The sequence below is a fragment of the Streptomyces nymphaeiformis genome, assembly GCF_014203895.1.
GTDB lineage: Bacteria > Actinomycetota > Actinomycetes > Streptomycetales > Streptomycetaceae > Streptomyces > Streptomyces nymphaeiformis.
Window position 1 is genome coordinate 170,739 of the sequence record NZ_JACHJY010000013.1, and the last position, 54,904, is coordinate 225,642.

Annotated in this window: 60 protein-coding genes and 3 pseudogenes (2 of these 63 only partly in view); 30 read left to right on the top strand and 33 right to left on the bottom strand. The window is 70.0% G+C overall.

Going from position 1 to position 54,904, the window contains the following annotated elements:
- From GGE06_RS36955 to GGE06_RS36965, 3 genes are all read left to right on the top strand, one after another.
- On the top strand, positions 1 to 1,427 hold the 3' portion of the coding sequence (locus GGE06_RS36955) for an acyltransferase (protein WP_184932839.1). Its footprint begins 157 nt before the window's first position; the window shows 1,427 of its 1,584 coding nt (coding positions 158-1,584); its start codon lies beyond the left edge, outside the window; the stop codon is at positions 1,425 to 1,427.
- Positions 1,427 to 2,029, top strand: a complete 603-nt coding sequence (locus GGE06_RS36960) for a hypothetical protein (RefSeq protein WP_116163545.1) — start codon at positions 1,427 to 1,429, stop codon at positions 2,027 to 2,029. The genes GGE06_RS36955 and GGE06_RS36960 overlap by 1 nt, the downstream gene beginning before the upstream one ends.
- Positions 2,030 to 2,208: 179 nt before the next feature.
- Positions 2,209 to 2,415, top strand: coding sequence for a hypothetical protein (locus GGE06_RS36965; RefSeq protein ID WP_246532960.1), 207 nt, complete (start codon positions 2,209 to 2,211; stop codon positions 2,413 to 2,415).
- A 23-nt stretch (positions 2,416 to 2,438) separates the two neighbouring features.
- On the opposite strand, the gene GGE06_RS36970 is transcribed toward GGE06_RS36965, so the two are convergent.
- The 5 genes from GGE06_RS36970 to GGE06_RS36990 all read right to left on the bottom strand — a co-directional run bounded on the left by GGE06_RS36970 (position 2,439) and on the right by GGE06_RS36990 (position 7,432).
- Complete coding sequence (locus tag GGE06_RS36970) at positions 2,439 to 3,458, bottom strand: MarR family winged helix-turn-helix transcriptional regulator (RefSeq protein ID WP_184932840.1); 1,020 nt, start codon at positions 3,456 to 3,458, stop codon at positions 2,439 to 2,441.
- A gap of 166 nt (positions 3,459 to 3,624) precedes the next feature.
- Complete coding sequence (locus GGE06_RS36975; protein WP_184932841.1) at positions 3,625 to 4,449, bottom strand: hypothetical protein; 825 nt, start codon at positions 4,447 to 4,449, stop codon at positions 3,625 to 3,627.
- A gap of 219 nt (positions 4,450 to 4,668) precedes the next feature.
- Entirely contained in the window at positions 4,669 to 5,043 is a 375-nt protein-coding gene (locus GGE06_RS36980) for a peptidase inhibitor family I36 protein (RefSeq protein ID WP_246532981.1), read from the bottom strand.
- 180 nt (positions 5,044 to 5,223) lie between these two features.
- Positions 5,224 to 6,717, bottom strand: a complete 1,494-nt coding sequence (locus GGE06_RS36985; protein ID WP_184932842.1) for a chlorohydrolase family protein — start codon at positions 6,715 to 6,717, stop codon at positions 5,224 to 5,226.
- A gap of 73 nt (positions 6,718 to 6,790) precedes the next feature.
- Positions 6,791 to 7,432, bottom strand: a complete 642-nt coding sequence (locus GGE06_RS36990) for a TetR/AcrR family transcriptional regulator (RefSeq protein ID WP_116163555.1) — start codon at positions 7,430 to 7,432, stop codon at positions 6,791 to 6,793.
- Between the two features lie 154 nt (positions 7,433 to 7,586).
- Here GGE06_RS36990 and GGE06_RS36995 point away from each other — a divergent pair, with 154 nt between their 5' ends.
- The 7 genes from GGE06_RS36995 to GGE06_RS37025 all read left to right on the top strand — a co-directional run bounded on the left by GGE06_RS36995 (position 7,587) and on the right by GGE06_RS37025 (position 13,871).
- Complete coding sequence (locus GGE06_RS36995) at positions 7,587 to 9,074, top strand: flavin-containing monooxygenase (protein WP_184932843.1); 1,488 nt, start codon at positions 7,587 to 7,589, stop codon at positions 9,072 to 9,074.
- Entirely contained in the window at positions 9,071 to 9,916 is an 846-nt protein-coding gene (locus tag GGE06_RS37000; RefSeq protein ID WP_184932844.1) for an SDR family NAD(P)-dependent oxidoreductase, read from the top strand. The genes GGE06_RS36995 and GGE06_RS37000 overlap by 4 nt, the downstream gene beginning before the upstream one ends.
- A complete protein-coding gene (locus GGE06_RS37005; RefSeq protein WP_184932845.1) occupies positions 9,913 to 11,259 on the top strand; it encodes an MFS transporter in 1,347 nt (448 codons plus the stop codon). The genes GGE06_RS37000 and GGE06_RS37005 overlap by 4 nt, the downstream gene beginning before the upstream one ends.
- Positions 11,256 to 11,960: a sulfite exporter TauE/SafE family protein gene (locus GGE06_RS37010; RefSeq protein ID WP_184932846.1), complete on the top strand. Its 705-nt coding sequence runs from the start codon at positions 11,256 to 11,258 to the stop codon at positions 11,958 to 11,960. The genes GGE06_RS37005 and GGE06_RS37010 overlap by 4 nt, the downstream gene beginning before the upstream one ends.
- 121 nt (positions 11,961 to 12,081) lie before the next feature.
- Positions 12,082 to 12,945, top strand: a complete 864-nt coding sequence (locus GGE06_RS37015) for a hypothetical protein (protein WP_184932847.1) — start codon at positions 12,082 to 12,084, stop codon at positions 12,943 to 12,945.
- 123 nt (positions 12,946 to 13,068) lie between these two features.
- Entirely contained in the window at positions 13,069 to 13,479 is a 411-nt protein-coding gene (locus GGE06_RS37020; RefSeq protein WP_184932848.1) for a RidA family protein, read from the top strand.
- Positions 13,480 to 13,541: 62 nt separating this feature from the next.
- Entirely contained in the window at positions 13,542 to 13,871 is a 330-nt protein-coding gene (locus GGE06_RS37025) for a hypothetical protein (RefSeq protein ID WP_116163567.1), read from the top strand.
- A 46-nt stretch (positions 13,872 to 13,917) separates the two neighbouring features.
- On the opposite strand, the gene GGE06_RS37030 is transcribed toward GGE06_RS37025, so the two are convergent.
- On the bottom strand, positions 13,918 to 14,514 hold the full coding sequence (locus tag GGE06_RS37030; RefSeq protein WP_184932849.1) for a TetR/AcrR family transcriptional regulator: 597 nt from the start codon (positions 14,512 to 14,514) through the stop codon (positions 13,918 to 13,920).
- Positions 14,515 to 14,622: 108 nt separating this feature from the next.
- On the opposite strand from GGE06_RS37030, the gene GGE06_RS37035 reads away from it, so the two are divergent.
- Both GGE06_RS37035 and GGE06_RS37040 read left to right on the top strand, forming a co-directional pair.
- Positions 14,623 to 15,594, top strand: a complete 972-nt coding sequence (locus GGE06_RS37035; RefSeq protein WP_184932850.1) for an NADP-dependent oxidoreductase — start codon at positions 14,623 to 14,625, stop codon at positions 15,592 to 15,594.
- A 109-nt stretch (positions 15,595 to 15,703) separates the two neighbouring features.
- A complete protein-coding gene (locus GGE06_RS37040; protein ID WP_184932851.1) occupies positions 15,704 to 16,330 on the top strand; it encodes an XRE family transcriptional regulator in 627 nt (208 codons plus the stop codon).
- 209 nt (positions 16,331 to 16,539) lie between these two features.
- Here the strand turns inward: GGE06_RS37040 and GGE06_RS37045 are convergent, their stop codons facing one another.
- The 12 genes and pseudogenes from GGE06_RS37045 to GGE06_RS37100 form a co-directional block, all read right to left on the bottom strand.
- Positions 16,540 to 16,758, bottom strand: coding sequence for a hypothetical protein (locus GGE06_RS37045; protein ID WP_184932852.1), 219 nt, complete (start codon positions 16,756 to 16,758; stop codon positions 16,540 to 16,542).
- Between the two features lie 106 nt (positions 16,759 to 16,864).
- Positions 16,865 to 17,254: a hypothetical protein gene (locus GGE06_RS37050; RefSeq protein WP_184932853.1), complete on the bottom strand. Its 390-nt coding sequence runs from the start codon at positions 17,252 to 17,254 to the stop codon at positions 16,865 to 16,867.
- A 121-nt stretch (positions 17,255 to 17,375) separates the two neighbouring features.
- Complete coding sequence (locus GGE06_RS37055) at positions 17,376 to 17,762, bottom strand: hypothetical protein (protein WP_184932900.1); 387 nt, start codon at positions 17,760 to 17,762, stop codon at positions 17,376 to 17,378.
- A gap of 560 nt (positions 17,763 to 18,322) precedes the next feature.
- Entirely contained in the window at positions 18,323 to 18,955 is a 633-nt protein-coding gene (locus GGE06_RS43035; protein ID WP_246532961.1) for a hypothetical protein, read from the bottom strand.
- A 41-nt stretch (positions 18,956 to 18,996) separates the two neighbouring features.
- The gene (locus tag GGE06_RS37065) at positions 18,997 to 19,752 is read right to left on the bottom strand and encodes a hypothetical protein (RefSeq protein ID WP_184932854.1); all 756 of its coding nucleotides are present in this window, start codon (positions 19,750 to 19,752) and stop codon (positions 18,997 to 18,999) included.
- Positions 19,753 to 20,320: 568 nt separating this feature from the next.
- On the bottom strand, positions 20,321 to 20,827 hold the full coding sequence (locus GGE06_RS37070; protein WP_184932855.1) for an NUDIX domain-containing protein: 507 nt from the start codon (positions 20,825 to 20,827) through the stop codon (positions 20,321 to 20,323).
- 118 nt (positions 20,828 to 20,945) lie between these two features.
- Positions 20,946 to 22,160 (bottom strand): methyltransferase domain-containing protein, encoded by a 1,215-nt coding sequence (locus GGE06_RS37075; protein ID WP_246532962.1) that lies wholly within the window; start codon positions 22,158 to 22,160, stop codon positions 20,946 to 20,948.
- 201 nt (positions 22,161 to 22,361) lie between these two features.
- Complete coding sequence (locus GGE06_RS37080; RefSeq protein WP_312883431.1) at positions 22,362 to 23,141, bottom strand: methyltransferase domain-containing protein; 780 nt, start codon at positions 23,139 to 23,141, stop codon at positions 22,362 to 22,364.
- Between the two features lie 320 nt (positions 23,142 to 23,461).
- Entirely contained in the window at positions 23,462 to 24,511 is a 1,050-nt protein-coding gene (locus GGE06_RS37085; RefSeq protein WP_116163590.1) for a phosphotransferase, read from the bottom strand.
- A gap of 128 nt (positions 24,512 to 24,639) precedes the next feature.
- On the bottom strand, positions 24,640 to 26,535 hold the full coding sequence (locus tag GGE06_RS37090; protein WP_181924744.1) for an ATP-binding cassette domain-containing protein: 1,896 nt from the start codon (positions 26,533 to 26,535) through the stop codon (positions 24,640 to 24,642).
- Between the two features lie 691 nt (positions 26,536 to 27,226).
- Positions 27,227 to 27,974 (bottom strand): annotated as a pseudogene (locus GGE06_RS37095) (transposase family protein).
- 187 nt (positions 27,975 to 28,161) lie between these two features.
- Positions 28,162 to 28,395 carry a hypothetical protein gene (locus tag GGE06_RS37100; protein WP_147321128.1) on the bottom strand — a complete coding sequence of 78 codons (234 nt, stop codon included), beginning with the start codon at positions 28,393 to 28,395 and terminating at the stop codon, positions 28,162 to 28,164.
- A gap of 196 nt (positions 28,396 to 28,591) precedes the next feature.
- On the opposite strand from GGE06_RS37100, the gene GGE06_RS37105 reads away from it, so the two are divergent.
- The 5 genes from GGE06_RS37105 to GGE06_RS37125 all read left to right on the top strand — a co-directional run bounded on the left by GGE06_RS37105 (position 28,592) and on the right by GGE06_RS37125 (position 32,663).
- Positions 28,592 to 28,933 carry a DUF5713 family protein gene (locus tag GGE06_RS37105; RefSeq protein ID WP_184932857.1) on the top strand — a complete coding sequence of 114 codons (342 nt, stop codon included), beginning with the start codon at positions 28,592 to 28,594 and terminating at the stop codon, positions 28,931 to 28,933.
- Positions 28,934 to 29,462: 529 nt separating this feature from the next.
- On the top strand, positions 29,463 to 29,729 hold the full coding sequence (locus tag GGE06_RS37110; RefSeq protein ID WP_184932858.1) for a hypothetical protein: 267 nt from the start codon (positions 29,463 to 29,465) through the stop codon (positions 29,727 to 29,729).
- 494 nt (positions 29,730 to 30,223) lie between these two features.
- Positions 30,224 to 30,433 carry a hypothetical protein gene (locus tag GGE06_RS37115; protein WP_184932902.1) on the top strand — a complete coding sequence of 70 codons (210 nt, stop codon included), beginning with the start codon at positions 30,224 to 30,226 and terminating at the stop codon, positions 30,431 to 30,433.
- A gap of 22 nt (positions 30,434 to 30,455) precedes the next feature.
- Positions 30,456 to 31,154, top strand: coding sequence for a restriction endonuclease (locus tag GGE06_RS37120; RefSeq protein WP_184932859.1), 699 nt, complete (start codon positions 30,456 to 30,458; stop codon positions 31,152 to 31,154).
- 513 nt (positions 31,155 to 31,667) lie between these two features.
- The gene (locus GGE06_RS37125; protein WP_312883432.1) at positions 31,668 to 32,663 is read left to right on the top strand and encodes a GNAT family N-acetyltransferase; all 996 of its coding nucleotides are present in this window, start codon (positions 31,668 to 31,670) and stop codon (positions 32,661 to 32,663) included.
- A 198-nt stretch (positions 32,664 to 32,861) separates the two neighbouring features.
- On the opposite strand, the gene GGE06_RS37130 is transcribed toward GGE06_RS37125, so the two are convergent.
- Positions 32,862 to 33,713: an MBL fold metallo-hydrolase gene (locus GGE06_RS37130; RefSeq protein WP_246532963.1), complete on the bottom strand. Its 852-nt coding sequence runs from the start codon at positions 33,711 to 33,713 to the stop codon at positions 32,862 to 32,864.
- A gap of 507 nt (positions 33,714 to 34,220) precedes the next feature.
- Positions 34,221 to 34,487, bottom strand: coding sequence for a hypothetical protein (locus tag GGE06_RS37135; RefSeq protein WP_184932861.1), 267 nt, complete (start codon positions 34,485 to 34,487; stop codon positions 34,221 to 34,223).
- A 432-nt stretch (positions 34,488 to 34,919) separates the two neighbouring features.
- Between GGE06_RS37135 and GGE06_RS37140 the strand changes: the two genes are divergently transcribed.
- The gene (locus tag GGE06_RS37140) at positions 34,920 to 35,060 is read left to right on the top strand and encodes a hypothetical protein (protein ID WP_181924747.1); all 141 of its coding nucleotides are present in this window, start codon (positions 34,920 to 34,922) and stop codon (positions 35,058 to 35,060) included.
- 143 nt (positions 35,061 to 35,203) lie between these two features.
- Here GGE06_RS37140 and GGE06_RS37145 read toward each other — a convergent pair whose 3' ends face one another.
- From GGE06_RS37145 to GGE06_RS37160, 4 genes are all read right to left on the bottom strand, one after another.
- Entirely contained in the window at positions 35,204 to 35,416 is a 213-nt protein-coding gene (locus tag GGE06_RS37145) for a hypothetical protein (protein ID WP_116163609.1), read from the bottom strand.
- 129 nt (positions 35,417 to 35,545) lie between these two features.
- A complete protein-coding gene (locus tag GGE06_RS37150) occupies positions 35,546 to 36,334 on the bottom strand; it encodes a thioesterase family protein (protein ID WP_184932862.1) in 789 nt (262 codons plus the stop codon).
- Positions 36,335 to 36,374: 40 nt separating this feature from the next.
- Positions 36,375 to 36,704, bottom strand: coding sequence for a branched-chain amino acid transport AzlD family protein (locus GGE06_RS37155; protein WP_116163614.1), 330 nt, complete (start codon positions 36,702 to 36,704; stop codon positions 36,375 to 36,377).
- The gene (locus GGE06_RS37160; RefSeq protein WP_184932863.1) at positions 36,697 to 37,443 is read right to left on the bottom strand and encodes an AzlC family ABC transporter permease; all 747 of its coding nucleotides are present in this window, start codon (positions 37,441 to 37,443) and stop codon (positions 36,697 to 36,699) included. Before GGE06_RS37160 ends, GGE06_RS37155 begins: the two co-directional genes overlap by 8 nt.
- 62 nt (positions 37,444 to 37,505) lie before the next feature.
- Between GGE06_RS37160 and GGE06_RS37165 the strand changes: the two genes are divergently transcribed.
- The gene (locus tag GGE06_RS37165) at positions 37,506 to 37,967 is read left to right on the top strand and encodes an Lrp/AsnC family transcriptional regulator (RefSeq protein ID WP_116163619.1); all 462 of its coding nucleotides are present in this window, start codon (positions 37,506 to 37,508) and stop codon (positions 37,965 to 37,967) included.
- 475 nt (positions 37,968 to 38,442) lie between these two features.
- Here GGE06_RS37165 and GGE06_RS43040 read toward each other — a convergent pair whose 3' ends face one another.
- Both GGE06_RS43040 and GGE06_RS43905 read right to left on the bottom strand, forming a co-directional pair.
- The gene (locus GGE06_RS43040; protein ID WP_246532986.1) at positions 38,443 to 39,096 is read right to left on the bottom strand and encodes a class I SAM-dependent methyltransferase; all 654 of its coding nucleotides are present in this window, start codon (positions 39,094 to 39,096) and stop codon (positions 38,443 to 38,445) included.
- Positions 39,097 to 39,417: 321 nt separating this feature from the next.
- Positions 39,418 to 39,996 (bottom strand): annotated as a pseudogene (locus tag GGE06_RS43905) (DUF1254 domain-containing protein); the annotation flags it as partial.
- Positions 39,997 to 40,116: 120 nt separating this feature from the next.
- Here GGE06_RS43905 and GGE06_RS37175 point away from each other — a divergent pair.
- The 3 genes and pseudogenes from GGE06_RS37175 (at position 40,117) to GGE06_RS43055 (ending at position 42,076) form a co-directional block, all read left to right on the top strand.
- Positions 40,117 to 40,788, top strand: a complete 672-nt coding sequence (locus tag GGE06_RS37175; protein ID WP_184932865.1) for a GAP family protein — start codon at positions 40,117 to 40,119, stop codon at positions 40,786 to 40,788.
- A 158-nt stretch (positions 40,789 to 40,946) separates the two neighbouring features.
- Positions 40,947 to 41,438, top strand: a pseudogene (locus GGE06_RS43050) (SulP family inorganic anion transporter); the annotation flags it as partial.
- 194 nt (positions 41,439 to 41,632) lie between these two features.
- The gene (locus GGE06_RS43055) at positions 41,633 to 42,076 is read left to right on the top strand and encodes an STAS domain-containing protein (protein ID WP_246532994.1); all 444 of its coding nucleotides are present in this window, start codon (positions 41,633 to 41,635) and stop codon (positions 42,074 to 42,076) included.
- 122 nt (positions 42,077 to 42,198) lie between these two features.
- On the opposite strand, the gene GGE06_RS43060 is transcribed toward GGE06_RS43055, so the two are convergent.
- Together GGE06_RS43060 and GGE06_RS37190 are read right to left on the bottom strand one after the other, a co-directional pair.
- Complete coding sequence (locus GGE06_RS43060; RefSeq protein WP_246532964.1) at positions 42,199 to 43,026, bottom strand: DUF3761 domain-containing protein; 828 nt, start codon at positions 43,024 to 43,026, stop codon at positions 42,199 to 42,201.
- Positions 43,027 to 43,158: 132 nt separating this feature from the next.
- The gene (locus tag GGE06_RS37190) at positions 43,159 to 43,350 is read right to left on the bottom strand and encodes a hypothetical protein (protein WP_147321130.1); all 192 of its coding nucleotides are present in this window, start codon (positions 43,348 to 43,350) and stop codon (positions 43,159 to 43,161) included.
- 74 nt (positions 43,351 to 43,424) lie between these two features.
- Here GGE06_RS37190 and GGE06_RS37195 point away from each other — a divergent pair, with 74 nt between their 5' ends.
- Positions 43,425 to 44,375, top strand: a complete 951-nt coding sequence (locus tag GGE06_RS37195; RefSeq protein WP_184932866.1) for a MerR family transcriptional regulator — start codon at positions 43,425 to 43,427, stop codon at positions 44,373 to 44,375.
- Complete coding sequence (locus GGE06_RS37200) at positions 44,372 to 45,331, top strand: MFS transporter (RefSeq protein ID WP_221518935.1); 960 nt, start codon at positions 44,372 to 44,374, stop codon at positions 45,329 to 45,331. Before GGE06_RS37195 ends, GGE06_RS37200 begins: the two co-directional genes overlap by 4 nt.
- Before the next feature lie 417 nt (positions 45,332 to 45,748).
- On the opposite strand, the gene GGE06_RS37205 is transcribed toward GGE06_RS37200, so the two are convergent.
- Positions 45,749 to 47,059, bottom strand: a complete 1,311-nt coding sequence (locus tag GGE06_RS37205; protein ID WP_184932867.1) for a metallopeptidase domain-containing protein — start codon at positions 47,057 to 47,059, stop codon at positions 45,749 to 45,751.
- Between the two features lie 347 nt (positions 47,060 to 47,406).
- Complete coding sequence (gene def, locus GGE06_RS37210; RefSeq protein WP_184932868.1) at positions 47,407 to 48,069, bottom strand: peptide deformylase; 663 nt, start codon at positions 48,067 to 48,069, stop codon at positions 47,407 to 47,409.
- A 72-nt stretch (positions 48,070 to 48,141) separates the two neighbouring features.
- Between def and GGE06_RS37215 the strand changes: the two genes are divergently transcribed.
- On the top strand, positions 48,142 to 48,606 hold the full coding sequence (locus GGE06_RS37215) for a helix-turn-helix domain-containing protein (protein ID WP_116163633.1): 465 nt from the start codon (positions 48,142 to 48,144) through the stop codon (positions 48,604 to 48,606).
- Positions 48,607 to 48,907: 301 nt separating this feature from the next.
- Here the strand turns inward: GGE06_RS37215 and GGE06_RS37220 are convergent, their stop codons facing one another.
- The 3 genes from GGE06_RS37220 to GGE06_RS37230 form a co-directional block, all read right to left on the bottom strand.
- The gene (locus tag GGE06_RS37220) at positions 48,908 to 49,831 is read right to left on the bottom strand and encodes a serine hydrolase (RefSeq protein WP_246532965.1); all 924 of its coding nucleotides are present in this window, start codon (positions 49,829 to 49,831) and stop codon (positions 48,908 to 48,910) included.
- Positions 49,832 to 49,984: 153 nt separating this feature from the next.
- The gene (locus GGE06_RS37225; RefSeq protein WP_181924751.1) at positions 49,985 to 50,317 is read right to left on the bottom strand and encodes a hypothetical protein; all 333 of its coding nucleotides are present in this window, start codon (positions 50,315 to 50,317) and stop codon (positions 49,985 to 49,987) included.
- Between the two features lie 72 nt (positions 50,318 to 50,389).
- Positions 50,390 to 51,283: a helix-turn-helix transcriptional regulator gene (locus GGE06_RS37230; protein WP_184932869.1), complete on the bottom strand. Its 894-nt coding sequence runs from the start codon at positions 51,281 to 51,283 to the stop codon at positions 50,390 to 50,392.
- 196 nt (positions 51,284 to 51,479) lie between these two features.
- Here GGE06_RS37230 and GGE06_RS37235 point away from each other — a divergent pair, with 196 nt between their 5' ends.
- The 5 genes in view from GGE06_RS37235 to GGE06_RS37255 are tightly spaced (at most 28 nt apart) and all read left to right on the top strand, a layout consistent with a single transcriptional unit that may run on beyond the window.
- On the top strand, positions 51,480 to 52,496 hold the full coding sequence (locus GGE06_RS37235) for a zinc-dependent alcohol dehydrogenase family protein (protein WP_184932870.1): 1,017 nt from the start codon (positions 51,480 to 51,482) through the stop codon (positions 52,494 to 52,496).
- Positions 52,497 to 52,521: 25 nt separating this feature from the next.
- A complete protein-coding gene (locus tag GGE06_RS37240) occupies positions 52,522 to 52,932 on the top strand; it encodes a (R)-mandelonitrile lyase (protein WP_116163639.1) in 411 nt (136 codons plus the stop codon).
- A gap of 28 nt (positions 52,933 to 52,960) precedes the next feature.
- Positions 52,961 to 53,452, top strand: a complete 492-nt coding sequence (locus GGE06_RS37245; protein WP_116163641.1) for an SDR family NAD(P)-dependent oxidoreductase — start codon at positions 52,961 to 52,963, stop codon at positions 53,450 to 53,452.
- Between the two features lie 18 nt (positions 53,453 to 53,470).
- A complete protein-coding gene (locus GGE06_RS37250; protein WP_116163643.1) occupies positions 53,471 to 54,007 on the top strand; it encodes a cyclophilin-like fold protein in 537 nt (178 codons plus the stop codon).
- A gap of 26 nt (positions 54,008 to 54,033) precedes the next feature.
- Positions 54,034 to 54,904, top strand: partial view of an MFS transporter gene (locus GGE06_RS37255; RefSeq protein ID WP_116163645.1) — the 5' portion only. It continues 386 nt past the right edge of the window; 871 of the gene's 1,257 nt are visible here — the first part of the coding sequence; the start codon lies at positions 54,034 to 54,036; its stop codon lies beyond the right edge, outside the window.

The window sequence follows — 54,904 nt, forward strand, 5'->3', positions numbered from 1 at the left end:
ACCTGCTGGCCGCGCACTACGGTCTGGCCGTGCTCGACCTGCTCGCCGGGCCGACGCACGCGGTCGGTGTCCTGCACGGCGCGGCCCAGAGCCTGCAGCCCAGCCCGCTGACCGTGCCTCCCGTACGCCCGTCCGCCCCGTCCGCCCCGGACCGGCCGACGACCGAGACGCACCCTCCGGCTCAGGCCGAGGAGCCGACGCTGGCGTCGCCGTCCCCGGCCGAGACCGTCGTGCAGGAGTCGACAGGGCTGTGCGTCCTGTGCGGGCAGCCCGCCCTGCACGAACTCGACGGCTTCCCGCAGCACCTGAGCGCCGAGGAGTGCGCCGCGGCCGTCGCAGCCGCGCTCCCGCCCGTCGAGACGCCTGACGTCCCTGATGTCCCGGCCGAACTGCCACCGGTTCCGTCCCCCGCCGAACCGCCGACGGCCCCGGCGGCCGCAGCCCCCGCCGCACCGGGACACAAGGCCCCCGCGTACGCCTCCGGCACCCTCGTCGAGCAGATCACGGACCGCGTCCACGACGTCCTGGCCGAGTGCGAGGGTGAGGTCGACGCCGCGCAGGCGGCACTGATCAAGAGGGCGATCCCGGATGTGATGGCGCTGCTGAAGGCGTCCCGTGTCGGCGGTCGTTACGAGCATTCGGAGTTCCCGCCGACGCAGGACATCCTCAGGAAGAAGTCCCAGAAGGGCGCGGACGAGATCTGGGAGGGCCGCCCGAAGTGGCGCAACGCGGCCCTCGTGGCGGCGGCGAGGGAGGGCGAGAAGATCGAGGTGACCGCCCTCGACATGAACGCCGCCTACCTGTCCGCGCTCAAGGCGTGGCTGCCGATCGGGCAGCTCCGGGAGGACACCGGCGGCGTCCACGACCCGAAGAAGGCGGGCGTCCACCTGATCACCCCCGCCGACTGGGACCACACCGACCTGCCCAACCCCCTCGGCAACCGCATGGAACCGGGCGAACTGTGGGTGTCGGAATCCACCCTCCGCCTCCTCCTCGACTGCGCCGCCCAGGGCCTCGCGGACCCCCCGGTCATCCACCGCTCCCTCGTCTCCGGCGCCACGGAGGCTCTCCTGGAGAAGATGCGCCGCGCGCTCGCGGAAGTCCGCAAGACCGCGCTGGCCGAGGGCGACGAGCTCACCATCACCTACGTGAAGGCCATGTACTCCAAGTTCGTCTCCACGATCGGGGAGTCCAGCTCCAACCGGGAGATCCGTCGGCCGGACTGGATGCACATCATCCGCTCGAAGGCGTTCGCGAACCTGTGGATGAAGGCCCACAAGGCACACAGGGCCGGACTCCAGGTCGTGGAGATCTCCGGCACCGACGAACTCCACGTCGCCGGCGACTGGCGCGAGGTCTTCCAGGAGGGCCGGAACCTGAACGAGGTCAAGGAGAAGGACACCTACATCCTCGGAGGCAAGCGCTGATGGCCGGTTCTCCGGACCTGTGGTCCCGCTGGGGCCAGTGGCAGAAGACGGACGTGAACGGGATGAAGGGCGGCGAGGCCCTGATCCTGGAACTGAACCGCATCGTCCACACCTCCGGCATCGCCTCGCCCGTCACGACCCGCCGCGGACTGGCGGCCCGCCTGCGCTACCTCGACAGCCCCGCGGGCCGCGCCGAGCTGAAGGCCCAGGGCATCTCCCCCCGTACGATCCGCTCCTGGATGAGGTCGAAGGGCCAGGTGTCCCCGACGCGGGCGAGCCGGGAGCGGATCGACGCGGCGTACTGGCACCGCCGGCGCGAGAACCTGATCCGCTCGGGCTGGCTGGTCAAGCACCTCGACAACAAGGGCCGGGGCCGCCGGATGGAGATCTACCCGGTCGACCAGACGCGGGTGGAGGCGAAGTACCGGCGCGACCTGTCCACCCGTACCGTCACCGTCCGCTACATCTGGGGCGACCTCGTCGACGCCTGGGCCACCCGCGACGCCCACCTCGTCGACGAGATCTGGGACGACGTCATCTCCGACCTCGACTCCGACTACAACGCCTACGCCTACGTCTCCGCCGTCGGCATCAACGCCTGACCCTCAACCTCCTGCCGATCCGGCAGCCGACCGGTGCGGCGGCCCCATGCCTCGAACGCCGCGGTCATGAACGGCGGTACGGCGGCCGGCAGGACGGGGATCGTCCGTCCCACCGCCACTTCAGTCGGATCGCCACCAGGACGGTCAGCAGTACGTAGACGACGACGGCGCGGGAGCGCGTGAAGAACCTGCACACCTCACTGCACGAGGCACTCGCCGAGGTCGTCCGCGAACTGGACCATCCACAGCCGGAACTGACCGTTGCCGTGCTCCGGGCGGTCGTCGACGCCTGCATCCGCAGAATCGACCAGGGCGACGAACTGGCGACCGTGTCCGACTTCGCGGCGACCGCCACACGTCGGCTGCTCACGCCCGACCACCCCTGACCCGGTCGGACGCGAGAAGGCGGTCACGGCCGTCCGGAGGGCGCGTTGAGCACCGCGATGCCCGTGGGCGTGGCGATGTGGGCGGTCGTCCGGCGGTCCCGATGGGTGTCGATCAGCCCCGCGTTGCGCAGGGTCGTGGCGTGCTCGCTGGCGCTGGCCTTGGCGATCCCGACGAGCACGGCGAGTTGCTGGGTCGAGCAGCCCGGGTGACGGGCGATGGTGCTGAGCACCGCGGCCCGGGTGTGCCCCAGCATGGACCCGACCACGTCGACGGCCTGGCCCGCCCGATCACCGCCGGACGGGGGAGACGCGAACAGCGGCGTGGCCGTGCCCTCCTGAAGCTGGGCGACCGGATAGGTGAGGACGGGTTGCGGCACCGCGTCGAGGTCGACGACCGGGGCCTCGACGGCGAACACCGAAGGCTGGAGCAGCATCCCCTGCCCGGCGAGGTGCACGTCGGCGTCCAGGCCGGAGATCATCGCGATCTCCAGGACGGGCGCCCGCCAGCGGACCCGCCGCGGGTTGATGCGCGCGAGGAGGGTCTCGACGCCGCCGAGCATCTGGCGGGAACGCACCGCGGCGTCGGCCGCCGTCATGGCCTGGATCTCCTGCCAGTGAGGGACGAGGGCGTGACCGGCCACGTGTTCCAGGCCGTCGCACAACTGCCGCAGGAGGAGCGGGTCGTCGGGCAGCCGGTGCGCCCACGCGGGCAGGGCCTCGTGCCGAGCCGTCTGCTCCAGACTGGACCGCAGGCGGCTTCGAGGCGTGGAACGGATCTGTTCGACCAGCTCGGCGGGCGTCGCGCCGTTCGCCCCGCTCAGGAATCCGGTGATCCGCCCGCGACGGGGCATGAGCGCGAAGACCATGCGGGAGGTGGGATGCAGCGCGGACAGGGTGCGGTGGCGCCAGGCCCCGAGCCGTACCAGATGCGAGCGTTCCTGCAGTTGCCGCGCCATGGTGGTCAGCTCGATGCAGGGCACGGGTCCGTCGCCGATGCGGGTCCGCGCGAGATCCTCCACCGTGAAGTGAATGCGTAACGGCACGTCGTCGCCATCCCCCGAAGCCCGACCGGCCTCTGCCGGTGCTGCCGTCCACCTGCGCTCGACGGCCATCCTCGTCGAGAGCGTGCGCACGGGCCAGTAGGGATCGAGCCGACGGCACCGGGGAGGAACAACAGGGGGCGACCCACCGACGACGGGCGCGAAAGGCTCAGCCCGAGGCCAACCGGGCGGCGGCACGCCGGCGCAGTGCGCGGTAGACCGAGATCTGCTCCGCGTGTTCTCCCATGACCTGGCGTCGGTACTGGACTTCGAGGCCGCGCAGGGTACGCGTACGGCCGACGCGGGCATCGCACGTGGCGTCGGCGACGGCGATGGAGATCTCCCGGCCCCTGACCCGGTCGAGGTCCCCAGGCCGACCGCCGGGCACGCCCACCACACCCTCGTACGCGGAGAACGCCGCCGCCCGCGCCTCTCCCGGAGCCTTGTACGCGAATCCGCGGGCCTTCATGCACGCGCGCCACAGGGGGAGGGTCCGCGCGGCACGCTCGTCGTCGCTCGCCTTGCGACTGACCTCACCGGCCAGGTTCACGACGGTCATCTGGGCCCTCAACCAGCGGGTCAGGTCGCCGTACAGCTGCTGCTCGGCGTGCGCGATGCAGCCGTCCGCGTTCATGAAGGCCACGCCGTCCGCGAGGTTCACCTCGATCCGGTGGGAAGGCGTCCCGAACAGCGCCGCGCCGTAGGCCTTCGCCTTGTCCGGGGGCAGTGTCCGCAGGTAGTCGCCGTTGGGGTCAGCGGCCCGTTCGGACCTCATCGCCGCCGGACCGCCGTACCCCTCGCGCCGGCGCGCCGCCACATCGTCCCCCTGGACGTCATCGCCGTCCTCCGCCCCCGGCGCGTGCCAGGAGAGGGGCTGGTACGGCCGGCCACGACCGCGCATGCAAGCGGCGACCAGCCGTTCCTGGCCCTCGAACAGGAAGCGCTGCTCCGCCGGGTCCCCTTTGGGGTCGCTCCGGGTATCGGATGAGGTCACCGGCGATCTTGCGGTTCGTGACGACGCGCCGGAGGGCGGGCGGTCGTCGGACGGCGCACACGAGGTCAGGAGAAGCAGTACGGTCGTCCCTCCGATCAAGAGGGCCGTACGGCGCGGCGGGCAGGACCGGAACATGCGGGCACCTCGTCGTCGGGTCGGGGACGGACCCCGGGCGGCGTGGGCCGCCCGGGGTGCGCCGGAGTGGGGCGGGGAGCGGTGTCAGCAGCTCCAGGTCCACTTGTTGCCTTCGCCGTCGTCGTTGGGGCGGTGCAGCGTCCAGCCCCGGCCGGCCGGCAGGCATCCCAGGGGGCGGATGTAACCCTCGTCGCCGTAGAGGATGACCCCCATGCCCGACGTGCCGTTGTTCCAGGACGACGAGTCGTCGTTGAAGATGGCCCAGTTGGCCCAGCTGGAGTTGTTCCCGCCGAACTGGTACTTCCGGCCCGCGTAGTTGGCGTCCCAGTACACGCAGTAGTAGCCCGCGTCGCAGGAGGCGGCCGCGGCGGCTCCTGCGGTCGTCTCGGCCGCCGAGGCGGCCGGCGCCCCGAGGAGGCCGGTCCCCAGCAGGACCGTTCCGGCCAGTGCGGTGAGCATGCGCTTCACGATGTGCTCCTTGTGTGCCGTGCTGCCCACTGCGAAGGCGCGGGCAGCGTCGCTGCGCTCCACACTGGCCGGGCCGAGCCGGCCGATCGAGATGATTCGGCGCAGCCCGAACACCCCCCACTCCCAGGTCTTCCGGATCACCGGACCCGGCGACTGAGCCGGCTCGGTGGATCAGCGGGAGGACGGGCCGGGGAGCTGCTCGGGGAACGCGGAGGGGAAGGAGGCGGGGAAGAGGTCCTGCGTGGTGCGGCGGCGGTAGTCGCGGTCGGCGTACGCGGTCTTCATGCGGGTGAAGAGTTCCTGGGCCCTCGCTCGCCACGCCTCCTCGTCGATGCCGGGGATGGTGCCGTTCCGCAGGACCGTGCGGCCGTTGACGACGACGGTGTCGACGTCCGCGCCCGAGGTGTTCATCAGGAGGGTGCGGACCGGGTCGTCGACCGGGCCGGTGCGGGGTGCGTCGAGGCGGACGACGAGCAGGTCGGCGAGGGCTCCGGGGGCGAGCCTGCCGAGGTCGTCGCGGCCCAGCGCGCGGGCGCCGCCGAGGGTCGCGGCCCGGTAGTAGTCGGCGGCGCTGCCCGCCTCAAGCCGGCCGGTGGTCAGCTTGGAGAGGTTGGTGCCGTAGTCCATGTTCCGGATCATGTCCGGCGGGAACGAGTCGGTGCCCATCGCGATGTTCACTCCGGCCGCGCGGTACCGGTCGAAGTCCTCCAGGGCGGCGCCGTAGCGGAGCATGGTGTGCGGGCAGTGCACGATGCCGGCGATCGTGGCGAGGTCGTCCAGCTCGCCCGCGTACGGGGTGTCCACCTCGCTGTGGCCGCCGATGTAGATGGCGTGCGGGACGAGGAGGCGCGGGCCGAGGAGTCCGGTCTCCTTGAGCAGGGCGAGCGGGGTGGTGCCGTGGAGCTCGGCCAGGCGCCGCAGTTCGCCGGTGCCCTGGAGGCAGTGGAGCCGTACCGGGCAGTCCAGTTCGTCGGCGGCGCGCGCGGTGTCCCGCATCAGCTCGGGCGTCAGGGTCTCGATGCGGCAGGGCAGCAGGGCACCGCGGATCAGGCCGTCGTGAGCGCCGTCGAAGTCCCGTACGAACCGGACCGCGTCGGCCAGGCCGGCGTCCCCGAGCTCGGGCCGCCAGTGGAGGGCGCGGGTCCCGTCGGGGGTGACGACGGGGACGCCCGCGCGGTAGCTGGGGCCCAGGTACATGCGCAGGCCGAAGCGTGCGGCGCTGTCGGCGACGGCCGCCATGTCCTCGTAGGTCTCCGCCCAGTCGGAGTGGGTCTCGGCGGCGATCGGCATCGCCGTGGTGATGCCGTTGCGGATCAGCTGCGTCAGCGCGTACGAGCGGATGAACGCCCGCTCCTCGGCGTCGAACACCGCGGTCGGGCCGCTCAGCGCGTACTCCTGCGACCACTCCAGGCCGCGGCCGTCCGCGTGCCAGGTGTCCAGGAGCGCGTGGTCGATGTCGGCGAGCGCGTCCAGGTCGACGAAGCCGGGGCCGACGAGCGCCTGCCCGACGTCGATCACCTCGTCGCAGTCGGCGGGGTCGTACCCGCGGCCGACGTGGACGATCCGGGTGCCCTCGTAGACGACCTGGCCGTCCCGGATCAGGACGTGGTCGTCGGCCCGGGGGTCGTAGCCGATGACGTGGCTCGCGGTGACGAGGGTGCGCATGCGGGGGCTCCCGTGCTCGTGGTGGTGCGCCCCTCGGTGTCCGCCGGCCCGGGGGGGGCCTGCGTGCGGTGCGTCAGGGCTCGCGGTCCAGGACTCCTGTGACCACGGCGTGGAGGTGGCGGCGGAAGCGGTCGAGGGTGGGGAGGTCGTGGGGGCCCAGGCGGCGGCCCGTGGCGTCGATGACGCCGGCCTGGCCGAAGGAGTGCGCGGTCCACACGATGGTGAAGACGAGCAGTTCGATGTCGGCTCCGGCGCCGAGGCCGGCGCGGTCGAGGACCGTGCGGACGGCGGCGGCGACCTCGGCGACGAGCGGTCCGGCGAACTCGGTCTCGATCTCGGTGAGTTCGGTGCCCTCGGCGAGCCAGCGGCGCATCCACAGGGCCGGGACCTCGGGGTGGTCGAGGCAGAAGGTCAGATAGGAGTCGACGAAGTCGAGGAGCGCGCCGCGGGTCTCGCGCGGCGAAGGGCCGCAGGCGTCGAGGCGGTGCAGGGCGGCGGTGACGGCTTCCCGCTGGGCCAGGTGGGCGCGGCGCATCACGGCGCGGTACAGCTCGGGCTTGGCGCCGACGTGGTAGGCGACCGTGGCGATGTTGAGCCCGACGGCCTCGCCGATCGCACGGGTGCTGGTGGCGTCGTAACCGCGCTCGGCGAACAGCCGGGTGGCGGCCGCCAGGATGCGTTCGCGACTGTGTCCGTCGTCGGGCCGGCTGCTCATGCGCCCGAGACTACCGGACGCGTCCGCTCGGATTCAATCAGCTGTTGGAGAAGAAAAACGCAGGTCAGAGACGATTGCATAGCTCTCCATCATTCGATTGAATGAGCGCCCTCGACAGCAGGTTCGAACGTAGGGCGAAAGGGAGGGCCGGGGCATGGGCTCGACGAGGGTGGCGGTGATCGGCGCCGGGGCGGCCGGACTGGCCGCGGCCAAGGCACTGCTCGACGAAGGGCTGGACGTCACCGTCCTGGAGCGGGGCACGCGTCCCGGCGGCCTGTGGGCGGGGGACGACGGCACCGGCGACTCCCCGGCGTACGACAGCCTGCACCTCAACACCAGCAAGAAGCGCACCGAGTTCGCCGACTTCCCCATGCCGGGGGAGTGGCCGGACTTCCCGTCGGCGGCGCTGGTCGCGGGCTATCTCGCCGACTACGCCGACGCCTTCGGGATCACCGGACGCATCCGCTTCACCAGCGAGGTCACGTCGGTCCGCCGCGCGGGTCAGGTCTGGGAGGTCACGGTCGGCGACGTCGCGGAGGACGAGGCCACGGCCGGCGCCGCCGTCACACAGGAGTACGACGCCGTGGTCGTCGCCAACGGCCACAACCGGGACCCGAAGTGGCCCAGCCCCGCTTACCCCGGCACCTTCGACGGCGAGCAGATGCACGCCCACGACTACCGGAGCCCCGACGTCTTCGCGGGGCGGAGGGTGCTCGTCGTCGGAATGGGCAACTCGGCCATGGACCTCGCCGTCGACGCGTCGTACGTCTCCCGGGGCCCGGTGCTGCTGTCGGCCCGGCACGGCACGCACATCGTCCCCAAGTACCTCTTCGGCCGCCCCGCCGACGCGACCGGCGGAGCCCTCGCGGTGCTGCCCTGGCGGATCCGGCAGACGGTCGCGCAGACCGTGCTGCGGCTCGCGGTGGGCACGCCGCAGCGGTACGGGCTGCCGCGCCCGGCCGGAGGCCTGTTCCAGAACCATCCGACGATCAGCGACACGATCCTGCACCGGCTGACCCACGGCGAGGTCGTGGCCCGTCCCGGCATCGAACGGCTCGACGGCGGCCGGGTGGTCTTCACCGACGGCACCGCCGAGGACGTCGACGTGATCGTGTGGGCGACGGGCTACCGGGTCGCCATGCCCTTCCTCGACCGCGAGTGGCTGGGGGAGGACCCCGAGGCGATGCCGCTGTACCAGCGGGTCTTCCACCTTGCCGACCCGACGCTCGCCTTCGTGGGCCTGATGCAGTCCACCGGCGCGGCGCTGCCCGTCGTCGAGGCGCAGGCCAAGCTGGCCGCCGCCTGCCTCGGAGGCCGGTACGCCCTGCCGTCGCAGGAGGCCCGGCGGGTCGCGGTCGAACGCGCCAGGGCAGCCGCCGTGCGCAGGTGGGGGGACAAGAGGCCGATGATGCGCATCGACTTCGACCGGTACGTGGCCGAGCTGCCGCGCGAGATCAGGGCGGGCGCCCGCCGGGCGGCCCGCGCCGCGACCAAGGCCCCCGCGACCACTGCTGAAGCCCCTGCGACCACCGCCCCTGCCAGCACGGCGACCACCGCCCCCGCCACCAGGGCGACCACCGCCCCCACCACCAACCCCACCGCGACCGCCGCCCCGAACCCGAAGGCGCAGGAATCCGCATGACCTTCCTTACCTTCAACCGGCGCCACGACCCGCGCGGCCGACGCGTCCTGATCACCGGGGCCTCGGGCACCATCGGCAGGGCCCTTGGTGACCGTCTGAACCGGGCGGGCGCGCGGGTGGTCGGTCTCGACCTGCGCCCGACGGGCGACGAGCCGTTCCCCGTGATGGCCTGCGACGTCACCGACGACGACAGCGTGACGTCCGCCGTCACCGAGGCCCTGGAGTTTCTCGGCGGACTGGACGTCCTGGTGAACAACGCCGGGATCGGAGGGCCCGCGCCGGCCGAGTACGCCCCGGGGGACGAGGTCCGCCGGCAGCTGGAGATCAACCTCCTGGGCACCTGGCGGGTGACGGCCGCGTGCGTCGGCGAACTGGTCGCCGCACGGGGGCGGGTGGTGATGGTGGCGTCGCGGATGGCGGTGATGCAGCTCCCGCTCGCCGCCGCGTACGGCGCGTCGAAACGGGCGATGGTCGCCTACGCGGACGCACTGCGCCTGGAGCTCGGCACCCACGTGACGGTCACCTGCGTGTACCCCTCCGCCGTACGGAGCCCGATCCACGACTCGACGAAGGCGGCGGGGCTGTCCCTGGAGGGGATGAGCGTGTACGAACCGCTGGACGGCGTGGTCGACGCGATCGAGCACTCCGCGCTGGCCGTCCGGCCGCGGCGGGACGTGACGACGACCCGCAAGGGCGCGGTGGAGTTCTTCCTGGCCCGGCATCTGCCCGCGCTCACCGACCGGATCGTGGCGCGGACGCTGGCCGCGCGGGCGGCGGGCGGTGCGTTCGACGGGGCATCGCTCGCGGCGGGTGTGGTGGAGCGGCACGGGGGACGGGCATGACGGCCCCGGCCCCGGCCCCGGCGACGGCGCTCCGTGCGGGCCGGGGGACGCTCACCCTGTACGCGTCGGGATCGGTCGGCATGGGCGTCTGGGTCACCGTGCCCGGCCTGCTGCTGCTCTACTTCCTCACCGACGTCCTGGGCATCCCGCCCACCCCGGCGGGCCTGACCCTGCTCCTGCCGAAAACGGTCGACATCATCGTCCATCCGCTGCTCGGATCGCGTTCCGACCGGGAGGCCCGCCGACTGGGCCACCGACGCCGGATGATGCGCGCCGGGGTGCTGCTGGGGGTGGCGATGGTGGCGATGTTCAGCGTGCCGCCGGGACTGACCGGCGGACCGGCGGCGCTGTGGGTGGGCTGCTGGTTCACCGTGGGCAACGTACTCTTCGCCGGCTTCCAGGTCCCGTACCTGACGACGCCCTCCGATCTGCGCGTGGGTTACCACGAGCGGACGCGGGTCTTCATGTTCCGGATGGTGCTGCTGACTTCGGGGCTGCTGGGCGCGGGTGTCGCCGCGCCGGCGCTTGCGGCGGCGGGCGGGCGGGGCGACTACGCGCGGATGGCGGCGCTGCTCGCGGTGGTGATGGCCGTCTCGGCGGTGGTCGCGCTGGTGGGCGTGCGGCGGCTGACGGACGCGTGCGGGTTCCGCGTACCGGACGAGCGGGCCGGGCGTTCGGCCACGGCCGACCTGCGGGTGGCGTGGCGGGACAGGGACTTCCGGGCGCTGGTGCTGTCGTACCTGTTCACGGGCACGACGACGCACCTGTTCCTGGCCGCGCTGCCGTATGTCACCGCGTACCTCTTCGACGATCCCCGGCTCACGGCGCTGTTCATGGGCTTGTTCCTCGCGCCGGCGCTGTTCGCGGGCCCGGTCTGGACGACCTGGTCGCGGCGGTGGGGGAAGCAGCGCGGACTGCTGCTCGCGCAGGGCGTGTTCGCGGCGGGCTCGCTGGCGCTGCTGCCGGGGGCCTCGCTCGACGGGGGGCTCGGGGTCGTGGTGACGGCAGGTGTGGTGATGGTGATGGGCGTGGCCTTCGCCGGGCTGCAGCTGTTCGCGTTCTCGATGGTGCCGGACGCCGTGGCGGCGGCGGGTTCGTCGAAGGCGGGAGCGTACACAGGCATATGGACCGCGACGGAGGCGACGGGGACGGCGATCGGCCCGTACCTGTACTCGGCGGTCCTGGCCCTGGGCGGGTTCGTCTCCAGCACGGCCGCCGAGCCGATCGCCCAGTCCGGTACGGCGCTGGGCGCGCTGCTGGTCGGCTTCACGGTCGTCCCGGCGGCGCTGATGGCGGTGGCGCTGTGGTTCCAGCGGCGGTACACGCTGGACGGTGCCGGGTGATCGGCCTCGAACCGGTGGCGGTGGCGGCGGTCGCCGTGGGCGCGTTCGCGCAGGCCGCGACCGGGATGGGGTTCTCCCTGGTGGCGGCCCCGGCGCTGGTCGCGGTGCTCGGCCCGCACAGGGGCGTCCCGACGGTGCTGCTGCTCGCCGTACTGGCGTCGGTGCTGCCACTGTCCCGAGGCTGGCGGCACGCCCGCCCCCGCGACGCCGGACGGCTGCTGGTCCCGGCCCTGCTCGGGATGCCGGTGGTGGCCTGGCTGCTGCGGGGGCTGGACATCCGGGTGCTGTCCGTCGTCACGGGCTGCGGGGTGTTGGCGGGGGTGGCACTCCTCGCCCGAGGCGTACGCTCCCCGTTCCTGCAACGGCCGGCGGGCGCCTGGCTCACGGGTGTGGCCAGCGCCGCGCTGAACGTCATCGGTGGGGTGGGCGGACCACCGATCGGCCTGTACGCGGCCAACGCGGGCTGGCCGGGCCGCGAGTCCCGCGCCACGATGCACGTCTTCTTCCTGGCGCAGAACGTGGCGACCGTCGCCCTCCTGGGCTTCGTCCTCCCACCCTGGCCCACTGTGGTCGCGCTCGCGGTGGGCGCGGCGACCGGCATGGCCCTGTCCTCCCGTCTGACCCCCACCACGGCCCGTACCGCAGTCCTGACCGTCTCCTCGGCCGGCGCCCTGGCCCTGATCGGCACCGCCATCGCTTGACCGGCCTCGTTGTCCGCCGTCCCCGTACCCGCAGGGAACCGGGTTGAAGGGCCGAGGGGAGCTGCGGTGGAATCGGGCGGGCCGCGCACCCGCGGCCGCCCGGGCGGGGAGGGATCGGTTCGTGGACGGGACGACAGCGCTGGACGGCGTGCTGCGGCAGGCGCACATGGTGAAGGTGAGCTCGGTGAGCTGGGGCGGGGAAGACGGAGAGATCCGGGTGGACCTCTCCGATCCGGCGGAGTCGGCCCGGCTCAGGACGGCCATGGCCGTGGAATCGCTGCCCGGGTTCCACTGCATGTGCCTCGGAGACGTCCGCTTCGAGGTGTTCGACCAAGCCGGCGGGCGGCTCGCAGTCGTCGTCCTGCACCACGGGGCGACCCTGAGGTGGGGGCGGTGGGACAGCGACGCCGTCCTCACCGACGGCCACCGGCTCCTGGTCTGGCTGGCCGGGCACGGCATGCCCGGCCCCATGCGGCAGTTCGAGACCGACCGGCGGCGAGCGGAGGAGGAGACCGAAGAGGAACGCCACTGGCTGGCCGCGATGCCCGCCGGACTGGAGGGGCTCGCCGACCGGATCCTCGACCTCTCCCGCACCGGCGGCAGACCGTCCCCCGAACTGCTCGCGGACCTCACGGAGCGACTGCGGCGGACGTTCCCCGACCCGGCGGACCGGGTGCTGGCCCTGCTCGGCTGGAACGGCTCCGGAAGCGGGCGCTGCTCCGGCTACCCCGTCCACGAGGGCGTGCCCGGCGAGCTGCTCGGCAGGGTGCCGATCGCCGACCTGCTCGCGGCGCTGGCCGACCCACGAGCCGAGGAACGGCACGACGCCGGGGCCGTACGGCACCTCGTGGGCTGGAAGGCCCGCCCACGTCAGAAACAGGACATCGCCGCCGTCCCCGAACCACTACGCGCCCGACTGCTGGCGCACGCCCGCAGCTCCGGAGACTCCGACAAGCAGCGCCGCGCAGAACGATGGTTGGCCTGAGAGCGACCGAAGGGTTCAGGCCGACGGGATCGGCCGGACATGATCAGCCCCCGTGTACCAGTACGGGGCAGGGCTGCCGAAAACCTGGTGCGTCGAGCCGCTCGAATCGCAAGACTCGTGCGCATGACGTCCGAGATCACACGTATCAACCCCGCCCAGCTCCATGCGACTCCGGGGTATCACCACATCACCGTCGTGGAGGCAGGCCGGACGGCGTTCCTGGCGGGACAGTGTCCGCTCGACCCTTCAGGGGAGTTGGTGGGCCCAGGTGATCTCGATGCTCAGATCGACCAGGTGGCAGCCAACGCCGTTGCCGCCCTGAACGCGGTGGGCGCCCGCCCGGAACACGTCGTCCGCTCGGTGATCTACGTGGTCAGCGATGATGCCGCGGTTCTGGGTGCCGTCTGGTGGCGTCTGACCGAGTCGGTCATAGGGCCGGCGTTCACCACCGCGAGCACGCTGCTGGGAGTCGCCCGGCTCGGCTTCTCCGGGCAGCTGGTCGAGGTCGACCTCACCGCGGCGCTGCCCGGGTAGCCGCTCGCTTCCGAGCGGGTTCGCGGCGGTCGGCCGGAGCAGGCGGCGTCAAGGATGTGGACATGGCAATGGTCAAAAAGGGATCGCGGCTCATCACCGTCGACGGTACTGCCTACCGGTGGCGAGTCCGCGGACGGCCGACCTACGAACAGGGCCTGGTCCGGTCACCCCTCACCTACGCGGTGGAACACGCAGAAACTTCGGGCACCACACTGGTGGTTACCACCAACCAACCGCACCCGAGTAACTGGTTCGGAACGCAAGGCAGCCCGATTCTGCCCGCCCAGGTGGCCGACAGTGTCCGCACCGCACTCACCAACGGCTGGACGCCCAAGAGCCCCGGCTCTCCATTCCACCTCGACCTGTCAGCGGGCTTCGACTCGTCCCACTGACCCCCAGCGCTCAAGGCTCGGGCGATACGGAGCCGGGGGACGCGGGTCAACCCTGATCGGACGGCGGCTTCAGTCCGTCCATCACCAGCCGGAAGAGGTGATCCCGGCGTTCGGTGAGGGTCGGGGCCTGGTCGGTGATCCAGCTGAGGGCATTGGCCAGTGCGAACAGGTCGATGGGCGCCACGTCGGACCGGATCCCCCCTGATTCCTGAGCGGCCTCCAGCAGTCGGCCACCGGCCTGGCGCATCGTCAGGCAGTCGGCGTGCAGCGGCGATTCCGGATCGTTGAGCGTGGCCATCAGGGTGGACGGCAGCCCCTGGTAGGCGCCCGCGCCGAGGGTGAACTCGTAGACCCATTCGGCCAGCGCGCGCTCGGGCGGAGCGGTGCCGGCGAGTGCGTCCGCCCGTTGCGCGAGGTGCGCGAAGCGCTGGTGCAGCAGGGCCTCCAGGAGGGCGTCCCGGTTCGGGAAGTGCCGGTAGAGCGTGCCGAGTCCGACGCCGGCGCGCCGTGCGATGTCCCGAAGGGAGGCCAAGGTGCCCTGCTCGGCGACGGCCTGCGCGGCCGCTTCCAGGACGCGGTCACGGTTGCGCTGCGCGTCGGTGCGCGGTGCGCGCGGTGTGACGGGGCGCGACTCGATGGACATGACGGACACCTGCCTTTGACAACCGGAGCACTGCTCCGGTTACCTGTTCCGGAACAGTGCTCCGGATTCTAACCGGGGTGCTCCGCAAGGGGACTTGGGGAGGTACCCATGGGTACGGCAACGATGCGAGCTGTCCGCCTGCATGCCTTCGGCGGGCCCGAGGAACTGATCTACGAAGAGGTGGCCCGACCCGAGCCGGGGCCGGGTGAAGTGCTGGTACGAGTCCAGGCGGCGGGCGTCAACCCGCCGGACTGGTACGCGCGCCGCGGCTTCGAGAACGTCCCGGCCGAGCTACGGCCGAACTGGACACCACCGTTCATCCTGGGGAGCGACATCTCCGGCGTGGTCACGGCCCTCGGTCCAGGTGTGACCGAGTGGAAGCTGGGCGATGAAGCCTTCGGCCTGGTCGACTTCCCCGGCCGCGCGTCCGGGTACGCCGAGTACGTGGTCTCACCCGCCACCCACCTGGCCCGCAAGCCGGCAGTCCTCGGGCACACGGACGCCGCCGCCGTCCCGATGGCCGGGCTCACGGCCTACCAGTACCTCTTCACCCACCTGAGCGACCGCATCGGCGACACGGTCATGGTCAACGGCGCGGCGGGCGGAGTGGGCCACTTCGCGGTGCAACTCGCCCGGGTGGCCGGCGCGAAGAAGGTGATCGCAGTCGCCTCCGGGCGCCACGAGGAGTTCCTGCAGGACCTGGGCGCGGACCGGTTCGTCGACTACACCCGGACACCGGTCGAGGAGGTCGTCCGCGAGGTGGACCTCCTGATCGACACGGTCGGCGGCCCCCACGCGCACCGCCTGCTGCCCACCGTGCGCCCCGGTGGCCGGATCGCGCCCGTCTTCCTCGGCGACTACCGCCCCGAGCGAGCAGCCGAGCTCGGGATCACCGTGGAGACCATGTGGCAGGTGCGCTCGAGCGGCTCGGACCTCGCCGAACTGGCCACCCTCATCGACGCGGGCCGGGTACGGGCCGCCATCGACAGCGTCTTCCCCCTGCGCGACGCGGCTGCGGCCCACACCCGCGCCGAAGAGGGCCACCTCCAAGGCAAGATCGTCCTGAACGCCGAGGGCTAGCCTGGTCTGGCGGTGCATGGCCAGCCCGAGGTCGGCATCCAGTGCCGTGTCGGCCAACGTTTGCCTGGTCTCCGCCTATCGCTCTGTCGACTGGTGGCAGAGTGCGGACATGGAGATTGCCAACGGCACGCTGACGGCGGACGTGATCGCGGCATTGACGTACTGGCCTGGCGCCATCTGGGGAGGTCAGAAGAACCCTCCGGACCCGGTGGATCTCACTGTTCTGCCCCCTTTCTTCAACGAGGTGTTGCACGATCTTCCCTGGTGGAACCGCGACTGGAAGGTCAGCCATGTCGAACCGGGTCTGCCCTTGGAGGTCGGGAGTGATCACCGCGGTCACCCTTCAAGGTTCACTGAGGTGTCAGTGCCCGGCACGGTTGGTTCCGGCGGTGATGAGAGCCTGCCCTTCGTCGCGAAGGTCGGGTTTGCGGGTGACCGACTGATCCGATTTCAAGCCAAGATCGACGATGTGGTCCTCGGTCCTGCCGTTGCCCCTGCTGGGCGGCTGGAGCCACATCCGTTCGCAAGGGTGCTCACCGGGTTGATGGACTTGCGCGGGATTCCGGTCAAGAGGATGGCAAGGGAAACCGCGCGTTCGATGTCCACCATCCACATGCTTCGCAACGGAAGACATAACCCGGAGCCGCTTCTCACCCAGGAGATCTCCAAGGTTCTGGGCATGCCCGAAGCAGACGTCAGAGTCATCGCTGGACTCGACGACGGCAGCACGCAGTAACTGACAGGCGGAGGTGTCACGATGTGGCGTTGCGTTGCGTCAAGCGACGCTCGCCCTAGTGGCGAACCCGATCCGACCACCCTCTGCATCCAACGCAGTCGGCCCCGGCCGTAGCACCGCGCCTCTATCAACACCGCCCCTTCCACGGTCCCGAACGCTCAGCCCGTTCGGAGCTCGTGGTCAGTGCTGCCTGTTGGGCAGGTGGCCGGTCAGAACTTGAGCTCGAAGAACTCATCGAAGGAGAGGAAGCGGTGCTGGCCAGTCTCGGGGTCGCCTTCCAGGGGGACGTTCCCTCTGACCCCACCTGCCCTGTCTGAGGCGTTGTAGAAGACGCAGAACTCGCCATGCCGCTGCGTCACCGAGATGACGGTCAAGTATTCGCCGATGAGTCCCTCGGTCAGGTTGCGTGTGTCGCTCTCGCTCGACAATGGAACCGCCCCTATCGGAGCAGGCTGTCCGCACACGGAGACACTTCCACGGCACCCGACGTTCGAGGACGCGGCCGTCCGGCTTGAGCGGAGCAACGTGAGGTGTCTACGGGTGACCCAGCCGGCTGAAGCCTGCCTGGAGGGTGTGGAAGGTGAGAGACGCGCCGCCAAGATATTCGGCCTTCTGGCGGAGCCGGTCGACGACCGCGGGGCTTGCCTGCCCGTACACGTCGATGGAAAGCATACGGATCAGCGCGCCGAACGCGCGGAACTTCGGATCGCCGATCTCCAAGTGCCGCTCCATGGATGCCGAGTCGGGATGTACGGCGATGACGCTCATCATGGATGCCGCCTCGTCGAGGTAGAAGTGGTACGCGATGAGCTGCGGCTCGCGCTCCGCCACGAACGCGGCCAGGTCACGCATGCTGTCCCTGGCCTCCTCCAGCCTGCCTTCCAGGATCTCGGAGCGGTCGACGTAGAAAAAGGGTTCCGCCATGGCCTGAAGCTAGCGGTCGGCTGTCGCCCAACGTGCGACGCACGCCGAGCCTGTACGCTCGGGTCGCCCGACCCGCCCAACCCGCCGACGTGTGAACACCTGAGCCGAGCCGATGAGGCCTTCAGCTGGTGCGTCGGTTCGAGGAGAGCAGCCAGGTCCAGCGCCGGCGCTCAGTGACGACGGTGGCGGCGGCCAGTGCGGTCGCAGGTACGGCGGCCCAGGCGGGCCAGGCCAGCCACGAGGAGATCACGGCGGCGGCCAGCTGGAGCACCACCAGCAGGATCGTGACCCACCCCGGCACCGCGACGATCACGTTGTTCTTGTCCCCGGGGGTGGAGAAGAGGGTCGGCAGGCCGATCAGGACCACCACGGACAGGGCGGCAAGCGGCCATGAATGGTCGGCCAGGGCCCAGGGGGTGGCCACCCAGGCGATGAGTTCCGTGGCGAACCGCAGAGCGGACGCGGTGCGGTCGTCGGGGCGTCCTGAGTCCGCACCTTCATCAGCTATGTCAGTCACGAGCGGACGATGTCACGGCGAGCGGCCGGATGAAAAGGGCCGGGAGCGGAGCACGCGGCCAGGGCGTGTGCCGAAAACGCTGTGCACGGTGCTCGGCGGCGGCAGAGGGCGGTGCTGGATCGACGCGCCGGGGTGCTGTGCGAGTTCACCCAGGCCGCAGAATTGAACGCGTTCAATATGTCTGGCGGGGTATCTCTCCGAGGAGGCCCGCCCCTATCAGTTGGTCGAAGCGGGCTGGGGGCGGGAGGTCCTGATGGCGGGCGGAAGCGGGCTGCGTGTGTGTGGGGGCCCTCGGCGGCGTGATGGTGGTTCTGACTGTTCTGACAGGGTGCGCCGGTCCCTCTCAGTACTACGAGGGAACTGGGCTCCACGACGTCATGTCGGCTGAAGTCGCTGGAGGCGGGGAAAACGTCGAGGGGACCCGCGTGGTGCTTCGCGAAGACGGAACGGCTCTTCTCGAACCGCCTACGAGAGCCGACCTTTCTGCGGTCGCGCGACTGGTCGGTCTCGTCGGGGGTGACGCAGTGCATGAGCAGCCGGGTAAGTGCCGGCTAGCCGGTGACCCTGTAATGGAGGGCTGTCTCACCGGCGGCTTCGCCGAGCTGCCGTGCCATCTCTTCGACGATCAGATCGGCAGCTTCTGGTGAAGCGGCGCCTTCGACGCGTACGCCCCATGTGCCCGCGAGCTCCCAAGAGGCCGAGACCAGCACTGTGCCGGTACGGAAGGAGTGGTCCCCTTCCCCCTCCGCCGGCTCGCAGACCAGTGAGCGAGGTCGGAACAGCGCTGCGAAGTCGATCCCAGGCAGCGCGGGCCAGTCGTTCCCGCTGGCGGTGCTGATCGTGTACTCCGCCTCGACAGCGCCATGCGGACGCTCCTGGCCGGCGGGCTCGGCAGCCTTCCGCGCGAAGTCGTAGGGCATCGGCTCGTTCCCGTCCACCACCCACGGCGCACGGTACCTGGCATGGCATCCCGTGCACCGAGCGACGAACTTCCCGACCTCCGGGTTCGTCATGATGCTGTAGTGCGAGGAGCGCAGCGTGCGCATCACGTGGCCGTTTGCGGTTGCCTCCAGCGCCGGCCATTCGGGAGAGCACTCACACGGACCGGACTTCGCGAACGTCTCGTCGCCAGGGGCGTCGTGGGTTTCCCTGAGTGTCTTGAAGAGCTTTCTGAGCAGCCGCACGCGGCTTCCTTCTCGCGTGCTTGTCGACTCGGGGCAGGTGGTCACGGTGTGGGCCAGGTGCCGAGTGCTCGGGCCAACCGGTCGCTGTGTTCGCGGGTGATGCCTTGGGCGAGGCGGATTCCGCACCGCGGGCTGTGGGGATCGTCGCAGTGCAGGATGCCGGGAAAGTGCTGCGCGGTACCGGAGAGCGGGGACGGTGAGGGCAGGGCCCATTCCGCCGGCTCCCACAAGGGGTGGTCGTGGAGGAGGGCATCTGCCACCCCAGGCGCCTGGTCCTCGGCGACGCCCACCTGGATGAGCGCGCTGCTGATCAGTGCGGCAGCGTCACCGGGCAGGTTGCTGTCTCCGAGGGCCGGAAGCAGAAGCAGCAGGCGGACGTGCGGTGCGTGAACGCCGGGAGCCTCGGGGTCGGGAGTGTCGGCGATGTGCGTAAGTTCGTGCCAGGACAGTCCGGGGCCGGCTTGGTGCCCGTCGATGGTGGCCAGGTGACCGTGCCGGTCCCACTCGGGGTGGGAGATGAAGTACTCCGTGCCCAGGTCGCCGGCGACGTTGCGGCCCACGATGAGCGCGCTGTGGCCGTCGGCGAACGGGATGCGGAAGACAGGCCAGTGCTCCTCGTCGGTCAGGGCCTCGTACGCCGCGTCCGCGTCGGCCTCATCCGCGCCGAACCACAGCGGATCCGGGTCGTTCTCCTCGGTCTGGCACATCCACAGCAGGTAGGCAGCCCAGAACCCCGGCATCGCCAGCAGATCCTCCGCCGCAACGAGAGGCTCGTCCTCGTATCCGTCGATCAGCACACGCCCAGAGTGCCACCCGGCTCTGACAGTCCCTGCACCACCCGGACCTTCCCGGTGCACAGCCGCAGGTGCTCCTACTCTCGCCGACATCCCAGACGATGGCGATCACGAAGTGATCCTGAACGTCGCGAACAACCGCTCCCGGTTAAGACCTACACAGCCAGTACTGCTACCGAGGCAGCCCTCCTCCTTCGGGTTCGAGCTTGATCGGCTCGGCGAAGGCTCACTCGTAGGTGACCTTCCCGTTGAGCAGGGTCCACGTGGTGCTGGTGCGCGGGTCCGTCAGTGTGTGCTCGAGGAACGCGGCCGGGTACGGGACACACCGGCGGCGACGCGTCCGTAGCCTCCCCTCTCTCCGATCGTGTGGTCGCCGGTATCGATGAAGGAATCGCACCTCCAGTCGTTGCCGGCAGCGAAGGGGATCCAGCGTGGGTTCCACCAAGGTCCGTAGGGGTCAGCCTCCCCCGAGGCCGGCATCAACCGCTGGTAGGCCTGGGGATGAGGGCGGTGCACAGAGGGTGCTGGCCGCCCGGGAGGAAGCATCCGTCATCGTGTATCGAGGCCTGGGTCAGCGCCACCTGTAGGTCCCGTCCACCATCGGTGGCAGCTCGACGGGGCCGATCGACGTACCGGCAGGGGTGGTGAGCACGGACCCGATGGCTGGGTAGAGATGGAGGGCCGCCGCCTGGGCCAGCGGGACCCAGACGACCTGGGTGGTGTCGTTCGCGTCCTGCTCCGTTGTGGCGATCCGGCTGCGGATGCTGTCGGGCACGTTGAGGGTGTGGATGAGGTGGAGCCGCTCGAACGGCTCCGTGCTACCGGGGCGGGTGGTGGTCTGGTCCTGTACCCATCGCAGCACGGGAGGCTCGGGGAGCTGGTCGGTGTCCAGGCCGAGTTCCTCCTTCAGCTCACGGGCGAGAGCCGCTGCTGTGCCCTCGCCGAGGTGTCGCAGTCCTCCAGGCACGGAGTACTGATCCCCTTCCGCGCGGAGACGGTGGATGAGGCAGACCTCGTCTGCGTTGATGACGAGAGCGCACGCGCGGACGAGAACGCCCGACGCTTGAGAGTGGGGCATGCGAATTACCTCCGGCTCTGAAAGTGCCACCTGGAGGTGACACGTTGCGGCAGGGGGAGTACGGCGCAGGCCGCGCCCGCTCCGTCCGTGGCGGCCACGGCGATCCGCAGAAGCGCGGTCACGGCAACTGCCTGGGGACGGTAGCGAGCGGCGGCAGTGACCAGCTCAGCGCCTTCCGCCCCGTGCCGGAGGTGACGGGCTGGATGCCGGTGCTGTCGGAGAGGTCGACTCGGTACGTCTCCGGGCGGTCGGCCCGCACCCAGCGGACGTACACCTCCTCGAGTTCGGCCCATACGTCGCGCGGTCCGTGGACGCGGACGGTGCCGTCGCCGGGGCCTGCCACGGCCCAGGAGTCCTCCTCGGGGGCGACGATCGTCATCGTCTTCGCCTGGAAGTCGCGCACGAGGCCCGGAGCGAGGTAGGCGGCCGCGATCCAGAAGCCGTAGGCGTCGTCCGCCGGCGGCGCGAGCCGGGTGGGCCGCACCGAGCCGGGGTCGGTCTCGATCCGCGCACGGTGATCCAGGGCGCTGAGCCACGTGTAGCCGAACATCGGCCGGTAACCGCTCGACCGGCCCCGCAGGGTGGCTGCGATCCGGCCGGTGTCGGTGCGGGTGACGAGGAGTTGACCGGGCCAGCTCGGTGTCCGGGTCGTGAGCGTGGTCAGCAGCCGTCCCCCGGGTGCGAGCTGCTCCGCCCATGCCGGGGCGAGGCACGGCACCCCGATGCCGGAGTGGATGCGGTCGTACGGGGCCCGGTTCTCGTGCCCCTCGAGTGCGTCACCCTCGGCCACCGTCGCCTCGATGCCGAGGCGGTCGAGGTTCCTCTGTGCGAAGGCCGCCATGTGTCCGTCGCGCTCCACACCGGTGGCAAGCCCGGCACCGGTGATCGAGGCGGCGAGTGCCAGGGAGACCCCCGGTCCGGGCCCGAGCTCCAGATAACGGTGGCCCGGCGCGAGTCCGAGGTCCTGGAGGGCCTCGACCGTAGCGGGGGTGAAGCTGGACATGGAGGTCATGTGGCCGCCGGTCACCGGGCCGCGGGCGAGAGCGTCGAGGGGTTCGCCGTCGCGCTGGAACAGGATCGACGCGTCGCTGTGGATGAGGTCGAGCCACTCCTCACGGTCGTCGGGGTGGGAACCGTCGAGGAGACGCCAGTCGATCGGATCCGCGCCCGGGCCGCTGAGGCGGAGGTAGGCGTGGGGGAGAAGCACCTCGCGGGGTACGCGGAGCAGGGTGTCCCGCAGCAGGGGGTCGGTCAGGGTTCCCGCTGAGGTGAGTCGGTCGACCATGGCGGCACGGCGACTGCTCGTCGCACCGGGCTGGAGATCAAGGGACATGCGGGTTGTCCTTTCGCGGGTGACGGGCGGTCGCGGGCATGGTGGTCAGGCGGCGGACCGGTGCCCACCGCAGCGCTGCCGGGACGAGACATGGGACGAAACACGGGACGGTTTCGGCGAGCAGCGCCGCGAGCAGCCCCCGCGAGCCGCGCCGCGTACAGGGAGAAGACGCCGGCGGTGAGCGCCGTCGGCCGGTGGCCGTCACGACCGGTTCAGCTCCGGTCGACGGGCGAGGGTGTGCACGAGGTGACCGATGTCCCGGTACGGGCTGCGCCAGGAGGCGGCCCATTCCAGTTCCAGAGCCGCCTCGTACGCGGCCCTTCCGGGGGTCCAGCTGTCGTCGAGGTGGTCGTGGAAGATCCGTACGCCCTGCCAGGCCAGGGGTGTGAGCCCGTGCCCGGCCGCCAGCCGGTCGAGGTCTTCGGCGATGTCGGCGCGGGTCTCCAGACCGAGGTTGCCGGTACTTCTGTCCGCTGCGGACTCGATGAGCCGGCGCGCACCCCCGTAGTCACCGGTCAGCGCCTCGCGGACGCCGATGGCCCGGCGGTTCTTGGCGAGGATGCTCAGCAGGCCGCCGGGCGCGACCTGTTCGGCCAGCCGGGCGAGCGCCTCCTCGGGGCCGTCCAGATACATCAGTACGCCGTGGCAGCAGACCGCATCGAACACCTCACGACCGTGGGGGAGACCGTCGATGCCGGCCTCCACCAGCTCCACGCGGTCGCGGAGTTCCGGCAGGGCCGCGAGCCGGCCGGCCGTGATGGCCAGCATGCGGGGATCCGGGTCGGCGCCGGTCACCTGGTGTCCGGCGCCGGCGAGCCGGATCGTCATCTCGCCGGTCCCGCAGCCCACGTCCAGGATCCGTACGGGTGAAGCGGGAAGTTCGGCCCGCAGACGGCGCTCGACGAGGTCGTGGCGCAGTCGGCCCCGGGAGCTTTCCGAATGCTCGGCATAGGCGGCGCCGACGGCGGAGAAGTCGTTCACCGGGGCCACCCCGTCAACTCCGCCGTAAGGAGGCCGTCGAGCGCGCCGAGCGCGTCGAGCGCGCCGGGGTGCCGGATGAGGCACTCGCCGACTGTGGATCGCAGGCGGTCACGGGACGGGCGCATGTCAGTACCTCACCAGGGTCGCGGCGAACATACGGAACGAGAAGGGGAGGGAGGGAACGCAGGGCATGTCGGTACCTCACCGCGGTGGTCGCGGGGAGTGACGGGGCCGAGAGAAGGCCGCCGAGGAAAGAGGAAAGGCGTCGTGCGTCAGTGTCGGCCTGATGAGAGCCGGTTGATACGGGTCGGCAGGGGCGGCTATCGGAGGTGGTCCCTCAGTACCTCCTCCGCCTCGTCAAGCCGCTCACGCAGAACGACGGCGGCCTCGACGCGGTCCCTGGCGTACGCCTCCAGAGACTCGGTGGCGGGCCCGAGGCCGTCCACGACCGCGTTGAGCGGATACACGGTGCACCCCAGATACGCGGCCGTCAGCCGTACCACGCTCACCAACTCCTCCACCGGCACCGCCGGATGACGCTGGTGATAGACGGCGGCGAGGCAACCCAGCCCCTCGGGCCAGTCCGGTTGGGCGAGGACAGTACGCGGGTCGAGTGCCAGTCGGCCGAGCTCCCACATGAGGCTGCGCCGTCCCGGCGCGGCGAAGTCGATCACTGCCGCGACATCGTCCCCGCGCAGGAGCACGTTGGGGCCCGACAGGTCCCCGTGGACCAGTTGCGAGGTCGTCCGCTCCGGAGCGCCCTCCAGCAGCCGCGCCACCGCCGGCAGCCGGGCCAGCCGCTCGCGTGCCGCCTCCACCGCCCACTGCTCGAAGTCCGAACGAGGCGGGTCTGCCTCGTAGCGATGGACGAGGCTTTCGAGGCGGGAGCGGCTGCGTACAGGATCGACGGCCCTGTCGCGTGCCTCGAGCCGGGGCGGCCCGAACCGGTGGCGGGCCAGGCTGCGGTGCAGAAGTCCGATCGCCTCACCGACGGCCTCCCATCGACGCCCGGTGAGGCGGCCGTCGGCGGTGACCGTGTCGTGCAGATAGCGGGTGACTGACATGGTCACTTCCCCGTCCGAGGCGACCAGTTGCTGATGGTCGACCGTGTAGCGGGCGCGGGCGACCGGTACGCGGCACAGCCGGGCGTACTCGCTCAGCGCGGCGGCGCTCTCGGCCGTCCTTCGATCCGTGCCGACCGTGTAGGTCTTGACGAACCAGGCGGTGCCGGCCTTCGTGGTGGCCACGTAGTTACGGGTCGCGGTCCCGGACGGACCCGGGGTCACCGATGCCGGAACGATGCCGAACTCGGAGGTGAGCATCAGTGTCACGAGGGGGATCCGGTCTTGGGAGGCTGCGGTGGTGGTCACGACGCGTCTTCTTCCTGCGCGGGCCTCGCGCTCGGGTGTGAGGCGGGGAGAGGAGGGGGGAGGCGGCCGTCGGGAGTGGTGAGGGGTGGGAGCACGGCTCCTCCTTGGCAGCGTGGGGGCGAGAGCGGTCAGCGGTCCTGGGAGAGCTCGAGCAGCTCGGCGAAGGTTCCGCCGCCGTGGACGAGGTCGTCGTACCGGCCCTGCTCGGTGATACGCCCGTGCTCCATCACGACGATGTGATCCGCGATCCGTGTGTTCTCCAGGCGGTGGGTGACCACGATCGTGATGCGGTCGGCGGCGATGGCCTTGATCTGCTCGAAGATCCGGTGTTCACCGCGCGGATCCATCTGAGAGGTGGGCTCGTCGAGGATCAACAACCCCGGGCGCCGGTACAGAGCCCGGGAACACGCGATCCGCTGCCATTGCCCGCCTGAGAGCTCTGTGCCTCCGAAGACATCGCGGGACAGAAGGGTGTCAAGGCCGGCGGGGAGGTCCTCGACGGCCTCGCGGAGGCCGACCGCGTCGACGGCCTCCCACACCGGGACGTCGTCGTGGGTACGGGGCTGACCGAGGGTGATGTTCTCGCGGACGCGCAGCGGCCACTGCGCGAAGATCTGCGGCACCAGACCGGTGTCCGCCCACACGGTGGCGGGGTCCACCTCGGCGAGGTCGGTGCCGTTCCAGGTGACCCGTCCCTTGTCGGGCAGATAGATCCCGGTGAGCAGCCGGGTGAGGGTGGACTTCCCCGAGCCGTTCGCGCCGACGATCGCGAGGATCTGGCCCCGTTTCAGAGCGAGGGAGACACCGTCGACCGCCGGCCTGTCCTTCCCCGGGTACTGGTAGACGACCTCTTCGAGCCGGATCTCCTCCGTCGGCGCGGAGTGCGTACGGGGCCCGCGCCGGGGCCTGCGGGCGGCGGCGTCGTCCAGGAAGGCCTGCATGTCGCTCAAGTACAGGCTGGTGTGGAAGAGCGCGGCTCCGTGGATGACGACCTGGGACAGTGCGGCGAGTGTGGTCTGGACGGCGATGACGGCCGTCGCGGCGACCGGGAGCGCGATGCGTCCGGACACGGCCAGCCACGCGAGGGCGCTCCAGGTCGCGACGAGGAAGACACCGCCGGCCAGAGCGGACAGCAGAGCGATCCGCAGGGTCCGCGGGGCTGCGGCCAGCGTGCGGCGGTCGCACCGGTCGGACAGGGCCCGGTACCAGAAGACCAGGTAGTCGGTCATCGAGTTGGCGCGGACCTCGTCGCCGTACTTCGATGTGGTCGCCCACCAGCGCATCATCCCCCTGACGTTGCGGTCCGCCACGTTGGCGTAGTGGATCTCGTAGTCGACCCGGGCGCTCAGGACGGCGCCGATACCGGCCGGCAGCACGGCGAGCAGGAGCAGCGGCAGCATCAGCGGGTTCAGCACCGACAGCACACCGCCGGCGGTGACCATGCGGATCAGCGCGGACAGGAACCGCTGGGCGTCGGTGACCATCACGTGCGTACGGATCACCCCCATCTCGGCCGCCTCGTGCCGGTCCGAGAACCCCTCCTCCGCGTACGCGGACGCTTCGACCCGGCACACCGCCTCCACCAGAGCGCTGTCCGTCTCCGTCGTCAGCCTCGGGGTGATCCGCCGCTCCGCGTACGCGGCCACCGCCGCCGTACCGCGGGCCAGCGCGGCGGCGAGCGCGACCACCAGCAGCGCCGGGAGAGCTCCCTGCAGCCGGGCACTGGCGGAGCCGTCGCCGAGGACGTGTTGCATGGCGCGTGCGGTGGCGGTCAGCAGCACGGCGGCCGAGACGCCCGTGACCGCCTGGCAGCCGATCAGCAGCTGCACACCACGCCGGTCGATCCGCCACGCCAGCCGGGCGATCCGGCCCAGGACGGCCGGGAGCTGCCCGCACATCCGCCGGAAGGAGACCTCGGCGAGCGGATTGACCGAGTACTGCCCGCTGTACGTGATCTCTGCAGGTGGGGGTGGAGGCGGGGGAGTGGTGGGGTTCTGCTGCTCGTTGGAGGCGGTCGAGGTCAACGTGGTCCCCCTGACGGTTGTCCGACATGGTCGTGAGGTTCAACGACACCGCAGAGATATCGAACACATGTGTTTCAGTCTTCTCCCGGACCCCGAGATTCTGCGCGTGGCGGAGCGTGGAGGATGCATCGACCCGCTTCCGGCAAGAGGACGAGAGGAAAGGGGTGTTGGCCGAAACGCCGGTGGTACCGCCTCGCGCGACTCTGCCGACCCGCTGCGCTGGAGAAACCCTCACTGTTTTGTCGGCTCAGGTGGTCGGCGCTGCGGAGGAACGCCTGTTGAGGGCGGAGAGAGGGGGCGGCACCCTCATGGCCGCCCGCCGTGGCGAGGGCGGAGCCGATGGTGATGATCCGGCTTCAGCCAGTGGCTGCCATGGCGGCGGTCGGCTCATGGGCCAGGAGGCAGTGGCTGGCCAGGTTTTGGTGGCCAATGCGTCGTCTCAGTGGGCCGGCGTCGTCTCGTCAACGGTCGGGGGCATTGCTGACCAGGAAGTCGATCGGGTCGGGCTGGTGGTGGCCTGGTGGCAGAGGGTGCGCATGGCCTCGGCCTTGCGGAGGTCGGTCGTCAGGGGACAGCGTGGCCGCCTCTGTCGGTGCTGTGCGTGGCGAGCTTGTCTGGGGTCTTGTCGTCGTCGAGTGGAGTACGTGTTCAGACGAAGGCAGCTTGTACGTACGACGGTTACTGAGCCGTTTCATCCTGAATAGTCGCAGGTCAGCAGCGTGTGGACGGCTTGGACGATGGTGCCGATGCGGCGGGTGGAGCATCTGGCCCGGCGGAGCAGTCGCCAGGACTTCAGCTGAGCGAAGGCGCGTTCGCCCGGGGCCCTCAGTCTGGCGTGGTCTCGGTTGAAGTGCTGGTAGTGGGCGGTCTGTTCGCGGTGGCGGTAGTAGGGGGTGCGGACGGTGGCGCCGGCGCCCTGGTAGGCGCGGTCCGCAAGGATGAGGATCTGTCGGGTCAGGCAGGCCTGGACGACGGCGGTGGGCGCGGGCCGCGGTCAGGTCGTGGGTGCGGCCCGGCGTCGCGCGGGAGAACCACAGCGGTGTGCCGTCGGGCCGGGCGATGACCTGCACGTTCATGCCGTGCTTGCGGTGCTTCATCGAGTAGTACGGCTCATCCGCCTTGATGCGGTCGGTGGCGATCAGGGTCCCGTCAACGATCACGTGATCGCCCCCGCCCAGCCCGGTCAGGGCTTCGTGCAGGCCCGGAGCCCATGCTGCGAGGACGTCCAAGGTCTCGTCGACGTAGCGCCAGGCCGTCGCGGTGGAGACGCCGAACCCGGCAGCCAGGGCGGGCAGCGTCTCGTTCTTGCGCAGATGCACCAGCGCGAGCAGGGCCTGCTGGAAGCAGTCCAGCTTCCGCCACCGCGAACGGCGTTCACACCTTCGTGCGTAGATGAGCCAGGAAACATGCTCGACCAGCTCATGCGGGACGTCGAGCATGGCACGATACGGGACCAAGCGAGGCTCCTCGGACGATGCGTGGTGCGTAGAGAACACCACCGCAGCGACCAGGAGCCTCGCCTCGTCACCCACCCCCGCTGACCTGCCCTTTCACCCCGCAGAGACAGGATGAAAACGGCTCACTGAACCGATTGATCAAGTACGACGCGCCGACGAGCAGCGACTCCTAACGGCGGCGCAGCGATCCGGGCTCGCAACGAGTGGACCAGTCGCCTGCTGGCGACAATCGCTCTCCGCCGGCCCGCACGACGACGAGCCCGTCACCTTCGAAAGCGATTCGGTCACCGACAGGCAGGAAGAGCGGGTTCGCCAGTTCGAAGGCGTATCCGTCGTCAGCCTCGAGATCCTTCACCAGCACCAACCGCGAGGTCGGCGTGACTCCGTCAGCTATCAGGCGCATGCCGAAATGGTCCCACGCAGCCTGAGGCCGCTTCGACTCAATTCAGCAGCTGGCCAACGGCCAAGACGTTAAAGATCAAGTTGAGGCTCGTTGGGAGTGTTCTGGTCGCGTGGGGCGTGCCGTGCATAAGTGGTGTCGTTGTCAGTGGTGCTGTGCATGATTGGCGCGTCAGGTCTTCGCGAAGGCAGAGAGCACCATGCCGATCACAAACCAGCAGGTAGCTGGACACTCGTTCCTGCGGAAGATGTACGACGACTCGTACTTCCCTGATCACGTGGTCGATCAGGGAAGGGCCGTCCTGCTGCGGTTGTGCGAGCGCATTGAGGCCGAGCAGCCGTCGGATCTGGTGATTTTGTATGGGCTCACCCAGGCTGCAACGGAGGAGTTCAACCTGCTGGACAGGGAGTTCGTGGCGGCCGGGAGCGGGATTGAGACGGTTGCACGTGAGTGGATCTGTGACGAGTCTTGCTTTGTCGCGTCGGCGTACGGGTTCGCGGATGCGGATGCGGAGGAGCTGACCGTCGGCCGGGACTGGTGAACGAGGCCGGGAAGGCCACCTTCGATCAAGGCCATTCGTTCAGAGCTGCGACCAGGACGGTCGCCTCGTAGCGGGCGGCGGGCCTAATTGCCTCTCGGGATGTCAAGCAGCGACGCCACCCACCGACCCCCGGTTGTCGCGTAGACCGGGGAGGCCGTCACAAGACACAACGTATGCGTGGCGTATGCAGGCGGCCGACAACCGCACGGCGGTGGCTCGTAGCCGTACGATCCTCGGCCCGGGCGCATGACTGGAGTGGACGGTCTCGATCCGGTCGAGGGAGGCCGGCAGCATAGTGATCAGCCGGGGGGCCTGCAGGAACTGGCACCACACCAGCTGCAGGCAGGGCTCCTGATCGAATTCCCCCCCCCGTGCGGCCCTTCGGCGTCTGCTGTCGTGCGTAGCGCGTGTTGTAGCTGCTCGGGGCGGAACGATCTGGGGCGCGCACCCCTCTGGCCAAGGGATGCAGCGATCCGGAAACCCGGGTCTGGAAGGTCCACCACCTGCGCCCGACTGGGTCGGTGGGCACATGACGGCAGCAGTTCGACCGCCACTGGGTCAGGAGCGGGTACAGGAGGGTGACGGTGAGACCGTCCTCTTCGGCGAACTCGTTGAGGGCGGCCGGTTCGTCGCTGCCGTGCTGGTCGAGTGGGCGGGCGGGGATCTGGATCAGGGAAACGTCGACGTCGGCTTCTTTTTCGAGACGAGTCAGGTGACCGTCTTCAACGCGCTCGACGAGAACGGGTTGAGCTTCTCCCCGCCTGATCAGCACCAGCGGTCCCATGGGCTCCACTGAAGGGCTCTGTTGAAGGCCTTGCCAAGCATGCCCCATCGACGTCAACTCACCGTCAGGGGCACGATCATGACCGCAGAGGAGCCCAGGGGAGGAGGCATTGGAGCCGCTGGACGGTAGGATCTACGCTCCGATAACCGGTGTACCGCATCAATGGCGGGCTGGCTCTTGTTGTTCTCGTGCTCCACGAGGAAGCCGCAAAGGGCGGTAGAAGCACCTGCGGAAGCGGTCGGCTGCTCGCCTGCCAGCGGGCTTCCCCTCACCACCTCAGTGCCCAGAACATCTATTCGAGTAGCGCTGCTATGTCGCCTTGCCGCGACAGTCGTCTGGACTCCTCGGCCGAAACCCGCTCCGTTATCCGGCCAGGCCCGACGACTTCATGCCATCTGTGGGCAACGTGCCCTCGCCGGCGCCGTGGCACAACTACACAAGAAGGCTGACGCGGAGGTCATGGCCCCCAGATGCGTGGGTCGTTCGAGGTGGGGAGGCTGGAGCAGGTGGTGACCATCAACGTGGCGGTGCTCCTCATAGTCATCGTCGTCCTGCGATTGCGTCGCCGTACCGAGGCCCGCAGCCGTTTCGACGAGAAGACGACCGTGGCCATCGTCCTCGCCCTGGGCGTTCTCCTCGCTCCTACACCTGTGGGTCAGGGGATCGCGACCGTTCTGGGCCAGCTGACGAGCGGCGTCACCCAGGCCAGCCGTTGAGTTCCGGCCGAGGAGAGCACCGATGAGTAGTCGCCGACCAGCACGTCGCCGCCGCAGAGGGAACGTTCGCCGGCGCCGCCACCAGGAACAGCAGCTGACCGTTCTCGCCCTTGCGGCGGTTGCGGCCACAGGTATCGCGTTGGCACTGCTCAGGTGGTTATTGGCTCACCCGTGGATTCTCGTCATCGTCGCTGTGCTTGCGGCCCTGGCGGGAGCCCTCTGGCTGCACCGTCGGCAGCACAGAGCCCGGTGGGAGGCGGTGCGGGCCCAGGGACTGCGCTACGCGCTGACCCACCTCGACGGCCTTCACCACACACGGTTCGAGGAGGCGGTGCGTGACCTGATGTACCGCGACGGCTGCCGTGACGCGGTGCGGGTCGGAGGAGGCGGCGACCTCGGAGCGGATGTGAAGGCCACCGATCCCTTCGGCCGTCGCTGGGTCGTTCAGTGCAAGCATCGGCGCAAAGGTCTTGCCGGGGCTGCTGTGGGAACCCCAGATTTCCAGGTCCTCAACGGCACCGCGCGTCAGGTCCACCAAGCCGACATCGCCGTGATCATCACGAACGGCCGGGTCACCGCGCCGGCCGTGGCTTTCGCCCGGCAACAGCGGCTCCACGTGGTCGATCGTCACACTCTGGCGGCGTGGGCTTCAGGTTCGCGCCCGTTGTGGGAACTGCTCCGAGGCATCCCTCCACCCCGCAGCCCGACTTCACGCTCCTGAGATCAGCCACGGGCGGCCGTGGAATGCGACGCGTCGGCTGCCCGGATCCTCTGCACGGCCGACTCGAGTGCCGCTTGTCGCGGGTGCACAGCTGCGCCGACGCAGGTGCGTGACGGGGGCTCACCCTGCGAGGACTGGAGCCGGTCCCCGTGCACGTGCGGGGACACGAGGACCGGCTTGAGGCGGATGACCCGTCCTGTGGGCGTCCAGTACGACCATAGGACGGGGAGGGCCATTGCGCTCGTGGTGATCCGCTGACCGGGCGGATGGTGGGTGTCGAGTCTGCCTTCAGCCCCATCACTGCCAGCCTTCCTCAAGGTAATCCCTCGCATACCAGAAGCGACGGAGCGCTCTTCCCACAGTGCGTACCGGGTGCCGTAGCGGTTCCCGCTCGTCGTCCGTCAAGTCCCCGCGAACGGTCATGCAACGGAAAACAGTTCTGCCGTCTGATCCGCACGGCCTACGCTTCGGTGATCGATGACACCGCATATCCAACCCGACGGGGGTCTCGGTGTGGGCGTGAACAGCGGCGACGGCCCTGCAGCGCTGGAATGGATGCCTGGTTACGTCTTCCGGCCGTATCGCGGCCAGGAAGACCACGGCGTCATGGCCGCTGTGCGGCTGGGCTGTGTAGAGCGGGACCGGATCGACACCCGCTCGATTGTGGAAGGCCTCCCGACGGCAGCCGAGATCGCCGAAGCCTCCGCCAAGTTGGACGACCCATCCCAGAACCAAGTCCTGGTGGAGCACGACGGTGGCGTCGTCGGCTACTTGACGATCAGGTGGTGGCAGGAGCGGGACGGGACGTGGTTGTACCTGCACCGCGGCTATCTGCTGCCCGAGCACCGCGGCCAGGGCATCGGCTCAGCCATGCTCAACTGGGCGGAAAGCCGTATCCGCCGGCTCGTGCAACAGCATGGAACCGCACAGACGGCCGTCCTCGGCGCGAACGCCATGACCTCTGAACAAGATGCAACGAAGCTACTGCTCGACAGGGGATACCGACGTGTCTTCGGCCTGGTGGAGCTGGAGCTGGCCGATCTCCGACAGCTCCCCGACGACAAGCCGTTGCCAGTCGGCATCCGAGTCGGTCCCATCGATCCAAGCGGCTACCGCGCGGCCTGGAAGACGGTCGTCGATTCGTATGCGGGTGCCGCCTTCACTCAGAGGTGGACGTTGGAGAGCTTTCTCGCCACGGCCGACTCGGCCTGCTGGCGGGCTGCTTGGGATGGGGGACAAATGGCCGGTGTCGCCCTGTGCTCCATCCGTCGGCAGGACCCCACGGTGGGCGAGGTCGAGGAATTGAGCGTCCGGAAGGAGTCGAGGCGCCTGGGACTTGGGCGGGCCCTGCTGCTGAACGGGTTGCGATGCCTTCGAGAGCGCGGTGCAGAGACCGCCCGGTTGTACACCGGGACCGCGAATCCGCACCGGTCCTACGACCTCTACGAGAGCGTAGGTTTCCGGCGCCAGAACGTGCACGTCCGCTACCGCAAGCCGATCACCGTCTGATTCCGACAAGGCAGCTCCGCAGCATCTTGATGGTGCGGAACCTCGAAGACGGAGCGCGGATTGATCGCCAGGACAGGTCCTGGAGGGACTTGCTGAGTGGCCGAGCGGTGTGGCTCTGACTAGTGCCGCATCAGGAAAGGTTCGCCCTGTCGACGACGGCGTGTACGTGTCGGTCGTCGGCGCTCGTCATCGTCGATCTCACGTCCCCGACGGCCGCGGCTGCTCCGGTGGAACCGAGCTCTCGGCGACCGCCATCCACTGATCCAGGTCGGCCTGGGTGAACTCTGTCCACGGTGGGATCTCGGGGAGCTGTCGGAGAAGGTCGTAGGCCTCGGAGATCTGGGGGCCGCGGAGGACAGGGCAGTGGCAGCCGGCGATGACCTCGGCGTTCAGGTGTTGGAAGTAGCTGACGACCGTCCCGAACTTCTGGGCGTCCAGCAGGGCGACCCAGGGGGAGACCAGCCGACCGCCGAAGAACTGGCCGTCACGGAATTCGTCCGGCGACAGCGCTGCCGTTTCGGGCACGGGGGTCGGCACGTTCGTGGCGAAGGTGTCGACGGCCCACAGGGTGTTGGTCTTCCGGTCGAAGAGAGCGCGGGTTGTGGGGTTGTCGTACAGGGGCGGTCGTTTGGCGACCAAGGTGCGATCGCCCGCGTCGATCGTGTCGCCGTCTGTCATGAAGCGGCACCGGTTGATGGGAGTCTCCCACTCCTCGGCCATGCGGCCGATGGAGAACCACGTTGTCAGCAGGGTCGCGTTCGGGCACTCGGCGAGGACCGCCAGGAGGTTGCCGGCGTGGTCGCGGTCGTCGTGGGTGAGGAAGATCCACCGTACGTCCAGAGGATCCACGACGGACCAGGCTGCCTCCAGCCATTGGGCGCGCACTGCGGGCGCCCCGGTGTCCACGAGAATCGGTTCGGCTCCTCGGATCACCATCGAGTTCATCGGAAAGTGGCCGACCGGCGGGGCCTCAAGGGCCCACGGGATGACGAACGTCTCCTCGGCGATCTTGTACGGCTGCAAAAGATTGAACGTATCCATGGTTGCCATGGGTGCTCTCCTTGGGCGGAGTCGCCGCAGGGTCCATAAACCAGTCCAGCCCCGTGCCGGGCTGTTGGCAACCGCAAAACTCGTGGTGGTCGGCTCAGGTGAGCGACGACGGCCCGAGCACTCCTGGCGGCATCCGGGCACCGCCCGTGCGCACGACACCGACGGGCCCGCCATGTCGACGACCGACGCCTACGCGCCGTCGTCGACAGGGCGAACGTTGCCTGATGCGTCACTGGCGTATATGTGCTTGGGGGCTGGCAGCCTCCGACAGCTTCGGGCGTTTCTGGGCCACTCCGCCGTTTGTGAGGGTGCCTTACCAACGGGTGAAGTCGTAGACGCCGGTCGGGGTGTAGGAATCCTGGGCGGGGGAGCGGTTGCTGTCGAGTTCGAACGTGACGGTGTCGAGGATGTGCCGGCGGCCGTCCCCCAGCACGACGCGGGTGACGCCTCGTCGCTCCGGCGGTCACAGGGCACCACGGAGTTCGCTGGTGCCGACGCGGGTCGGTGTCACCTTGCTCCGACGGTCCTTGCTGTTGAACTTGGTACGGCCCAGCCTGGGGCTGCCGCGGCGATGGCCATGCTGTCGGTGTCGGTGTCGGTGTCGGTATGGGGCGTCGCCCCACAGGGTGCGGCGGGCCGCCCCTGACTGCTGAGCAGCTCCTCGTACTGCTCGTTCGACATCACGGTCAGTTTCTCCGGCCCGTCCACGGCTTGTGCGGGAGTCCCGCCGAAGGAGAGGACCGCGGTGACGGCGAGTACGCCGAGACGAAGCAAGGACGACCTCCGGACGACAGTGATCCAAGGCGATCTGCTGACGTCTCACCGTAACCGCTCGTCACTGAGAGTTCCGGGAGCCTGGCGGAGCCTGCGGTCGGCCCGGGCCTGTAACGTCGGTGATTCCCGCTTGTCCGATCCCGGCCGCGCCCGAGATCTCGCCGTATGTTTCGGGCTGGTGCGACCGCCGTACGACCCCACCGAGCCCCATGCCTTGGACGGTGTCTCACGTGCCGATCTTGTCCGCTGCGGGGCTATGGGCGTTCAGGGGACATCCTGTCGGCTGGCCAGCTGAGCCGGCCGTCCACGATGGTCGGGAGAGACGTAGGCATCTCGTCGGTGACCGCGGAGTCCGTTGAGGACCCGGCGAAGGAGCCCCCGGTCGGGTTTCGGTCCGCACAGCAGGAGCTCCCCGGTACGACGCTGACGGGCGTGCGCTGGGCCCGACGCAACGCCCCCGCCTTCGCTCATCCCGTCGGCAAGGCCGGCGCCGACTACCTCTGCCGCCTCGACGACCTCCGCCTCTGGGCGCGGAACTGTCCTCGGAGCGGGGTGCAGAAGCGTGAGCGATGAATACAGGGTCCGACGACGGCGATGTCCGCCCCGGCGTCCACGGTGCAGAGGAAGTCGGATCACGTGTGCCGGCTGCTGGCCGGCTGCTCCGACCCGCGAGGAGCCCTCTGTCGGGAGGGAACCCACGTGGGCGTCCGGGCGGGTCAGGCAGCCTCGTAGTGGTGCGCGTGGCCGTCCTTCCATTTGACCCAGGCCGGGTCGTCGAGGAGGTTCTCTGCGTCGGGCAGGCCGGCGCGGCGGAGGAACTCGACGACGTCGTTGTCGCTGTAGGCCAGGCCCAGGATGTTCCCGTGAGCGGTGACGCGCCGGCCGCCGGTGGGGGAGGGCTGGTGGACGACTATCGGGGCGCTGTCCATACATCCAGGATGCATCGGGTCGGTCGCGGGACACAGAGGTCCGTGTGAGGCCGGCGGGCGGATTCGCAGGAGGCGGGGGATGAGCCCTTCTGCCCGAGCCCTTCTGCCCGAGCCCGGCTTCCCGCCCGTTCAAGAGGGCTGGGGGCGGAGGGTGAGGATCTGCTGGGCGTGGCCGACGGGGCCGGCCGTGTCGTGGAGGACGGTGGTGGTGACGCCCTGGGCGGTGGGGCCGAAGACGACGGTGGTGTCGAGGCCGGTCCAGTGGCCTCGGGGCTGGCGGTGGAGGTGGATGGTCAGGTCGACGTTGGGGAACATCCAGGCGGTGGGCGGCTGGCGTACGGCGATGCCGTTGGCGGTGTCGACCAGTGCGACGTACGAGGCGAGCGGGCTGATTTCCTCGCCGGCGACCAGGTCCAGGACGGTCGTGATCCACGCGGTCGCTCGGCCCGGCTGCGGCGGCGCGACCGGGCGCACGTCGAGAGAGGCGATGTAGCCGCCCGGCCACACCGAGGTCATCGGCCAGGAATCGAGCACCTCGGGCGGCGTGAGCCGGTCGGCCGTTCCTCCGGCGACGGCCGTGGTGTCACCGGAGGTGAGCAGCCAGGCCCTGGCCCGTACGACGGGCCGGTCGGAGATGAGGACGAGGGCTTCGATCAGTTCGATGGTGCGGCCGGGCCGTATGGTCTCGATACGGATCTCGCACTCGTCGAGGGCCAGACGGCCCAGGATGTCGAAGCTGATCCTGGACACGGCGAGGTCATCGCCCGGGCGGTCGGCGAGGTGGCGGTCGAGGGCATGGACGATCAGGCCCGCGAGCGGGCTGACGTGCATCTCGTCGGGGTCCCAGGCTCCGCTCGCGTGCGGAGTGGGCTTGTAGCGGTGCTCGTCGATGCGTTCGAAGTAGCTGTCGGTGCTCAACTGACGTGTTCCTTCCAGGGGGCGGGGGCGGGGGCGGGGCTCAGGCGGTGAAGACGGTGCTGGTCAGCAGGACGTGGACGGTGGTGCCGCCGAGAATGCTGAGCAGGGCGTTGCGGCGCCAGAGGTGCAGGCCGACGGTGACGGCCAGTGCCACGAGCGGCGCCACGGCACGGACCTCGGTCACCGGCAGGTCGTGCAGGCAGTAGACGACCAGGATGATCATGATGCCGGCCGGCATGCGGGTGCTCAGGTACTGCACCGTGCTGCTCGCGCGCAGCGGGGCGAGGGCGGCGAACGGCAGGGCGCGCAGCGCCCAGGTGACGGCGGCGGCGACGAGAACAGTTGCGATGGCGTACGTGGTGTCAGGCACGGCTCGGCCTCCTGGCGGTCATCGAGTGCCGGGCCAGCAGCCCGGCGGTGAACAGGGCGAAGGCGACCAGCAGCATCTGGCCCGGGAGGACGACCCGGGCCGCGAGCGCGCTCAGCAGGGCCAGGAGCGGGGTGGGCAGGTCGCCGCGCAGGTCCCGCAGCGCGTCCAGGGCCAGCACGGTGAACAGGGCGGTCAGGGCGAAGTCCAGACCGGTGGCGCCCTCGGGGATGAGGGAGCCCAGCAGTGCGCCGGCGGTCGCGCTCCCGGCCCAGTACGCGTGCAGGAAGAACTGGGTCCACAGGATGCGCGGGCCGGTCCACGAGCGGGCCTGTTCGGCCGAGGCCAGCGCGTACGCCTCGTCGCACAGCGCGAACGTGCCGTACGCCTTGCCGAGCCGGCCGGTGACGCGGTGCAGGGGGAAGGACAACGCGTAGAAGACGTGGCGGACGTTCACCAGGAACGCGGCGACCGCGACCGACGCGAGGGGAGCCACGGCGACGACGAGGCCGATCAGCAGGAACTCGAACGAGCCGCCGAAGGCGACCGCGGCCGACAGCGACGCCCACCACCAGTCGAGACCCGACTGGACGACGAGCGCCCCGAAGGCGAGGCCCAGCGGCACGAATCCCATCCCCACCGACAGCGAGTCCCGGAACGCCGTCCGCGCATCGGACGGCGGCCGGCCCACCGGATCGGCGGCAGGCAGCAGGGAAGCCGCAGCAGCAGAACGTATAGGCATGGAGACATTTTAGAAAAGATGTCCCCTTATATGGTTGCGTATCATGGCTGTATCGTCGGGTTATGAGTAATGAAGTGCCACTCGATGCGATCGATCGTGAAATTCTGTTTCATCTGCGTGAGGACGGGCGGCTGACCAACGTCGAGCTCGCCAAGCGGGTCGGCCTCACCCCACCGCCATGCCTGCGCCGGGTCAGACGGCTGGAGGAAGCCGGCGTCATCACCGGGTATCGGGCCGTGATCGACCCGGCCGCTGTCGGCCGCGGCCTCGAAGTCCTCATCGATGTCGAGATCTACGCCAACGACCGCAAGAGCTTCGAGGAGTTCGAGAAGACCGTCGCCTCGTACGAGGAGGTCATCGAGTTCCGACGCATGTACGGCCGCCCCGACTACTTCATCCGCGCCGCCGTCGCCGACCACGCCGCCTGCGAAGCCTTCCTCACCGGCAAGCTGAGCGGACTGCCCGGAGTCCAGCGCTTCACCTCCCACCTCACGATGAAGACCATCAAGTCCGTCGGCGCGTGAACGGCCGGGATCCCGGCAGGCGCGGACTGATGGTGGACGTCATCCGCTCCCGCGACGGACAGCTCGTCGAGGCGAAGCAGGTGCGGGGTCCGGAGTGCATGAACAAGAGTTCCGTATATGCGGTACGCCCCCTGAGCACAGGGAAGACCTCGATGACCTGCTGCGCCGGCACCTGGGCGCATTCGCCTACTGACCGGCGGCCATCATCCACCGCGTGCATCCTGCCGCGCCCAGGAACGGACCGGGCTGAAGAGGTGGCCCGATGAGTGCAACGCAGGTGGCACTGGCACAACCAGAACGCCCGCCACTCCGATGTCATGACTGCCCAGCTGCGCGAACGCGCCCGTATCCGCAGCGAGAAAGCCATCTGTCCGGGGCGGCCGCCCTCCCAACCCTGCCGACCCTGCGGCCTGACCGCCGTGCTGTGACTGTCGGCGACTTGGCACGAGCGGCCTCGCCGCAGGGACAAGCCCCGTCAGGGCTCTTCGGGTTTGCGGGCCAGCAGGCAGGCGTGTGGTCTGTTCGCCCGTCCGCCGGGCTCCTGCTCCAGCCTCGCGGTGACGACGAGTCCGGCCTGTTCCAGCAGGCCGATCATGCGATTCAGGGGCAGGAGGTACGACTCGTAGGACACCGGTCGGCCGTAGCCCTGGGTCGGCTGCAGCCGTTCGTCGCCGACGTAGTCTCCCCAGAGAAGGTAGCCGCCGGGTGCGAGCGTGCGGTGGAACTCGGCGAACACCGCCGGCAGCCACTGCGGGGGCGTGTGGTGGGTGGAGTACCAGGCCAGGATGCCGCCGAGCTCGTCGTCCCTCGTCTCCAGGGCGGTCATCGAGCCCTCGGTGAATCGCAGGTCCGGATAGGCCTGCCGGGCCAGCCCGATCATCTTCGGTGACAGATCGACGCCGAAGGCGGACACCCCCAACCCGGCCAGGTGCGCCGTCACACGGCCGGGGCCGCATCCCAGGTCCGCGACGGGCCCCAGACGGGCCGTCCGCACGAGTTCGGCGAACCCCGCCAGCATCGCGCGTGACAGCGGGTCCATCGCGGCGGGAGGCGGGACGCGTTCGACATAGTCGGCGGCGACCGTGTCGTACGACTCGCGAACGGCGGTCAGGAAGGAGGGCTCAGCCATGCGGGCGACCCTAAACCCGAACTGCCAGGGTGTGGCACGACCTCGAGTTGACTTGCGCGACATCCACCGCCGTTGACACCCGGCCATCGCACCACTCCGGTACGACGCCCGCGCCAAGCAGGGTGCGGTGAGCCCAGCGCCACCGCCTCGGCGACGGAAGCTGACCCGTCGTCGGAATCGTCCTGTCCTGTCCTGTCCTGTCCTGACCGGCCGACGGCGGGGGCGGGCCGCGCCGACCCGACCTGAACCGCCCCAACACCGCCCACCCCCGTCGCCACAGCGTCCGTCGTCGACCGCGAGCAGCCGGTTCGCCGCATCCGCGTCTCCGCTCAGCGGCAGCGCCCGCAGCGCGCACAGCACCTGCCACGTGTCGCTGCGGACCACCTCGTACCCCTCCGACTCGGGCGGCAGTTCGCCCTCGTACCCGGCAGGCAGGAGCAGGACCTTGCCGCCGCGCGGGCCGTTGCGACCGGGCAGGCCGAGGTCGACCAGCCAGCGGTGGTAGTGGTCGTCGAGCAAGCCGACCAGTGGTACCGCCGGCAGCTCGATCACCAGCGGACCGCCCTTGCGGAGGTCCAGGCCGCTGCCGAGGTACGGAGTGTCGGAGTTCAGGGTGAACCCCACGTGCAGGGGGCGGGCGACGAGGATCTGCGCGGACTCGTTGTCCACCGCTCCCGCCGCCCGGGTCCCGCGCATGATCCCCTCCATCGACACCAAGGGATAGAAGAAGCGGTACGCCGCAATCCGCCGAACGAGTGAGCGTGCGGGGCGCTCTGATCGCCTCGGGCGGTGGGCTCCGGTCACCCGCTTGCTCGGGCAGGGCGAGTGCGGGCGGACGAGTGCACCCTGGCGACCTCGGCGAGGTGGGCACGGCTCGGTGAGTACGGGCTTGGCAATCATGGCGAGGAAACCGTTCCTCACCCGTTCAGCGGGCAACACTCGCACCCGACCTCGGAGATCGCGAAGGTTGCACGAAGACGGAGGCGAACACGTTGGGCCGTGCCAGAGGGAGGCGCCGGGATGGGCGAGGCGATCGGCGGGATGCTGGCGTCGGCGGTGGGGGTGGCGATCAGTCCGCTGCCGCTGATCACCATGATCCTGATGCTGTCCACGCCCCAGGGGCGCCGCAACGGCTTCGCCTTCACCGCGGGCTGGGTCGTCGGCCTCGCAGCCGTGGTGACGGTCGTCGTGCTGGCAGGCAGTGGCGGCAGCGGCGACAAGGGACAGACACCCACCTGGGCCGGGTGGCTGAAACTGGGACTCGGTGTGCTCTTCCTGCTCATGGCGTTGAAACAGTGGAAGGACCGGCCCCGCGGCGGGCGCGAGGCCGAGCAACCGGGCTGGATGCGGAGCGTCGACCGGTTCACGCCCGGCAAGGCGGCGGGCCTCGCCGTCGTCCTCGTCGTCGCCAACCCCAAGAACCTGGTCCTCGCGGTCGGCGGCGCCGTGTCCATCGCCACCGCCGACGCGTCGACGGCCGGGAAGACGGTGGCCGCCGCACTCATGGTGCTCATCGGTTCCCTGTGCACCCTGCTGCCCCTCGGCGTGTATCTGTCGGGCGGTGACCGGTCGGCCCAGGTGCTTGCCGGCTGGAAGGAGTGGATGGCCCGGCACAACGCGGCGATCATGGCGACGGTACTTGCGGTGCTGGGCGCCAAGTACGTCGGCGACGCCCTCACGGTGGTCGCGTGACGACGGGCGACGCGACGGCCGAGCAGAGCGGGCGGACCGGCCGGAAGACCGGCCTGAGGACCGGCCGGACGCGATCGCTCCGCGCGCAGTGGGGTCGCCCTGGCTCCTCCGACGTGACCTCCGGCATGGTCACCGGTCTCTTCTCGATCCCTGAGGGCATGGCGTACGCGTCGATCGCCGGGTTCAATCCCGTCGCGGGCCTGTACGCCGGAGTCGTGCCGCCGATCCTGGGCTCGCTCACCGCCCCGACCGTCCTCATGACCACGACGCTGACCAGCGCCATCGCGCTGACCGGCCAGAGCGTCCTGGCCGACGCCGGCCTCGACCCGCACGGCGCCGGGAACGTGGCCGCTCTCACCGTCCTCGTCGGCCTGATCATGCTCGTGATGGGGCTGCTGCGGCTCGGTGTCGTGCTCGCCTTCGTCGCCAACGTCGGCGGCGGCCTCTTCCAGGCTCTGCCGTCGGGCGGCTCTCTCTCCCGTACGGGCGTGGCCGCCTCGGCGGGCGCGCGTACCCGCTGGGCCGGAGTCGTCTCGGGCGTCTTCCTCGCGCTCGTCGTCCTCGTCGCGGGCACGCTCGCCGAGCACATCCCCATGCCCGTGATCGGCGGCCTGATCCTCGTCGCCGGCGGTGAACTGATCTGGGGCAAGCGCCAGGACATCCTGCTCGTCCTGCGCACCTCCAAGCTCTCCACCGCCGCGATGCTGGTGACCTTCCTGGCCACCACCCAACTCCCGCTCCAGCGAGCCATCGTCATCGGGGCGGTGCTCTCCCTCCTGCTCTACTGCGCCCAGGCAGCCCGCCACGCCCGTTTCACCGCCCTCGTACGGGACGAGGCCGACCAATGGTCCACCGCCCCGGTCCCGGCCCGGCTGCCCCGGCCCGCGTCACCGTCCTCGCCTACGAGGGCACCAGCCTCTTCGCCGAACTCCCCGCCCTCCGGACGACCCTGCCCGACCCGGCAGACGCGCGGAACGCCGTCCTCGTGCTGGTCGTCCGCACCGCCCCGGACATCCCCTCCTCCGCGATCCTCAAGGCCCTGCGCCGCTACGCCGCCACGCTCACCTCCCAGGGCGGCCGACTCGTCCTGGCGGGCGTCCGGCCCGAAACGGCCGAGGTGCTCCGCCGCACGGGCATCGCCGACCACGTCACCCTCGTCCCAGCCGACGAAGGCCCGCTCCTCGCTCCCCTGGACACGGCCTACGCCGAAGCCTCGGCCTGGCTCGCCGCGCCCAGGCCCGCGGATGCCGAACGACCCTCGGGGGGAGCCCCACCGCCGCAGCGCTGAGAGCTCCCTTGCGGTCCCACCCGAACCTTCGGGAAGTCCTCAGGCGATCCGGTCACCGGAGGTCGCCTTTGGCGGCTTCAATTTCACGAGGCCGAAGGCCAGTCCGACCAAGACGACCCTCTCTACGAAGGTGCGCCGGCGAGCCAGACGGCCACGCCACCGTGGTGCGAGCAGGTACCCCGACGGTGCGCGGAATAGCTGTAGCTACCGTCGTTGCATTGGGCGGTGGCTCCTGCGGGTGCCTGTTGAGCGCCGTCTGAGGACGTAGAAGAGCTCGAGTCGCTTCCCGACGAACTGGAGCCGATCGACGAACTGGAGCCGATCGACGAACTGGAGCTGCTGCTGGACGAGTCGTCGCCGTAGTCGTTGCCGGTGCCGGAAACGGTGGAGGAACCGTCGTCGCCGTTGTCGTCCCCCGTACCGGAAACGGTGGAGGAACCGTCATCGCCGTAGTCGGTCCCTGCACTCGAGCTGGTGGAGGAGTCGTCGGGGCCGGATTCGTCGCTGCTGCCGACCCCTGTCGGGTCGTCGCAGGTCTCACCCTCGCTGGATTTGACGGTGTCGAACGTGAGCGTGTCGTCCGTGCTCATCGTCGCGCCGGCCGCGGGCTGCTGAGAGCAGACCGTCCAGTTGCGGTCCAGGAACTGCTGACGATCCAGACCGGTGGCGTCCGTCGAGTCGAGGTTGTAGATGCCGTCGGCCTGTGCTGCGTCCTGGGCTGCCTGGAGCTCCATGCCGACGAAGTCCGCGACCGTGACGGTCGTGGCCTTGTCGTCGTGGACGGATGACGAGATCGATGAGGTCGATGAGGCGGACGACGGGTCGTTGTCGTCGTTGAACAGAGCACTGCACCCGCCGACTACGAGAAGTACGGCGAGCATGAAGCCACAGCCGACGCGGAAGTTCTTCCTGTCCTCCGCGGTCGGCTGAGGTCTCTGGTTTCGGGCCATGTCTGGGTCCCCCCCTTGCTCCTACGAGATGCACGCTCCCCTGCGTGCCTCGTCCTGCTCCCGGTCGCGAATCGACGCCCGCTTGCGGGCTGGGGCAGGTGATGTCAGGGCGATGACTTTAGCCTCGTACTGTCAGGTAGATGACCGTTCAATGAAAATCAGCCAGAGGTCGCAGTCGACCCGGCCCTGCCGGTGGAGATCGGCGACGGCGAGGCAGAGGTCGACCGCTGCGTCAGCTGCGTCCCGGCCTTCTCGGGTGCCCTGGTGGGTGGCGAGGACCGGCAGGGCCGGACAGCTGCGCATCTCGTGACTGGACTTGTCCATGTGCTGTGCCGAGCAGGGCAGTCTGGTGGCTTGAGGCTTGAGTCTCCGGTAGGGGGAGACGTGAAGGTGGGGGCATGAACGGCGAGACGCTCTACTCGATCGGTGATCTGGCTCGGAGGACGGGTCTGACGGTGAAGGCCATCCGGTTCTACGCCGACACCGGGGTCGTGCCACCCACCACCCGCACTCCGGCCGGATACCGCCGGTACGGTGCCGATTCCCTCGCGTGCCTCGAGCTCGTACGCACCCTGCGCGAGCTGGGAATCGACCTGGCCACGATCCGCAGGGTCGTGGACCGGGAGGTCTCGCTGACGGACGTCGCGGCGACGCACGCCGAGGCACTGGACGTGCAGATCCGCGTCCTGCGGCAGCGCCGCGCTGTGCTGACGGCGGTGGCCCGGCGCGGCTCGACCCCCCAGGAGATGGATCTCATGCATAAACTGGCACGTCTGTCGGCAGACGAACGGCAGTATCTGATCGATGACTTCCTCGGTGCCGTGTTCGACGGCCTGCACGATCACCCCGCGTTCGCGGCGGCCATCCGCTCATTGACACCCGAACTGCCCGACGACCCCGAGCCCGAGCAGATCGAGGCGTGGGTACGGCTGGCCGAGCTGTCCCAGGACCGCGATTTCCGCACCACACTGCACGGCATGGCCCAGGACCTGGCGGCCGACCGGGCCCCGGACGACGCCACGGGCCTGCCCCGGGTCCTCGTCGAAGCCGTCCGGGCCCAGGTGACACCGGCACTCGAGGCCGGTGTCGAGCCGGACTCGCCGGCTGCGGAGCCGATCGTGAGCGCACTCGCGGCCCACTATGCGCGCATCCTCGGCCACCCGGCCTCACACGATCCCCGCGCCCTTTACCGGAGACTCGCCGCCCGGCTGGAGCGGATGAACGACGCGCGCTGGGACCAGTACCTGTCGTTGTTGGCCGTCGTCAACGGCTGGCCGGCCCCCGAGAGCCTGGCGCCCGCACTCATCTGGTCCGCTGCGGCACTCCGTACCCGGATGCTGCAGCAATGAGCCGCTCACGCACCACGCTCGACACCACAGGACCGGACCACCCGGAGCAGGACCGGATCCTTGCCGACTACCAGAACTTGCTCCGCGTGCCCGGCTTCTGGCGCATGGCCGTCATCAGCATGACGTCGAAGCCGGCCGCGAGCATGACCAGCCTGAGCCTGCTGCTCCTGGTCAGCAGCTCCCATTCGTACGGGACCGCCGGACTGGCGGTGGGTTGCTCCGCCCTCGGCCAAGGCCTGACCGCACCGTTGCGAGAACGGCTCATCGACCGGTTACCGGTCCGTCCGGTCCTGTTCAGCTGCCTTGCCGTCAATCTCACCGCCACCATCGCCGTGATCACGGCGGTTCAGGGCGGCGCTGACGCCATGCTGATCTGCACATTGTCCGCAGCCGTCGGCGCGAGTGCTCCACCCGTCGCGGTGATGATGCGATTCGTCTGGCACAGCGTCACCACCAGCACAACCCTGAAGACGGCGATGGCGCTCGACGCTTCCATGATGGGTGCCGCGCTGATCGTCGGACCGGTGCTCGCCGGCTGGCTCAGCCTGTCGCTCTCGCCTCTCCCGCCGTTTGCGGCCATCACGACGATGACGGTCACCAGTGTCGCGCTGGTGGGTAATTCCTCTGCAGTCGTCGTGCCTTCGGCCGCCGCCGGGCACTGGCTGGGGCCTTTGACCTCGTCCCCGTTACGCCTCCTGTTGGCGGCCGACGCCCTGTTCGTCACGGGGGTGACGGCCGTGGAGGTGGTGCTGCCGATCTACGCGCGGCAGGAGCACGCCGGCCGGGCAGGTCACCGAGACCATGTCCTGGCTCAGCACCCTCGACATGGCCGGTGGTGCGGCAGGAGCGGCCGTGTTCGCGCACCTCGCCGAGGCGAAAGGAAGCCCGACGGCTTTCGTGCTCGTTCCTGTGCTGGTCGTGACGGCTGCTGCGGCCGGCTGGAGGGTCTGCGGTAGCAGATGGGAGCGCAGGCGAGGCTGGTGAAGGCGAGGAAGCGGTCGGCTTTGCGTGCGTAGCGTCGAGAGAGGATCGGATCCGGCGGATGAGCCGACGCCGGTGGCCGATGCGGTACGGCGTACGACCAGCGGACGCTCACGTGGAGATGTCTGGCGCGCTCGACGAGGACGGAGCCGGCTTCGCCGTCGAGCCTGCTTCCTCGGTCGATCGCCTGGGCGAGACGTCCCCGCGGCTCGGCGGCGACGGCAGATGCCACGAGGGCGATCGACGTCGTGCTTGGCGCGGAGGGCGGGTGGGTGAGATCGAGGCCGATGCCCTCGATCTCACCCACCCGGCACGTTGTCGCAGACGCCGACGTAGATCCGCCGGGAGTCGTGCGGCGTGAGCTTCAGCCCGGCGCCCACGCGGTGACGAGGTCATGGCCGCCGCGTCACGCTGAGCCTTGCCGTGCGCGTAGCGGCGTCGATGTTCAGGACCTTGACCTGGACGAGCGTTCCTGTGGGGCCGGCGGGGTTTCCTCTGAGGAACTCGTCGCCTGTCCGCAGGTCCTGGTGGCCGTTCGTCGCGGGGAGGAGGTCCGACTGGTTGCCGTTGAACTCGTGCACCAGAACGCACGGCTGGGAGATGGCCGCGTCCCAGAGTTCCTTCACGCGGAACTCGAAGAAGTACGGGCCCACGCGGGCGCAGAGGTAGCCGGCGAGACCGCGGCTGTGGAGCGGTCTCAGGTCGACGATCCTGTTCGACTCGGTGGCAGCGGCCTGCCAGACGCGTGAGGCGTCGAGCCATCCCCGGCCCGCCATGTTGGCGGCGTTGAGCCCGGGGCCGATCCGCCAGATCGGCCGCCCGCTGCCGTCCAGCTCCTTGTAGACCGGGTGCGGCGCCATGTAGAGGCCGCGGTTGCTCATGACGTCCCAGCTGTCCCTGTACTCGACGCCCCCTGCCCGGGAGTGGTCGAGGGAATACACGTGGCCCATCTCCTGCCCGACCAGGGCAGGGGAAAGCGAGGACATGCCGGCGCCGTCCCTGTCGTCGCCGGAGACGCCGCCGAGCCCCGCCCCGCCGAAGAGGTCCGTGGGGGGATGCGTGATGACGAAGACGTGATCCGCGTAGGGGGAGAGGTTCTCACCGGCGTTCGCCGCGGCTTTGCGTGCCCATGTGATGAGGTCCGCGCGGCCTGCCGGGTTCGCTCCCGACCCGGTGTAGTCGCTCTTCTTCTGGGGGATCGTGTACCAGCCGAACACCCTGGACACGCTGAGGTCGAGTGTTCCGTGGGACATCTCCCAGAAGTGGTCGACCATGTTGAACTTGCCGACGCCTGCGCCACCGAACACCTCCGTGAAGCGTTCGCGGGGATAGGACGGTGCCGTGGTCGCGTCACTGAACTTGATCAGCACGACAGCCCAGGAGGACGGCTTTGCCGGCGGCTGCAGGAAGGCGATCTCCGTCCAGTCCGTTGCGTAGGTGCCGGCGGGGAAGACGGTGACGTCCTTGATGGCGTTGTCCGCGTCGATGGAACAGATGACTATGCGCCCGGAGGGAGCGTAGAAGAGGATGCGACCGCCTTGGAGCGCGGCGACCTGCGTCCAGTCCGATGCGAAACCACCTGCGGGGATGACTCTTTCATCCTTGAGGATGTTGTCGACACCGATCGACTCGACGACTCCTCGCCCCCCTGCGCCGTAGAAGAGAATGCGATCCGACAGCATGTCGCCCTTCCGCGACCGCATCCATTCCTCGTTCCATTATGGCCACGACCTGTCGAACTGCGCGAGTTGAGTCGTCGTGCTATGGGAGGGCCGGAGGTCCGTCGTCAAGGCCCGAGAACGCCGCGACGAGACCGCCCGTACGGGCGGGGGGTGAGGCGGCGTTCTCGGGGTGATCAGGCTGCCGGCCGCCCTGTGGGAACTTCCCGGGGTGAGCCCCGTCGGTCTGCGCCGGGCCCGGATCGACGACCCGGAATTCCTCGGCATGGCCGGTCGGGACGGCATGGCCACGTGCCGTGTGGGGAGGATCGAGCACGCATCGTCAGTGGTGCGCGGTGCATCCGTCGAGCACGTGGGTGCTGACAAGCATCTCATCGGCCCAGGCGGGCGGCCTCGATCGCGCGCTGCGCGAAGGCGGCCTCCCTGCGGTCTTCCATCTGCCGCAACGCGTCCTTGCGGTCCCGTTGGGAGAGTCGGTCGAGATACGTGTGGCCGACGAGGTGATCGGTCTCATGCTGCAGGCACCGGGCGAAGTAGCCGAACCCCTCGATGACGAGAGGGTTGCCGTCCTTGTCGAACCCGCGGACGACAGCACGATCGGTGCGGGGAACCGCCATGGCGGCACCGGGTACGGACAGGCAGCCCTCGAGTTCGTCGACGAGCCGCCGACTCCCCGGATCGGGCACGTTCAGAACCGGGTTGATGAGGTGACCGACGTGCCGGATCCCCTCGTCGTCCGGGCAGTCGTACACGAACAGGCACAGAACGACGCCAACCTGGTTGGCGGCAAGGCCGGCGCCGTCGGCCACATGCATGGTCACGAACATGTCGTCGATCAACGCCGACAACTCCGGAGTCCCGAACTCGGTCACCTCCCGGCACGGACGGCTCGGCACCTCCTCACCCACCACCGTGACCCTGCGCACCGAACCCCGTTCCACCTCTGGTGACAGAGCCGGATAGGCGTCTACCGGGCGTCCTTGCACACGGACTCGTCGGTCGACGGGACGGGACTGCTCGTGACGAACGGACATGGCCGTCTCCTTTGCGCGCGCCGCAGATGCCGCGGAGGCCACCGCAGTTGATGCCTTCAGCAGGACTGCTGCCTGCCAACTCCGGAAGCGGCCTCCCGGCTGGGCTGCAGCTCTGGTCTCTGCTCGTTCCACCTGCGGCAGCTCGCACGTCACGGATTCATCGAAGAAGCCCCCCATCGCGGGGGTCGTGCACGTCCTTGGCGTCTGAAGCAGCACACCCTCGCCGCGGACGGTCCTGTGGAGGAGCAGTTCGGCGACTTGGCCCGCGGGCTGGAGGACGAGAGCTGGCAGCGATGGCTGGACCGGCGAGAAGAAGTGCCGTCCGAGTGGCGCCACGACGAAGCCTTCAGTGCTGTCGCCTATCTGACACCTGAAGAGATGAGCCGGGTCGCGAACGTGATCCGGCGGGCGCTCGAGCCCTACCAGGACCGCGAACAACGTCCCCTCGCCCGGCCCGACGGCGCTCGGCCGGTGGCCCTCATCACCCGACTGTTCCCCCTGCTTCCCCATCCGGCAGACGACGCGGACCAGGGCTGAGGAGCCGTTGGCAGACGGCCCGTGGTGCGGCCGACCACCCGCCTTCGGGGGATGGGTGGCGGGAGGTCGGCCCATCGCGCTTCCGTGAGGCGTGGGGCTGCCGGCGGGTCGGTCGCCGGCAGCCGTTGTCCGACTCGCCGAAGTTCCTGGTGCTGCTCCACGGCCTGCCTGAAGACCGCCCCGCAGGCTGGGCCGATGCCAGGGCTATCGCGAGGCGGGGGTGCGACGAGAGGTGGCGGACGATGCTGCGGAGAGTCCGGCCCGCTGTTCCCGGTTGCCCTCTGCGCGTGCGATCAAGGCGTCAGCCCTGGGGCACCGCGACGTACGCCTCGCTCGGCGTGGTGGTCGGGGCGTAACGGGTCGCAGTGGTCGCGGTCGGGATCAGGTCCCGGTGGATCACCTTGGCCACGGCCTGGATCGTGTTCACGCCGTAGGTCATCGTGCTGTTGCCGTCGGTGAGCACGGAGATGGTGTAGTCGTGGCCGCCTCCCTGGAACGTGCCGACGCTGTGCACGCGCCAGCCGCGCGTGGCGCGCTGAAGCCAGCCGTTCTTGACGTGCACGGACACGGAGGAAGGCGCGCCGGCCGGCGTTCCCCACCTCTGCGAGCTGACGACCTGCCCCATGAGCTTGCTGATGTAGGCGCGGGAGTTGTCGCTCAGGACGGTGTTCCTGGCGGTGATCAGCGAGAGCAGACGCTGCTCGTCGGTGACGTTGATCTGGGTGAGCCCCCAGTAGCCGCCGGACCCCGGCACCGTCCGCGTCATGCCGGCAGCGGCCAGGAAGCCCTTCACCTTGGTGACGCCGAGCTGGTTCCACAGGGAGGTGGTGGCCGCGTTGTCGGACTTGGTGATCATGGCGGTGGCCAGGGTGGACTCGCGCGTGGTCAGGTACCGGTTGGTCTTCTTGGCGTCCCACAGGAGCGTGGCGAGGACGGTCACCTTCACGACGCTGGCCGAGTCGTACGAGGTCGTGGCCCGCAGGGTGCAGGTGGTGTTCGTGGTGCGGTCGCGCAGGCCGACGGCGACGGTACCGGTGCGCGTGGCGAGGGCGGCGGTGATGTCCCTCTGAAGCTTGGTGGCGAGCCCGGCCTTGCCGGACGTGCAGCTGACCTGCGGCGCGGTGGCGGCGGAGGCGGGTGCCGCGCCCGCGACGACGGGCACGAGCATCCCGGCGGCGGCCACGGCCGGAAGCACGCGGGCGCGCAGGGATATGTGGTGAGTCATGTGGGTCCCCCCTGGAGTGAAACGAACACGCCTTCGGCGTGCTCGCCTTACATGACTCATGAGCGTGCGGATGGTTGTGCGAATCCGGTGGAATTCTTGGACCGGGCGCCCCGGGCGCCCCGTGCGCGTGACGCCGCCGTGAAAGAGCCGGGTCTACCTCGGGTGACCTCTCAGTGCGGAACCGGTTCCATCGGCCTCCACTGCGTCGACGTCGCGGTCCACTGCGCCGGTGCCCACACCGTGTACTACGACGACGACCCGGTCCGGATGAAGGCCGCCGAGCAGCTCGGCGCCGAGGTCCACGACATCCACAGCAAGCGCGGGAAGGGCTTTCACCTCGTCGATGCCACCGTCCGCATCACGGCCTCCCCGGAGACCCTCGACCACCTGGCAGACGCCGTCCGCACCCTCACCGCACGACTCACCGGCCACCATCGCCAACCTGCGGACATCCCCGAGGCCGACGAATTTCCGGGCGGCGTACACATGTACAGCCCCGCAACCGGCTCCGGCAGCCCGCCCCCGAAGCCGAACCAGCTGGATTCGTGTGAACTGTGGTCAGCCGGTTGCCGATGGTTTCGCCGACGAGGCGGCTTCCTCCGTGGCCGCCCAGGAGGCCAGGAACCGCAGGCCCTCTTCGGAGGGCGAGCCGGGTTCGGCGGTGTAGATGGTGAGAGTGAGGCCTGGTTCGGCGGCCATCTCCAGCCCTTCGTAGGCCAGGGTGAGGTCGCCGACGACCTGGTGGCGGAAGCGTTTGGTGCCGGTGCCGTGGTGGCGGACGTCGTGGGCGCCCCAGCGGGTGCGGAAGGCGTCGCTGCGGGTGGACAGTTCGCCGACGAGGTCGTGCAGGTCCTTGTCGTGGGGGTTGCGGCCGGCCTCGGTGCGCAGGATGGCCACGGAGATGTCGGCGGCGACGTCCCAGTCGGGGTAGAAACGGCGGGAGGAGGGGTCGAGGAACTGGAAGCGGGCCAGGTTCGCCTGGTTGTGCGGATCGGCGTAGACGTCGGCGTAGAAGGCACGGGCGAGCCGGTTGGCGGCGAGAAGGTCCATGCGGCCGTTGCGTACGAACGCGGGCCCCGCGGTGATGGCGTCGAGGGTCCACTGCAGGCTGCGGTGCGGCTTCCACTGGTCCTTGGTACGGCGTCGGCGGGGCCGGGTGAGGGCATCGGAGCCGTCAGCGGCACGGGCGAGGTTCAGCAGGTGGGCGCGTTCGGCGTCGTCGAGCCGGAGGGCGCGGGCGACGGCTTCCAGGACGGCCGGTGAGACGCCGGCGAGGTTGCCGCGCTCCAGCTTGGCGTAGTACTCGACGCTGACGTCGGCCAGCGCCGCGACCTCACTCCTGCGCAGCCCCGGGACGCGGCGCCGGGGGCCGGAGGGCAGCCCGGCCTGCTCGGGGGTGATCCTGGATCGCCGCGAGGTGAGGAACTCACGGACCTCTGCTCGGTTGTCCACACCTCGACGGTACGGCCTGGCGGGCGACGGAGGGATGTACTGCCGGTACACCCCTCGTCAGTGACTCGCTGCGCCCGCGAAGCACGGGTTACCTGGATGACGTGGCGTTCTCCCTGCTGCTCCTCCGGCAGAGCGGGAACGCCGGCACGCGGACCGCCCACGGCGGTCCAGCCCTCTCGTACCCAAGGAACCCCTCATGCGCGGCGCAGTGATCCATGCCCCCGGCGACGTCCGTTTCGAGACCCTGGACGACCCGAAGATCCTTCATCCCACCGACGCGATCATCCGTACGGCCGTCACCTGTGTCTGCGGCTCGGACCTGTGGCCCTATCGGGGCGCGGAGCCGATCGGCGACCCGCACCCGATGGGGCACGAGTACGTCGGCTTCGTGGAGGAGGTCGGCAGCGAGGTCACCTCCGTCCGGCCCGGACAGTTCGTCGTCGGCTCGTTCGCCACCTCCGACAACACCTGCGCGAACTGCAGGAACGGGTTCCCGTCGAACTGCCTGCACCGCGAGTTCATGTCCACCTGCCAGGCCGAGTACGTCCGCATCCCCCACGCCCAGGGCACCCTGGTCGCCACCGACGGGGTGCCGGACGAGAAGTTCTGGCCGGGCCTGCTGGCGGTCTCGGACGTACTGGGCACCGGCTGGTGGGCCGCGGACGCCGCCGAGGTCGGGCCCGGCTCGACCGCCGTGGTCGTCGGTGACGGAGCGGTCGGCCTGTGCGGGGTGATCGCCGCGAAGGAGAGGGGTGCGGAGCGGATCATCGCCATGTCCCGCCACGAGTCCCGGCAGAACCTCGCCCTGGCCTTCGGCGCCACCGACGTCGTCACCGAGCGCGGTGAGGAGGGCGTGGCCCGGATCAAGGAGCTGACGGGCGGGATCGGCGCCGACAGCGTCCTGGAGTGCGTCGGCACCGCCGAGGCCATGCGGCAGGCCCTGCACGCGGCCCGGCCCGGGGGCAGCGTCGGCTTCGTCGGCGTCCCCCACGACGTCGCGGTCGACGGGCAGGAACTGTTCTTCTCCCACGTCGGCCTGCGCGGCGGTCCCGCACCCGTGCGCCGCTACCTGCCCGACCTGATCGACCGCGTCCTTGCCGGCCGCATCGACCCCGGCAAGGTCTTCGACCTCACCCTGCCCCTGGAACGGGTCGCCGAGGGCTACCGGGCGATGGACGAGCGCCGCGCCATCAAGGCCCTCCTCACTCCCTGACCCGCCTACCGCCCGAGGAACGACCATGCAGATCACCCGCAGCTCGATCGACACCGTCAAAGGCCCGTCCGACTGGTTCACCGGCGACGTCTACATCGACGCCGTCGCCGCGGCCCCGGCCCCCTCCCGGGTCACCGCCAACCTGGTGCACTTCATGCCCGGCGCCCGCACCCACTGGCACCGCCACCCCTTGGGCCAGACCGTCTTCGTCACCGAAGGAGTCGGCCTGTGCCAGCGGCGCGGCGGCCCGGTGGAAGTCATCCGGCCCGGCGACCGCGTCCTGTTCGAAGCCGACGAGGAGCACTGGCACGGCGCCGCACCGAACCGGCTGATGGTCCACCTCGCCATCAACGAGGGCGACCACGCCCACGACGTCGTCCACTGGCTGACCCCCGTCACCGACGCCGAGTACGCCACAGCCCCGGCCACCGGCTGAGCCCCCCATCGTCCTTGAGGAGAACCCTGTGACCACCTTCGCTCTCGTCGGCGCGGGACCGGGCCTGGGACTGGCGGCCGCCCGCCGCTTCGGCGCCGCCGGCCACCGCGTCGCCCTCCTCTCGCGCAGCCTCCAGCACCAGGACGACCTGGTGGCCGAGCCGGCGCGGGAGAACGTCCAGGCCCGCGGCTTCACCGCCGACGTCCTCGACCCTGCTTCTCTCACCGCGGCCCTGCACGAAGTCGCCGACACGCTGCCGTTCGTCAACGGATCCAGCGCCGTGCGCCCGAACCCCGAGCGGGCCGGCACCTCGATCGCGTCCGCCGCAGAGAGCGCCTACGCGGCGATGCTCCACGACGCCCTCGCCGACCAGAACATCCACGCCGCCCAGCTGATCATCCCCGGTGCGATCAGGCCCGACGCCGAGCACTCCAGCCCTGACGCACTGGCCGAGCGCCTGTACGCCATCCACACCGAACGCGGCGGCTTCCGGCACTACGCCGAGCCCATGCCCACATGAGGCCCGGGGATCTCCTCCATGAACTCCGCTGCCCGTCGCCGGTCGGCCCGCTTCGCTCCGGCAGCCGCCCTGTTGCTGGCCGCGACCGCCTGCGCCCGCGACTCGCAAGAAGCCACGCCGCCCTCTTCGTCTTCCGCCTCCGCGTCCCAGGAAGAGCAGGAGACAGCGGCATCCACCGCACCATCCGCCTCCGGCAGGAGCACCGCCATGGACATCAGAGTCACCCTCGACGGCCGCCCCGTCGACGCCACCTTGAACGACAGCCCCGCCGCGCGCGACTTCGCCGAACTGCTCCCGCTCACCCTGGACCTCGAAGACTTCCACGGTACGGAACGGGTCACCGACCTGCCGCGCAAGCTGGACACCTCCGGCGCCCCCGAGCCGGCCGCGGCCAAGGTCGGCGACATCGCCTACTACGCCCCCTGGGGCAACCTGGCCCTCTTCCACCAGGAGGGGCCCGCCGCCTCCGCCGACCTGCTCATCCTCGGCCACCTCGACGTCAGCGCAGACCAGCTCGGCCGGGCCGAGCGCATCACCGTCGAAGCCGCCTCCTGAACCCCCAGAGAAAGAGAACTACCCGTATGCCTTCCGCAGCCGGCACCCCCACGGGCAAGCTGCCCTTCGTCGTCTGGGTGCTCGCCGCCGGCACGTTCCTGATGGGCACCACCGAGTTCGTCATCGCAGGACTTCTGCCGGAGATCGCCGGTGACCTCGGCGTCGGCCTCTCCCGCGCCGGCCTGCTGATCACCGCCTTCGCCGTCGGCATGATCGTCGGCGGGCCGACCACGGCCCTGGCCACCCTGCGCCTGCCCCGGCGTCTGACCCTCGTCCTGGCCCTGGCCCTCTTCGCCCTCGGACACGTCGTCGCCGCGCTCAGCACCTCCTTCACGGTCGTCCTCGCCGCCAGGGTGGTCACCGCGCTGGCCACCGGCGCGTTCTGGGCCGTCGGATTCGTCATCGCCACCGCCGCCGCGGGCCCGGCGCGGGCCACCCGGGCCGTCGGCGTCATGATGGGCGGCCTGACCCTGGCCAACGTCGTCGGCGTGCCGATCGGCTCGTTCGTCGGCCGGTACACCGGCTGGCGCGGCCCCTTCTGGGCCCTGGCCGTCCTCGCCGCCCTTGCCGCCGTGTTCGTCGCCCGCTTCGTCCCCGCGACGGAACAGCGGGCCGAGCTCTCTGTACGGGCCGAGGTCCGCGCCCTGCGCCAGGGCCGGCTGTGGCTGGCCTTGGCCGCCGCCGTCCTGATCATGGGCGGTGTCCTGGCCACGTACACCTACATCACCCCGCTGCTGACCGACCGCGCCGGCATCCCGTCCGGGGCCGTCCCGTCGGTACTGATCGTCTTCGGGCTCGGTGCCCTGGGCGGCACCGCCATCGGCGGCCGGCTCGGCGACCGCCGCCCGATGGCCACCACCATCACGGCCGCCGCGGTCACCGCCCTGGCACTGTTCC

Bases quoted from the DNA above. Each gene is read 5' to 3' on its own strand.
- GGE06_RS37020 (WP_184932848.1), top strand. From the start codon at position 13,069: ATGACGTCCGAGATCACACGTATCAACCCCGCCCAGCTCCATGCGACT.
- GGE06_RS37120 (WP_184932859.1), top strand. From the start codon at position 30,456: ATGAGTAGTCGCCGACCAGCACGTCGCCGCCGCAGAGGGAACGTTCGC.
- GGE06_RS37190 (WP_147321130.1), bottom strand. From the start codon at position 43,350: ATGGACAAGTCCAGTCACGAGATGCGCAGCTGTCCGGCCCTGCCGGTC.
- GGE06_RS43040 (WP_246532986.1), bottom strand. From the start codon at position 39,096: ATGGCTGAGCCCTCCTTCCTGACCGCCGTTCGCGAGTCGTACGACACG.
- GGE06_RS37240 (WP_116163639.1), top strand. From the start codon at position 52,522: ATGCAGATCACCCGCAGCTCGATCGACACCGTCAAAGGCCCGTCCGAC.
- GGE06_RS37250 (WP_116163643.1), top strand. From the start codon at position 53,471: ATGAACTCCGCTGCCCGTCGCCGGTCGGCCCGCTTCGCTCCGGCAGCC.
- GGE06_RS37175 (WP_184932865.1), top strand. From the start codon at position 40,117: ATGGGCGAGGCGATCGGCGGGATGCTGGCGTCGGCGGTGGGGGTGGCG.
- GGE06_RS36980 (WP_246532981.1), bottom strand. From the start codon at position 5,043: ATGCTCACCGCACTGGCCGGAACGGTCCTGCTGGGGACCGGCCTCCTC.
- GGE06_RS37235 (WP_184932870.1), top strand. From the start codon at position 51,480: ATGCGCGGCGCAGTGATCCATGCCCCCGGCGACGTCCGTTTCGAGACC.
- GGE06_RS37025 (WP_116163567.1), top strand. From the start codon at position 13,542: ATGGCAATGGTCAAAAAGGGATCGCGGCTCATCACCGTCGACGGTACT.
- GGE06_RS37005 (WP_184932845.1), top strand. From the start codon at position 9,913: ATGACGGCCCCGGCCCCGGCCCCGGCGACGGCGCTCCGTGCGGGCCGG.
- GGE06_RS37205 (WP_184932867.1), bottom strand. From the start codon at position 47,059: ATGCGGTCGCGGAAGGGCGACATGCTGTCGGATCGCATTCTCTTCTAC.
- GGE06_RS37130 (WP_246532963.1), bottom strand. From the start codon at position 33,713: ATGGCAACCATGGATACGTTCAATCTTTTGCAGCCGTACAAGATCGCC.
- GGE06_RS37195 (WP_184932866.1), top strand. From the start codon at position 43,425: ATGAACGGCGAGACGCTCTACTCGATCGGTGATCTGGCTCGGAGGACG.
- GGE06_RS37100 (WP_147321128.1), bottom strand. From the start codon at position 28,395: ATGCGCCTGATAGCTGACGGAGTCACGCCGACCTCGCGGTTGGTGCTG.
- GGE06_RS37220 (WP_246532965.1), bottom strand. From the start codon at position 49,831: ATGACTCACCACATATCCCTGCGCGCCCGCGTGCTTCCGGCCGTGGCC.
- GGE06_RS37145 (WP_116163609.1), bottom strand. From the start codon at position 35,416: ATGGACAGCGCCCCGATAGTCGTCCACCAGCCCTCCCCCACCGGCGGC.
- GGE06_RS37030 (WP_184932849.1), bottom strand. From the start codon at position 14,514: ATGTCCATCGAGTCGCGCCCCGTCACACCGCGCGCACCGCGCACCGAC.
- GGE06_RS37160 (WP_184932863.1), bottom strand. From the start codon at position 37,443: ATGCCTATACGTTCTGCTGCTGCGGCTTCCCTGCTGCCTGCCGCCGAT.
- GGE06_RS37000 (WP_184932844.1), top strand. From the start codon at position 9,071: ATGACCTTCCTTACCTTCAACCGGCGCCACGACCCGCGCGGCCGACGC.
- GGE06_RS37070 (WP_184932855.1), bottom strand. From the start codon at position 20,827: ATGCCCCACTCTCAAGCGTCGGGCGTTCTCGTCCGCGCGTGCGCTCTC.
- GGE06_RS37200 (WP_221518935.1), top strand. From the start codon at position 44,372: ATGAGCCGCTCACGCACCACGCTCGACACCACAGGACCGGACCACCCG.
- GGE06_RS37050 (WP_184932853.1), bottom strand. From the start codon at position 17,254: ATGGCGGAACCCTTTTTCTACGTCGACCGCTCCGAGATCCTGGAAGGC.
- def (WP_184932868.1), bottom strand. From the start codon at position 48,069: ATGTCCGTTCGTCACGAGCAGTCCCGTCCCGTCGACCGACGAGTCCGT.
- GGE06_RS43060 (WP_246532964.1), bottom strand. From the start codon at position 43,026: ATGGCCCGAAACCAGAGACCTCAGCCGACCGCGGAGGACAGGAAGAAC.
- GGE06_RS36960 (WP_116163545.1), top strand. From the start codon at position 1,427: ATGGCCGGTTCTCCGGACCTGTGGTCCCGCTGGGGCCAGTGGCAGAAG.
- GGE06_RS37105 (WP_184932857.1), top strand. From the start codon at position 28,592: ATGCCGATCACAAACCAGCAGGTAGCTGGACACTCGTTCCTGCGGAAG.
- GGE06_RS37040 (WP_184932851.1), top strand. From the start codon at position 15,704: ATGGAGATTGCCAACGGCACGCTGACGGCGGACGTGATCGCGGCATTG.
- GGE06_RS37165 (WP_116163619.1), top strand. From the start codon at position 37,506: ATGAGTAATGAAGTGCCACTCGATGCGATCGATCGTGAAATTCTGTTT.
- GGE06_RS43055 (WP_246532994.1), top strand. From the start codon at position 41,633: ATGGTCCACCGCCCCGGTCCCGGCCCGGCTGCCCCGGCCCGCGTCACC.
- GGE06_RS36985 (WP_184932842.1), bottom strand. From the start codon at position 6,717: ATGCGCACCCTCGTCACCGCGAGCCACGTCATCGGCTACGACCCCCGG.
- GGE06_RS36990 (WP_116163555.1), bottom strand. From the start codon at position 7,432: ATGAGCAGCCGGCCCGACGACGGACACAGTCGCGAACGCATCCTGGCG.
- GGE06_RS37035 (WP_184932850.1), top strand. From the start codon at position 14,623: ATGGGTACGGCAACGATGCGAGCTGTCCGCCTGCATGCCTTCGGCGGG.
- GGE06_RS37075 (WP_246532962.1), bottom strand. From the start codon at position 22,160: ATGTCCCTTGATCTCCAGCCCGGTGCGACGAGCAGTCGCCGTGCCGCC.
- GGE06_RS37110 (WP_184932858.1), top strand. From the start codon at position 29,463: ATGACGGCAGCAGTTCGACCGCCACTGGGTCAGGAGCGGGTACAGGAG.
- GGE06_RS36995 (WP_184932843.1), top strand. From the start codon at position 7,587: ATGGGCTCGACGAGGGTGGCGGTGATCGGCGCCGGGGCGGCCGGACTG.